This is a genomic window from Acidobacteriota bacterium (genome assembly GCA_040754075.1).
GTDB lineage: Bacteria > Acidobacteriota > Blastocatellia > UBA7656 > UBA7656 > JBFMDH01.
The window spans coordinates 173,014-230,684 of the sequence record JBFMDH010000009.1; the positions used below are offsets into that span (position 1 = coordinate 173,014).

The window sequence follows — 57,671 nt, forward strand, 5'->3', positions numbered from 1 at the left end:
CTCGTTCGGGTAAAAGACACTGATTCTGACCATAAGTTTTTCCTTTCAGCAGGCGCGGAGGATCATCCCCCGCTGCCTGCTTTTCTCATTCATCTGTTCTGTAAAAACTGCTCCGATAATCACCTTGGGTGTGGTGTCGCTGCGCCTTGACGATGAATGAACCAGACGCCGGCGAACCCTGAGGCTTACCGGATAATTGCATCAAAGAACCTCAGAAGGCGTAGCGTACCTGGATGCGCCCTGTGCGATTGCCGCCATCGTTGAGGCGCACGTTGTTGAAGAACGGGTTGGTTACATCGCCGTTGCTCAGGTCGCTTGAAATACCCGGATTGGCAAAGCTGAAATTCGCATGATTGAACAGGTTGAAGAAATCAACGCGAATCTCAAGCCGGTGTCCTTCAAATGGCAGATGGAAGGCTTTGTTGACGCTTGCATCGAAGCTGTTGACGCGATTCCCTCGTAAGGTGTTGCGTCCTGCGAGGTGCACGCGATTTGCCGGGTCAACCAGAAAGCGGGCGTTTGCCGGATCAATAGGCTTGCCGTCGAGGTCAACAAAACCATTGCCAAGAAACCCGAACAGCGAATTGGCGAACGCCACCGACGTAGCTGGCGCGTTGGGGTTACCGAGCGTCGGGCGGTCGTTGAAAGAATTCAAATCGCCGTTCAAATCGATGCCACCCACAAACGGACTCTCCACCGCCCCGGATTGAATGCGGTAGATTCCTGAAAGCGTCCAGCCGCCGGCGACCTCGCCAAGCAGCCCTCGCGCCGGACCCGGCACATCCCAGATGAATGACCACACCGCAGAATGCGGAACGTCGAACGAGGCGACGCTACGGTCTACGCTGCGGTCGAACGGGTTTGACCCCACGCTGCTGCCGCCCGTGGTGACGAAGACTTCACTGTTGACGTTGTCAATGGTTTTTGAATAGGTATAGGCAAAGCGGGCGAGCACGCCTTTGTGCAAGCCGCGTTCGACGCGCGTCTGTAGAGAATGATAGAGAGAGTCGCCGCCGTTGGTGCGCAAAGTCACCGGTCCGCGAGTCGAAAAAATGCGCACGCCATCAACGCCGGGATTCAACTGTTCATTGATTAACAGTCGCGTCCCGCGTGAACCAACATAAGCAACATCAACGATGACATTACCCGGTGCCTGACGCTGCACCCCCAGATTCCATAAATGGGTCAGCGGGTTCACCAGATTGGCATCGACGCTGGTGATACCGGCAAACGGGTTCGGAGCTCCGGTTGTCGGCAGAGAATTCTCCCCGGCGTTTGCAAAGCCACGACCACCGGCTGTTGACCCCAGCGTAGTAACGCCGAAAGCGTTCGGCGAAGAAGCCGCCGTGTTATCCAGAATGTTGTTGAAGAACACGTCATAGCTGATGCCGTAGCCGCCACGTATCACCGTCTTGTCTGCGCCAAACAGCCAGGTGGCAAAGCGTGGTGTGTAAGCAAAGCTGAAGCGCGGCGCAAAGTTGTTATTATCGCGCTGCTGCCGGACAACTGTGTCAAGTGGGGCATCGAAACCCGCGAATGCCGGGAATTGAATCACGTTAAACGGCGTGCCGTAGTTCTCATAGCGCAAGCCTAAATTCAAAGTTAAATTCGCGGTCACCCGCCAACTGTCGTTGACAAAATAGGACTGCTGGAAAGCGTCCGGGAAAATCACCGGATTCCCAAATACCCGCGAAGCGAAAACCCCCTGGGTGCCTGAAAAGCCATCCACGAAATTGCCAAAGGCAGGGAATCCACCACCGGTTGAAAAAGTCAAACTCCCTCTGCCGTTGAAGGGCACGTTTTCTTTTGCAATCTGGCGCAACAAATCCACCCCCGCGCGAATCGTGTGGTCGCCAATCGTGTAGGTGATGGTGTCCTGAAACTGGTAGTTGTTAAAGATGCGCGATTGCGGGAAGGTTGCGGAAAGCCCCACACTGGCGATGTTGGTCGCGCCGAAAACGAATTGCGGGCTGTTGAGGGTTGCCGGGTCTTGAGGATTGAATGCCGCATTGAATCGCCCGTAAGAAAACCGGAACTCATTCAACAGCTTCGGCGACAGGGTACGGGTGTGGCTGGCATAGAAATTCTGCACACGACTCGGCGCATCAATCCCGAACCCTTGAAATGCCGACGGAATCTGGTTTTTGAAGAGTTGGTCATCAAACACGTAACGGAATGCCAGGACATCCTTCGCGCCCAGCGCCCAATCAACCCGCGTCAGAAATTGATAATCGTCTACGCGCTGACTGATGCCCGTGAGGGTTGCCGTTGCGAAGGGGATGTTCTGGCGATTGCCCCCAAGCGGAATTTGAATGACGTTGGTGATGCCGCGCAAATCACCTACGATACCCAGATAGCGGTCGAGATTCGCGCTACTGCCCTGCGGAAACAGCGACCGCAATGTCGCAAACCCTTCGGCTGTTGGCACCACGGCTGAAGCGGTCGTCGTAGAGCGAAATGGCGATGCCTGAAAAGTGCCAAAGAAGAACAAGCGGTCTTTTTTAATGGGTCCGCCAATTGAGAAACCATAATTGTTCGCAATCGAAACCGGCACCGAGGTCAAACCCTCATTGACTTTCTGACCGTTGCTCAAAGAAGCCAGGGCGCTTGAAGTAATGACATCATAAACCGACCCATGAAATTGATTGGTTCCATTGCGAGTCACCAGGTTGACGACCGCGCCGCCTGCCCGTCCATATTCGGCAGAGTTGTTTGCCCCGAGAACCGAGACTTCGCGATAGCCATCACGCAGAATTGGCAGGTAGAACTGACCGGTAATCGCATTGTCATTATTGTCGGTTCCATCGAGTAATTGGTTGTTGGCGCGCGGGCGTAGCCCGTTGATGGAAAATTCTGTTCCTTGCACGAACCCGCCTGCCAGCACCCCAGGCGCAACCACGCCCGGCAGGGTGAAGACCAGATTCGCCGGATTGAGAGCGCCCACCGGCAAATCAACAATCTGGCGCGGGTCAAGGGTATTGGCGCGCGTGCCATCCTGTTTTTGCAAGATTACTCCGCTGTCGGTATTGACGTTGACCACTTCGCTGGAACCGCCGACTTCGAGAGTGAAGGAAGTGTCAGTGGTTTGCGCTGCGGCGATGGTCACATTTTCCTTTACAGCGGTTTTAAAACCATCGGCTTTGATTTCTATTTTGTAAGTGCCGGGGTCAACCGCATCAAGGCGGAATGTGCCCTCAGGGGTTAAAGCCGTCTCACGTGAGACATTGGTTGAGATATTAGTAATTTTGATAGTGCCGCCGGAGATGGCTGCACCGGTAGGATCCGTGACGGTTCCCACCACAATACCTTTGCTGGATTGGGCAATGACCACAGGGGTCGTAAATGGCAATACCAGCGTAATGATGAATAGTAAGCTTGCGGATATTGCCAGCCCTTTCATCCTAGAGAATCGGTTCATTATTTGCCTCCGTAGGTTTTGGTATCCACCTGACTGTGAGGTGGTTTATTGATGTTGCTTGCCATCTGCGGCAGCAACATCTTTCGGGTTACAGGAATCAAGAATTCGATGCCGGGAATTGACGAGATTCCCAAGCCATTTCTGTAATCCCTCCGGGTAGGTTGAATGGTCAAGCCAATCGAGATCGTTCAGCACCTTGCTGGTCTGTCTGATGGCAGGGTCGTACATATACATGCCCTTGATGGTAATCGTGAAAATCGGAATCCCATATTTGTCAGCAACACGCCGGTCTTGCTCTGAGGGTTTTGGCTCACAGTTATTCGGATGCGTATGAATGATTGCCAGCGTCGCCGGATTCCAGGTGAAAGTGACCTTTTGATACTCGTTGGTGCGACCCTGCGATTTGCCGATGTAACTGCCATCTTCCATCCGAAAGATCAACACCGCGCCCTCATAGCCATTCATCCCGTAACCCGACACAATCCACGCTCTTTTAAATTCGTTTAATAGCTCTTTGTCAGTATCAGCAGGCGCGCGAGTAACCGACAGGGAACGCGCGCCTGAAGGGATGAATGAGTTATTACACAGGGGTGCGAGCATCTGCCCGCTTTTCACATCACCTCGGTCATTATTTGTCGGGGCGATGGGTTGTCTCTGACCGTAAGTCGCGGTCGCGACCCATAAGGTCAATAATCCAATTGAGCAAAGTTTGATTGCCTGCAAAAATTTTTTTTCGGACTGGTTCATTGATTTTCTCCTTCACTTCTTTTGAAAACTTATTTCAATCCCAGACCGCTTGCGTTGTTGTTTTCAGTTATTGTTTTTTTAAGTATTCGGGTATTCGTTCGTGTTGTAATCGCCATAACCCGGCAACCGGACGTACCCGCGCAACTACCAACTTCGTCGAGTTCAATCTTCAGCGAGCAAATGTTTTTTGTCCGCACCGCAAAGCGTAAGTTATCGGTTTGGCAATCGCGGTAATGAATCTATTGCCGCGATTGTCCGTCCACTGTGAAACAATGGATGGGCATTCCCAATGGCAGCGCGTCGCTGACAGATGCTTCGCGGTTTTCTATGGCTTATGCCAGGCGAGCATTTTTCGGTTTATGCCAGGCGAGTATTCTTCATCGGTAAGCTTTGAGGAATTCATTATGGTTTCTCCTAAAAAATGTGGGTTAAGCTGGTTCACTCAACGGCAACCCCGAATTGATAATGAAATAATTCATCGGCTGGCTTTAAGGTTTGGGCTGCTTTCATTAATGGAAGCAGCCCATTCGCGGGCTGACGAGAAAGCGAGGCGAAACCCGCGCCCAGCCAATTATTGTTGTTTCGCTCGCTCGCTTTGAGGAGCCAGCTTGGTAAACATCACACCCTTCTCTGCGGATTGATTGAAGGCATCGGGGTGCAGCAGCAGTCCCCGTTCGTTATCCGGTTTCTGTTCTTCGACAGGAATGCGATGTTTGTTGGCATAAGCATCGTGACGAATACCGGTCACTTGCCAGGAGACCTTGACGTTGGGCGCGTTGGTTTTGACAACGAAACGATTGTCTTTGATTTCTTCGCCAACGATGGCTTGAGCGAAAGTGCCGATAACCGTGAGTTGATAGCGAAAATCCTGATTGAGCGCCTCGAACCAATTGGGCAGCGTGACCGTCGCCTCGCCGTTGGCATCGGTGGTGATCGTGCCGTTATAGATGTTCATCATGTCGGGCGATTCGACGAACGAGTGGTAGAGGTATTTGTTTTCAGGGTCGAGCGGGTGATCGATTTTGAATGAGCCACCGGCTTTCGACAAATTGCCGGTGACTTGAACATTGCCAGCGAATTTTCCAGCCAGTCCGTCTGTTGCACCTTCAAGTCCGAGTCCTCCAACAGCGAACACGCCAATCCCGCCTTCATTTCCTTCGCCTCTGCCAATTCCGCCCTCCGCATTCAAGCCATCTCCGCCGAATTGTTTGAGTCCGTCCCCGCCTTTCACGAAAATACCAACACCGCCATCGATGCCGGCACCGCCTTTGACAAGGAATCCCTTGCCTCCGGCAGACGCCATGCTACTTCCGCCCGAACTCTCTATTCCATTGCCGCCGACGCCGACGTTGTTGGCGCCGTGGACGCTAATTGCCGCATTGTTTCCAGTGATTGCTCTCACAGCAATCACCGCCCCATTATTACTTGGAGCGGTTAAGCTCAGAGGCAAGCGTATGCCCAACGGATTTGCTGCCGTGCCGTCGCCGGTGAGGGTTAAGTCGCGCGCCACCGTACCCAAGGCATTTGGCGCGTCAATCGTCAAGGTGTTGCCATTGGGGGTAATCTTAATGTTGGTGCCTGCGACTAGCGTCACATCGCCTTTCAAACCGTTCAAACTGCTGACAACTTGTCCCGCAGAGAGTGCGGTCTTCTGCACTGTGCCGTCGGGAAATTTGTAGCCGCCCAAAGTCGTTTCAATCATGCCCTGCACAGTCAGCGGCGAAGTCGGTGTGGTTGTGCCGATGCCGATTTTGCCGCTCTTGTCTTCGGTGATGATGGAATTGCCAAGCGTAAAACTGATGCCGTCAAACCCCACCCATTTGCTGAGTTGTCCGGCGATGCCGCCGCCGCTGATGCCTGATACGGCGGCACCGTTAGCTTTTTTGGCGGTCGGTTGATTAGCTGTTGTAGTGGTCTGAGCGCGCGTGATGACGGCAAATGCCGTTAGCAGCAGCGCCCATAACAGTGTGTTAAACGTGTGTCTCATTGGTGTTTTTAAGATGGTTTCCTTCCTGAATTAATATTTCTATCCAATACTGAGCCAGCAGCAGCCGTGGCGTTCGGTTCGCGCCGGGGTTCAACTTCACAAGCGCGAACCGCCTGAGTTACCGCATCCGTTGAGGGTTGCGCTCACTCGATGGCGCGCTACTGCTGGACGCTCGATGCTGAGACCGCCGATGCGCTGGTCACTCTCATCATCAAAGTGAAAGCATAGTTGTGGTGAGGCAGGGAAGTCATAAACTTGTTGTAAAGGTGTGGTTATGTTTCGGTAATGCCCGCGACAGCGGCTCAGGCGGTGTCGCGCCTGCGACACGCAGCCAGGGGTCTCCTGTCTCACAAACTCTATAGCGAATGTCAGCCATTCGCTGTGATTGCCTATCGGCATCTGAGACGTTCGCGTTATTTTCCTGATGATTGTTCTATAACTGAGTGATTACCGTATTCGGGGTAATTGACTTCTGTGAGCATCATGGCAATAAAATCAAGTAATTCGTCGAGCGAGTGAAAGTGCGTTGCATGGTAGGAAGCCATATGTTCAACCCGTCCTTCAAATTGTCCGGTTGCCATATTGGTTTCCGGGCGAAATTGAATGACGAAAGCTGCTCTGTATTGCCATCTCCTCATCAAGAGTGGATAATAGTCGAGCGTGTCTTGGAAGTCATAAACCTGCCGTAACGTTTCGGTAACGTTTGGTGATTACTGTGGACTACGAAAAACGAATAATCTTTGATTCCTTTTGCCTGGACTTAACCAATGAGTGTTTGTGGCGAGGTTCACAAACACTTAAACTCCGACCCAAAGCCTTCGCCGTACTCAACTATCTCCTGAAGCGAGCGGGACAACTTGTGACCAAAGAGAAACTGCTTGAGGCGGTGTGGCCGGAAACCTTTGTCGGCGAAGCCGTCCTCAAAGTGGCGATTCGGCAGATTCGCGAAGTTCTCGACGATGATCCGAAGACCCCGCGCTTCATTGAAACCGCCCATCGGCGCGGCTATCGCTTCATCGGGCAGATTGCCGAGCGCCTCCTGGTGCCCACAATTGATGCCGAGAACCGCAATCCGAACCCCGTTTCCTCAACACCCCTGCGCGCCGCAGATGCCCATCAGGAATTTGTCGGACGCGAGCCGGCGCTGGCGCAAATGCAAAGCTGGTTTGAGAAGATGCTTGCCGGAGAGCGTCAAATCGTCTTTGTCACCGGAGAAGCCGGCATCGGCAAGACCACTTTGGTTGATACCTTTGCGCACCACATCGCGGCTGATGAGAGCTTACGCATCGGTCGAGGGCAATGTCTGGAACAATACGGGACGAGTGAAGCTTTTCTGCCAATCCTCGACGCTATCGGGCAACTCAGTCGAAAACAGATAGGGGTGGTGGATGTGCTGCGCGCCCACGCGCCGATGTGGTTGTTGCAACTGCCGTCTTTGGTGAGCGCCACAGAGCGCGAGTCGTTGAGTCGACAACTGCTGGGCGCGACCCGCGAGCGTATGTTGCGGGAAATCGGTGAAGCTTTGGAGGCGCTCGCGGCAGAAGCCCCACTGGTGCTTATCCTGGAAGACCTGCATTGGAGCGATTACTCGACGCTTGACCTGATTTCCTATCTGGCAAGACAACGTCAGCAGGCGCGCTTGATGGTGATTGGCACCTACCGGATTGCCGAATTGATTGCCAGCCGGCATCCGCTCAAAGCTGTCAAGCGGGAGTTGCTTGCCCGGCAGCAATGCGAAGAGTTGCCAATTGAATACCTGAGCCGTGATGCTGTTGCCCAGTATTTATCCGGTCGATTTCCCGCCAATCGCTTTCCCGCAGCACTGGCGGGGTTAATCCACGAACGCACCGATGGTATCCCGCTGTTTATGGTCAACGCCGTTGACTATCTTGTGGCAGAGGGGTTGATTGTCGAGTGTGAAGGGCGCTGGACATTAGCGGTAGAGATAGAGCGGGTTGAGGTGGGAGTTCCCGACAGCATCAAGCAGATGATCGAAAGGCAGATTGACCATCTCAACCCGGAAGAGCAACGAACACTTGAGGCGGCAAGCGTCGCGGGAGCGGAGTTTTGTATGCTGGCTTTGGCGGCTGGATTGGAAGAGGAGCGCGCCGTTGTGGAAGCGCGATGCCGGGAGTTGGCGCGGCGGCATCAATTCATTCGCGATTGCGGCGTTCAAGAACTGCCAAACGGAGAAGCGGTGGCGCAGTACGGCTTCATCCATGCGTTGTATCAGAATGTGCTGTATGAACGGGTGCCCGCTTCCAGGCGTGTGCAACTCCACCGCCGAATCGGGGAGGAGAAGGAAGCCCGTTCTGGCGAGCGCGCCGGGGAAATTGCCGCAGAGTTGGCGATGTACTTTGAGCAAGGCTGGGACTATAAGCGGGCAGTAAAATATTTTCAGCAGGCAGCCAACAATGCCATTCGCCGGTTTGCCTATCGCGAAGCGGTCGGGATTGCGCGCCGGGGGCTGGAGGTGCTCAAAAGATTGCCGGATACCACAGAGCGCGCCGAGCAGGAACTCTGTCTGCAACTCACCCTGGGCGTCCCCTTGATTGCCACCGAGGGTTATGCGTTTCCTGATGTAGGTCGCACCTACATGAGAGCCAGACAGCTATGTCAGCAGCTAGACCGGACGCCGGATATTGCTGAAGTCCTCTGGGGGCTTTGGACCTTTCATATATTGCGGGCAGCGTTAGATGCCGCCCGCGAGATCGCCGAAGAATTACTGGTTCTTGCTGAGCGTCTTCCGTATCCGGGGCTGGCGATGCGCGGTCACCTGATGATGGGAGTAACCTTCGCGCATATGGGGGAGTTTGCTCTTGCCCTCGGACACTCTGAGAAAGCCATCTCGCTCTACGACCCGGTGCGGCATCTTGAAGATGTCTTTTTGTATGCCCAGAATCCGGGAGTTGTGATGCGCTGCCATGCCGCCTGGGTGTTGTGGTTTCTCGGTCGGAGTGATCAGGCTGTGGCGCAGATACACGAAGCCCTGGCTCTGGCGCGCGGATTATCCGAACCTCACGGTCTGGCGCACACCTGGTTCTTTGCGGCAATTCTTCATCAACTGCGTCGGGAAGCGCGGCTTGCCGAAGGGTGCGCCGAGGCGGCAATCACCGTTACCAGCGAACATGGGCTGGTGATGTATCACGCGCATGCCATGATTGCGCGCGGCTGGGCGCTGGTCGAGCAGGGACAACTGGAAGAGGGGATTGAACAGATACGCCAGGGGATTGCCGATCATCAGGCAACCGGCACCGAAGTGATGCGTCCGCACTATCTGGCTTTACTGGTTGAGGCGTTAATGAAATCAGGGCAAGTCGAGGAGGGGCTTCGCCTATTGGATGAAGGGTTGGCGATGATCCAGCGTAACGGAGAAGGCTACTACAAGGCGGAACTCTATCGTCTCAAAGGCGAACTCTACCTGATGCAGGCAACCCGTCAAAACCTTTCTCTCGCCGCTCCGGGTGGAAAAGCGATGATTGAAGCCGGTCTGCCTACCCTTGCCGATGCCGAAATCTGTTTCAATCAGTCCATCAAGATTGCTCAACAGCAGCAGGCGAAGTTATGGGAATTACGCGCGGTGATGAGTCTCGCCCGTCTCTATCAAAAACAGCATAAACCGAAAGCCGCAAGGGAACTGCTGGCGCAAATCTATGACAGCTTCAGCGAAGGCTTCGAGACGGCGGACTTGCAGGAAGCGAAAGCCTTGCTTGATGAGTTATCGGGCAGTGATTTTGCATAGTCACTCGCCCACTGTGAATGGCGTGTTAGCTTGAGCCGTGACGAAAATGCAATTATCAACCTCAAGTCGCTTTTTATCCTGCCGGTCAGGCAGGTTTATTCAACAAAGTAATCGTTGATTTTGATGTTGCGTTTTTCGAGTTCGCGAATGAAGCGTTCGGCAGGCACGCAAAGTTCTTGCGGAATCGCGCCTTTTTCTTCAATCACATTGCTTGCCATCATCTGCGCGATGATGGATGCGGGGAAAGCCGTGGCGCGCATCATGGCGCTCAAGCCGGTTGCCGCGTCGTGTTTATCAATAATGTCATAACGCAAAGTCTGTTGAATCAAATCCATCGCGCCGCAAAATTCGACGCGAACCAACACCAGGTCGGGTTCATCGGCGGGCAACTGTTTTTTCAAGACTTCACCGAGCACACGACGCGGTTTGACTTGCGCGCCATCGACATCAATGGCTTCGCTGCTCGTCAGTCCCAAATCAATTAACAGTTTGAATTTTTCCGCGTGCCCCGGATAACGAATGGTTTTGTAATCCAAATCCTGCACGCGACCCAGGAAGGTATCGGGCAAAGTCGAAGTGCCGCCCGAAGTTTGAAAGGCTTCGAGTTCTTCAAAAGCGGCAAACTCCAAAGTTTCGATTTCGCTCATCGAAGGCACTTCAATGATTTTCCCGCCGCGAATCACCCGCGCCGGTTCGATGTATTCGTTAATCAATCCTTCAACCGAAAAGATGAGTTGATAATCTAGCGGCGGCTTAGGCTGTTGCGGCAAACCGCCGACTCGTATGCGAATCGAATCAAGGCTATCGAACCGCGCCGCGCCGTGCGCCGCGAGAATCGACACGCAGCCGGGCGCAAGTCCGCAATCGGGAATGATATTGATGCCCGCCGATTGTGCCTCTTCGTGCAGCGCCAGTTCACGCGCCACCACCGTATTATTGCCGCCGAGGTCGCAGAAATTGACCCCTGCTTCGATAGCCGCGCGCGCCAGTTGTTCGTTGAAAAAATAGGTGACACAACTGATTGCCGCATCATGTCCGCGCATTAAATCGAGCGTCGCGTTGTAATCCGCAACATCGATTTCTCGCGGCGTGATTTTCGGGCTTGCAATTTTTTCGGCAACCGAATGCGCTAAGCGGAAATCAACATCGGCAATGGTGATCGCTTTGACTTGAGAACTGTGGGCTAAATCATAAACTGCGCCGTAACCCATACGCCCTGCGCCGAGTACCAGTATGTTCATAAATGTCCTTTCGCTTGAAACGATATTGTCTTTGTCAGGCTTGGTCAAGAAGCCGTGAGTAGCTTCTTACTCTGATTTTGCATAAAATCAGCGAGACCTCTTTAATTCATGCAGAAAAATAATTTGGAGAGGAAAGATGACAAAACAGCTTGAGCAAAACAAAGCGAAGGTAATCGCTTTTTATGACCTGATGTTTAATCAATGCCAGCCGGTTGAAGCGATTGAGCGTTACGCCGGCGAGATTTACATTCAGCACAACCCGGCGGTGGCTGATGGTAAAGAAGCGTTCATCGAATATTTTATCCGCATGGCAAATGAATACCCGGGCAAGCGCGTCGAATTCAAACGGGCAATTGCCGAAGGCAATTTTGTGGTGCTGCATTGCCATCAGTATTGGCCTGATGGTGACGATTGGGCGGGCATTGATATTTTCAGGCTGGATGATGACGGCAAAATTGTCGAGCACTGGGATGTGCTTCAGCGTGTGCCCGAAACTTCCGCAAACGCCAACACCATGTTCTAACAGTTTTAAATATGAAATTAGAACGCGACTAAACCACGCCCTAACTTGAATGGCGTATTTCAGGGGCGTATGATTGCCCTCCTGAAAGATAATTGCCGACGCAATCCAGTGGAATGAAAACCCGGTCGAACGTCCATCACATTGCAATCACTAACTGAGGCTGGCAACCAGTTATCGCAATTCAACAATATTTTTGGAGGAAACCGATGAATCCCTCGCTGATTATCAACAAGAAATTTTCTGTGATTTTCTTTACCCTTCTGTTACTCGCCGCGAGCGCCGTGGCGCAACAGAAACGCCCGATGACTTTTATGGATGTGCAGGAAATCCGCAACGCCAGCGCCCCTGCCGTAAGCCCCGATGGCAAATGGGGACTCTACACCCTGAGCGTTCCCGATTGGAAAACTGCCAAACGCTTCACGGATATTTATCTGGTATCACTTGAACGCGGCGTCGAATCGACGCGGCAGTTGACTTACACCAGAGACAAAAACGAAAACGCGCCGCGCTGGTCACGCGATGGTAAATTTTTTGTCTTCGCTTCAGACCGCGAAGCCCCGCCATCATCGTCTTCACAAAATCAACTCTATCTGATGCGACCCGATGGCGGTGAAGCGCGCAAAATCACCGACGCGAAAGATGGCGTCGGCAATTTCGGGTTCAGCAAAGATGGTAAATGGTTAGCCTTTTCCGCAGGCAAAGACGAGAATCAACAAATCTGGGTGTTGCCGGTGGCGGAAATTGAAACCGCAAAGCCCGTACAACTCACCAAACACGCAACCCCCATCACCTCGTGGCAATTTTCGCCCGATAGTCGGCGGATTTATTTCGTCTCGCCCGCTAGCCTTGACAAAGATAACAAAGAGCGCGTCGAACAAAAATTCACCGTGCGCATTCGCAATGAAGACTCGCCGCTTGCACACCTCTGGGCATTCGATATTGATAGCAAACAAGAGACGCGGCTCACTTCCAGTCAGGAATACAGCATCGGCAATGTGACGATTTCCAAAGACAGCAAATGGATTGCCTTCAGCGGCACTCCCAAAGACCGTTATAAACGCACTGTAACCGAAGCCGGAATTTACGCCGACGCTTATCTGTTGGAAGTGGCATCGGGGAAAATCGAACGCCTCACCGACAATAAAGAGATTGGCGAAAACGGACTCAGCTTTTCACCCGACAGCCAATGGATTGCTTTTGCCGCCGCCGATAATTTTGAATATTTCCGCAACAATCGCGTCTATATTCGTCCGGTGACCGGTGGGCAGTGGAAAAAGTTGGGCGATGGATTTGATGGTAATGTGACGGTCAGTTTCTGGTCGGAAGATAGTAAAACCATCTATTTCAATGAAGGCTGGCGCGCTACCACAGGTCTATTTTCAGTTGCAACCGATACCGGCAAAGTCACTCAACTCACCAAAGAAAATGCCACACTTTTCGTGGCGCAGGACGAAGACACCAAAACCCTGCTCGTAAATTATGCCGATTCAACCATGCCCAATGATACGTTTATCGCGCCGTCGCTTGCTGAAATCGGCAAACGTTCAAGCTGGAAACAACTGACGGCTGCCAACCCACAAATCAAAAAACTGGCGCTTGGTGAAACCGAAGCCATTCAATGGAAATCATCGGATGGCAAGATGGTCGAGGGCGTCCTCGTAAAACCCGTGGGCTTCGAGAAAGGCAAACGCTATCCGCTGATTGTGCAGATTCACGGCGGACCCGCAGGCGCAGATGTGTTGCGATTCAATCCCGGTTACGGTTCGCAAATTTATGCGGGCGCAGGTTACGCGGTTTTGTGTCCGAATTATCGCGGTTCGACCAACTATGGCGAACGCCACAAGATGGAAATCGGCGGCGATTATTTCCGCCAAGGTTACGATGACATCATGACCGGCGTCGATTTTCTCATCGCGCAGGGCATTGTTGATGGTGACAAAATGGGCGCGATGGGATGGAGCGCCGGCGGGCACTGGTCGAATTGGATTTTGACCCATACCGACCGCTTCAAAGCGATTTCATCGGGCGCGGGCGCGGTCAACTGGATTTCGATGTACGCGCAAAGCGACATTCAACGCAATCGCGAATTCTATTATGGCGGCAAACCGCCTTATGAAGACTTCTCGAAATACTGGGATGTATCGCCGCTCAAATACATCAAGAATGCCAAGACGCCGACCTTGATTCATGTGGTTGATGGCGACCCGCGTGTGCCGCGTCCACAAAGCGAAGAGTTGCACATGGCGTTAAAGAAACTTGGTGTGCCGACCGAGTTTATGGTCTATCCGGGCAATACGCATGGCATTCCCGACCCACGCAATCAATATGTCAAAGCGGTTGCCGAATTCAACTGGTTTGAAAAATGGATTCGCGGCAAACAGGGGTGGTTCGATTGGAAAGAAATCCTGCAAACCGTCAAAGACGAAAAAGCCGATGAGAAAAAGAAAGAACCCCTCGACCCCTCGAAAGATGATAATTGATTCATCATTTTGGGTAGAAAAATTGAAAAAAACATCCAATAAACACAGGCAAAAGAAATAGTGAGGCATATTCTCGAAAGCGGCACAACCGCAAAACGGCGATTACCAAATACTGCACGCCACTATAGCGGTGGAATGAATTTAGCCAGGTCTTTCAAGGCACGGCTAAATTCATTTGGTCGCTGACCCGACCACAGAATAAAAGCCAATTTTTGATGATTTACGGTATTTCTCATTTTGATAACTCACAGAAGGAGAACTTCATTCATGCGATCAGGCTTTGCCCTAGTTGTCTTCATCATTTTTTGTTTAACTTCATTCACCCTAATCACCTTTGCACAGGACAATCAATTGAAATCACGCGCTGAACTCACGAACTTTGAAGAGACCAGTCGTTACGATGATGTCATGCGCTTTATCACCGAGCTGCAAAACCGCAGCGACCTCGCGCGCCTTGAAACTTTTGGCACTTCACAGGAAGGGCGCGCTCTGCCCTTAATGATTCTCGCTGACCCGCCGGTTGCCACGCCGCGTGAAGCGCGCGCGTCAGGTAAACCCGTCGTCTTCATTTTCGCCAACATTCACGCCGGCGAAGTCGAAGGCAAAGAAGCCGTACAACACCTCGCGCGCCGCATGCTCACGGGCGATTTACGCAGCTTGCTCAGCAAAACGATTATCTTGCTTGCGCCGATTTATAATGCCGATGGCAATGAAAAAATCAGTATGGATAATCGCACCGAGCAGTATGGTCCGGTGGCTGGCGTCGGGCGTCGCGAAAATGCCAAAGGCTTAGACCTCAACCGCGATTACATGAAATTGGATTCCCTCGAAGCACAATCACTCGTGCGCCTGATGAATCGCTGGGACCCGCACCTCACAGTTGATTTGCACACCACCAATGGTTCCTATCACGGCTATCACCTGACCTATTCGATTCCGCTTAACCCGGCATCTGATGCGCGCCTCATCGCCTTTCATCGCGAGAAGATGATGCCGGTGATTGGTAGAGCCTTGCTCGCACAACATAAATTCCGCGCCTATTATTATGGCAATTTCGGAACGCGGGATGCGAAAACCGGCGAAGTTTCAAGTTTCGGCAGAAATCAGGAAGGCAAAGAGCGCATCTGGGCAGCCTTCACTCACGCGCCGCGTATCGGACAAAACTACGTCGGACTGCGCAATCGTCTGACGATTCTTTCGGAAGCCTACAGCTATCTTTCGTTCAAACGTCGCATCGAAGTCACCGAAGCCTTCGTTGAAGAAATCTGCAAATACGCTGCCGCGCACGCTGCGGAAATTTTGCAACTGGCGAAACAACTCGATGACGACACCATTCGTCGAGCGCAAAGCCAAACGCCTTTTCAACTCGGCGTCGAATATCAAATGCAACCGCTCGCCAAACCTGTCGATATTCTTGTTGGCGAAGTGCAGAAGGTGAAAAATCCGCGTTCAGGTAAAGAGATGACCGCCATGCTTGAAGACAAGTTCACGCCGATGAAGATGCTCGATTACGGGGTGTTTGCGGCAACCCGCAGCGTCGCAACACCGCGAGCCTATCTATTCAAACGTGAAGACGGCATGAAAGCCGCGCTTGAAAAACTCAAACAACACGGACTCGTCGTTGAAGAGTTGACCGCGCCACTGACTGCCGAAGTCGAAAGTTTTACCATTGATGAGGTCAAACGCGCGCAACGCGCCTTTCAAGGTCACAATGAAGTGAGACTGAAGGGACAATATAAAAAAGCGTCGATGACTTTCCCTGCGGGCAGCCTTCTTGTGCGCATGGCGCAACCTTTGGGGACGCTTGCGGCATACTTGCTTGAACCGGAAAGCGACGATGGACTGACAGCCTGGAATTTTCTCGATGCTTATCTGGAAGTCGGCAAACCCCATCCGGTTTTTAAACTCACGCAAGATGCGAAAATTGCCAGCCGGTTGTTGGAATGATGCAGCACGATTGCTGAAAAGAGAGAACGGAACAAACGGAAATAACCAAACAGACGGAAACCTGCACCGAAGTTATAGTGAGCCTCAGTAGCAAATTATTCTGCTAAACTTCCGTTGGTTCCGATTATTCCGTCTGTTCCGTATTTTATCTATCAACTGATTGTCGAGTTATCCAATCAAAGAGCTATTGCGATGAACAAAAAAATGAAAAAGCCCGCGATTTTATTGATGTTTTTTATGTTGGCAGGTTTATTGACCGCACCCGGAAATTCATTCGCACAGAAATTAAGCGTCCCTGACAAAATTCCGGCTAAAGCCATTCCTTTCGCGCTTACGGACGTGCGGTTGCTTGCGAGTCCCTTTCGTGACGCGATGATTCGTGACCAGAAATATCTGCTCAGTCTCGATAGTGACCGATTGCTTCATACCTTTCGATTGAATGCGGGGCTTGCGTCAACCGCCAAACCCTATGGCGGTTGGGAAGCGCCCGATGTTGAATTGCGTGGACATTCGCTCGGTCATTTTCTGTCGGCTTGCGCCTTGATGTACGCCGGCACCGGCGATGAGCGATTCAAAAAACAAGCCGACACAATCGTTGCGGAACTTGTGAAGATTCAAGAAGCTCTCAAAGCCAAAGGCGCGAACGCCGGTTATCTGTCGGCGTTTCCCGAAGAGTTCTTTGACCGTGTGGAAACCCGCAAACGGGTTTGGGCGCCTTACTACACGATTCACAAAATCATGGCGGGCTTGCTCGATATGTATCAGTTATGCAGCAACCAACAGGCGCTCGACACCGTCGTGAAGATGGCTGATTGGGTGACGTTTCGCGTTGACCGTTTAAGCGAAGAACAGTTTCAACGTTCGCTTGAAACCGAATTCGGCGGCATGAATGAGCTGTTTGCCAACCTCTATGCGGTGACCGGAAACCATGAGCATTTGCGGCTGGCGCATAAATTCGATCATCGCGCGGTGTTTGACCCGCTCGCGCAAAGCGTCGATAAACTCGACGGCTTGCACGCCAACACGCAAATTCCCAAAGCCATCGGCGCGGCGCGCATCTATGAACTCACAGGCGAAGCGCGCTATTACAACATCGCCAATTTTTTCTGGCAGCGCGTCGCCCATCATCGCTCGTATGTGATTGGCGGCAACAGCGACGATGAACATTTCTTTCCGGTCACTTCGTTTTCAAAACACCTTGGCGAATCGAGCGCCGAAACCTGCAACACTTACAATATGCTCAAACTGACGCGCCATTTGTTTGAGTGGAACCCATCGGCAGAGATGATGGATTTCTATGAACGCGGACTGTTCAATCACATTCTCGCTTCGCAAGACCCTGAGATGGGAATGATGACTTATTATTCGCCAATGAAGCCGGGCAGCTTTAAAACCTTCTCGACGCCCGAAGATAATTTCTGGTGTTGTGTCGGCACAGGCATGGAAAACCATGCGAAATACAATGACACCATCTATTTTCACGATGACGAATCGCTTTATGTGAACCTGTTCATTCCTTCGGTATTGAATTGGAAAACGAAAGGCTTGACGGTTGAACAGACCACCGATTTTCCGCAAAGCGAAACCAGCAGACTCGCATTCCAGACCGATAAACCTTTGCGCCTGGCTCTGAAGATTCGCGTGCCTTCGTGGGCTGAACGTGGAATGCGATTTACTGTCAACGGCAAAGCTGAAAACTTAAATGCTAAACCCGGTTCATACGCGACGATTGAACGCCAATGGAAAACCGGAGATGTGTTGGAATTGCGCTTGCCGATGAGTTTAAGAATCGAAGCCATGCCTGACGATGCGAAAACCCTTGCGATTTTATACGGTCCCGTTGTGCTGGCGGGTGATTTAGGCAAAGAAGGCATGGAAGGACTTAAACGGTTTGGTCCCTACACGGCTGAGCCTGCGCGTGTGAAATTATCCGAAGTGCCGGGTTTTGTAGTGAGCGATGTGAAAAAGATTCTCACGAAAATTAAACCGGTGAAAGGCGCGCCACTCACTTTCACAACCGTTGGGTTGGCTGAACCGCGCGAAGTGCGACTGATTCCGTTTTATCGAGCGCAAGGTATGCGCTACACGGTGTATTGGAAAGTCTATTCGCCTACAGAGTGGCAACAGCGCCAGGTGAGGTTAGCGGCTCTTGCCGCCAGAGAAAAAGCGATTAGTGAACGCACCGTTGATGGGGTGCGCATCGGTGAAGCCGGGGATGAAAAAGCCCACAACTTTAAAGGTGAAAAGACCGATTCCGGCTATCTCGAAGACCGCCGCTGGCGCGATTCGCGTGACGGCTGGTTCAGCTATGAATTGCAAGTGACGCAAGGCGAGCGGTTGACGCTGCTTTGCACTTATTGGGGTAGCGAAAGCCGCAAACGGGTTTTCGATATTTTCGTGGACGGTGAAAAGATTGCGACGCAAAATCTGTTTGATAATAAACCCGGCGAATTTTTTGATGTTGAATACCCCCTATCCGCAACTATTTTACGTGGCAAAGAGCGCGTGACCATTAAGTTTCAAGCGCACCCCGGTTCAATGGCAGGCGGTGTATTCGGCTTGCGCATCGTGCGTCAGACAAAATTGAAGATGCAATGATTGAAAAGTTCTGATGCATTCCTGAAACCAGGATGGAAGACCGGATGCGTTGCCATTGACGGTCGATACTTGCTCTCGGATTAAGCGGATGAAACGGATTTTTGCAGATTATTTTGCATTCAATCATCCGTCGTTATTTTGTTTGAGGGCATCGAAACCACCGGAAATCCGCACCGATCCGCGCAAGCCGCCGCATCTGCTGGGAAATGCAACCTGTTCAATGAGCGCGGTGGTTTTCCGTAGCAACTTTTTATATTGAAACTCCTTTGAGGCATACACCATTGAGCGTCAACCCCAATCGTTTAATACAACTCGCCGGTCGTCGAAAAATGGATGAAGCGGATTTTGCGGATTTAACCGAGGCGCTGGCAAATAGACGAACCGGCTTTCGCTTTGAAGATGAGTTATTGGGACTATATGCCGAAAGCCGGGATGAAAGTATTTTTATAACTGAGTCAACAGCAATACCGGATTGTCTTACCTGTGGGGCGTGTTGCGCTTATTTTCATCAGATTTTAATTTCAATTGAAGATGCGACGCCGCGTTCGCTTGCCTGGGAAGTCACTGATACCGATGAACAAACCACCCATTGGCTGAGGCGCGATTTAGGTGAGGCGCGATGCGTGGCGCTTGCAGGTGAGGTCGGCAAACGGGTGAGTTGTGCGATTTATGAACTCCGTCCAACGGCTTGCCGCGCTTTTGAAGCAGGCAGCGACCGTTGCCAGGCGCTGAGAAGAATGTTTGGCTTTGAACCGCGATTGACCGAAGTTGAGATGGCGCGACACCGTCAAATTTTGCGTGATAGTCACATCAATGAATTGACCGATGAAATTGATTGGGCAGGTGAGTTGGAAGGTGAAACCGCTCAGGTGAATTTTTTGCGTGAGTTGATTGATTATAATCTCACCAAACTGAAACAAATCGCCGCTGAGTTGCAGCGCGTGGAAAATTTATTGAACGACAAGGGCGCGGCTGAGGCGATAAAAAGATGTGTTCACGCGGTTGATTTGATAAATAGCGAAATTGATTTGATTGAAAAAAGTGTGCGGGCAAATTTACCGGAAGCGATTGGTGGTCTCGATTCAATCAATCGCGGGGATATTGCCGGGCGACTGTTAATCATCGGCAATGATTCGCAAGTTTTATTGGAAACGGCTGTAAATCAAATGGCAGCTATCGGTGAGTCGGTTTTTGTCGCATTAGGAATGCAAGCGAAATTCGGTAAAGAAAAATTTGAGTTAAGCGAGTAGACCATGATTTTAATTGTAATGGGGGTTGCGGGTTCAGGTAAGACGACGATTGGCAAAATGCTTGCCCGGCGATTGGCTTGCAAATTTTATGACGCAGATGATTTTCACTCGCCCGCCAATGTCGCCAAGATGCATTCCGGGGTGCCGCTCACTGATGAAGACCGCGCCGCGTGGCTTGATGCGCTTGCCCGTTTAATTGGCGAAAACCTCGCTAATCATCAATCAATGATTCTGGCGTGTTCGGCTCTCAAAGCCAGCTATCGCAAGCGCCTGCAATCACGCGCCCCTCGGCATTCAAATGAGGTGCAGTTCATCTATCTTCGCATCACGCCCGAGGTTGCCCGCGAGAGAACGGCGGCGCGAAAAAATCATTTTATGCCGCCGGAATTAATTGCCAGCCAGTTTGCCACCCTCGAAGAACCCACCGATGCCTTAATCGTTGACGCAAGCCTTACGCCCACAAAAATCGTCGGGGAAATTCAAAAAAAATTGCCCGCCTGAAAAAAAGTTGCAACGTTCTTTCTTCAATTGCCGGTCTCTCCTGAAGTTTTGGAAGAACGGTATGGAAGAGCGCCGCAGTCGGCAGAGGGCAACTCAATTTATTGGAAGTTTGCATACGATTACCGGGATGTTGGTTAGCAGAGTGAAAACCCTGCTGGCAAGATGCGATTTTTGAAGAATTCGAGTTTTTTTGCCACTACATCTTTGCATAAAATCTCGCAGCGGTGTAAAAGAATGAACGGTTCCGCAAGTTAATCGGGAGGCACGAGCATTGATCAATCGCAGAGCATTCATCACCAGAAGTGTGACAGGAGCATTGGGCAGTTTGGCTATTTCACAATTGGGGCTGGGCGGCGGCGCAAGCCAGGGAAAACGAATTCAAAAAATCGGTTTGCAACTTTATACCCTCAGAAAAGAGCTGGAAAAGGATTTTGAGGGCACACTCGCAAAAGTTGCCGCCATCGGTTTCAAAGAGGTTGAATTTGCCGGTTATTACAACCGCACACCGGAGCAGGTTAAAACAGTTTTAAAAGTCAACAAGCTGAGCGCGCCTTCGGCGCATACCCTGCTTGCGGCAATGAAGTCGAAAGACTGGCAGAAGACCGTTGATGACACGCGCGCCGTCGGGCATAAATATCTGGTGCTCGCCTATCTTTTTCCGCCTGAACGACAGAAACTCGATGATTACAAACGCATCATTGAACAAATCAACAAAGCCGCTGAAGATTGCAAAAAAGCGGGCATTCAATTCGCCTATCACAACCACGACTTTGAATTTGAAACGATGGAAGGGCAAGTGCCTTACGATTTGATTCTGAAAGAGACCGACCCGAAACTGGTGAAGATGGAACTGGATTTATACTGGATTAGCAAAGCCAAACAAGCGCCCGAAAAATATTTCAATAGGTATCCCGGCAGGTTCGAGCTATTTCATGTCAAAGATATGGATAACACCCCGAAAGCATTTTTCACAGAGGTCGGGCGCGGGGTGATTGATTTCAAACGCATCTTTCAGATGAAAAATTCGGGCGTCAAACATTATTTCGTCGAGCAGGACGAAACCCCGGGCGCGGCGCTCGACAGCATCAAAATCAGCTATGATTATTTGCAGAAGTTGAGATTTTAAATTAGCGTTAAGCCATCATCGAACCATTTTTCGCGGGGCGCGAACCGAAATTAACTTGAGTAAACCGGGAGGGCATTGATGCAAACCAAACTGCGTGCTAACGGTTTCGCGGTCGTCTGTCTGTTGAGTGTCTTTCTTTTCTTACCATCGGCATCGAATGGACAGATCGAACATCAAAAAGGCGAGCCGGAGAGATTAGTTATTGAAGATGAGCAGGGGCTTTATGCGCACTGGTATCTGGCAAATATGAATAATGATGTCGTCAGAGGCATAGGTTTTGCCCAAAAGTATGTTGACCGGTTTCCTTCGGGACAAATGGCAGATTTTTTAAAACAATACCTTGATAAACATCTGCCCGAACATCCTGATGCATTAACCAAATTTAAAGCCGAACGAATGGACACCCTCGTCGTTAAACCGCCTGCGGTAGAAGAACCCAAAACCGAGGAAACCAACAGAGCCATTGTAGAAATTCCCCAAGATGCAGAAATCATTCTCAGGCTCTTGTACGAGGTGATCAACGATGGCGCAAGTGTGAATGCAAGATCAAGAAGCGGATACACCGCTTTGATGCTGGCGGCGATGACCAACCATTCGGAGGTCATTAAGAAAATGTTTGAACGAGGCGCAGATGTAAATCTTAAAGAACCCGCGCAGGGATTTACGGCGCTGACCTATGCCATCTGGACAGGAAACCCTGAAATCGTGCGCCTGCTTTTGGAAAATGGCGCAGACCGTTTGCTGCGCGATACCGAAGGGCGAACGGCATTAGACCATGCAAACCTGCGAGGGGTTGCGGAAACCATCAAACTTTTAGAAGGAAATAAAAAATAATTCGTGGAAGCGACGTGTACATTTCTCCAAACGGGCTGACACGTTGCGGCGGATGTGCTACATTGTCAGCCGCAATCATAAAACAATAATAAAAAATAAACCCTCTGCCCCGATGTAAAAATTTTTCAGCAGTACCTTCCTCACCAAACCGATTCAGTCCCTGAATTGTCCAGCGTCGTTCAATCCTCGCTTGAACGATTGATACATTGGCTTTCGCTTTACAACAAAAGAACAAGGAGGGTAGAACCCTATGGCGCAATTGACTTATGACCAGGCGGCGCATCTCAGTCGTCGCATGGGCTTCGGCGCTCCGCCCGAAGAACTCGATACACTTACCCGCATGACTCGCCAGGCGGCGGTCGATTATTACCTCAATTACGAATCTGTCAACAATGACAACCTCGATAATTATTTACAGAAAAATTTCAACCCCAAACGCTTCACCCCGATGGACGACGTGCAACTCTGGTGGATTATCCGCATGGGCAAAACCGCGCGTCCCTTTGAAGAGAAGATGACACTTTTCTGGCATAACCATTTCGTCAGCGCGCTCGACAAAGTGCCTTATGAAACCATGTATGTGCAAAACCAGATGCTGCGCGCTCAGGCGCTCTTACGTTTTGACGACATTTTGTTGAATGTGGCGCGCGACCCGGCAATGCTCGTCTATCTTGATGGCATCACCAATGTCCTGGGCAACCCCAACGAAAATTTTGCCCGTGAACTGCAAGAATTGTTTACCATGGGCATTTACGATGCGGTCACCGGTGAAGCCAACTACACCGAAAAGGATGTCAAAGAAATCGCCCGCGCCTTCACCGGCTGGAAGTTCAAAGAAAAAGGCGGCAAGAAATATAAATATGTTTCTTACATTGAAACCGATAAACACGATGCCGGACCGAAAGAGATTTACGGGCGCATTGCCAATTACACCGGCGAAGATGTGATTGCGATTATCAGCGAACGCCGGGCAACGGCGCGCTTTCTGGTTAAAAAACTGTTTAACTTTTTCGTCTACCCGCTCGCCGACACCCCCGAAGACAAAGCGACGATTGAAAAATTCGCCAATGTCTATTTCACCGGCAATCACTCGATTCGCGAACTGGCGCGCGCGATTTTCAATTCCGATGAATTTTTCAGCCCACGCGCCGAATTCGCGTTAATCAAATCGCCCGCCGAACTCACGGTCGGCGCGATGCGTATGCTCGGAGCCGATTACGTTCCCGGCAATCTCCATCAAGCCGATTATGAAACCTATGTGGGCTTTAAGAGCATGGGCTTTGACCTGCTCAATCCCTTCGATGTATCGGGATTTCCAACCAATCTCGGCTGGCTCAACACCTCGACCATGCTTGAACGCTATAACTTTGCGGCGCGTATCATCAGCACACGCGAAGTCAACAAAATGTCGCCGGGCATCGGACTTGCGAATGAGAAACTGAAAACTCATATCGCTTCGACGCCTGAACAAACGGTGCGCAATTTTCTTGCGGTGATGGGGGCGCTCAAAGTCGATAACCAGGTGGTGGCGATTTTGACCGATTACCTGACCAAAGATGATGAGGGAGGGCGTATGCCTTTCGAGGTGGATGACCATTTCATTGATAAAAACATTCGCGGCTTGGTCTTTTTGATTATGTGCCTGCCCGAATTTCAATTGAACTAGAGGAGGGAAAGATGGGAACAACAAGAAGACAATTTATTAAACGAAGCGTCGGCGCGGTGAGCGTCGGCTTGGTGATGCCGCACCTGTTTATCAATACCGCGAGCGGGCAAAGCGCAACTGCCGCAAATCGCAAAGTGCTGGTGATTATCGAATTTTCCGGCGGCAATGACGGACTCAACACGGTGATTCCCTACACTGACCGCAACTATTATTCATGGCGTCCGACCATCGGACTGAGAGATGCAGAAATTGCCAATACCAAAATTTCCAACGAGCTTGCCTTGCATCCGTCGATGGGAAAACTCAAAACCCTTTACGATGCCGGCAAAGTTGCGGTTATCACCGGCGTCGGTTACCCGAATCCCAATCGCTCGCATTTCACCTCGGCGGACATCTGGCACACGGCGAACATCAACGAAGGGCGCGGCATCGGCTGGCTCGGTCGTTATGCAGATGTGGCGCTGATTAATCAACCGGGACTCGCGGCAGTATCAATCGTTGACCGTTTGCCGAAAACTTTTGCCGCAACCCAGAAAATCATTCCCAATATTCCGAGTTTTGATGGTTACGGCATCAAAACCGATTGCAACCACGAAGATAACCGGCAAAACATCATTGATGCGTTTTTAGCGATTCATCGTCGCAACCAACCGGCAAATAGTTTTATCGAACGCGCGCAGAAAATCGGTCTGGATGCGGTGGCGGGAGCTTTGGATTTTCAAGCGCAACTCGACACTTACCAATCCACCATTGAGTACCCGGATAACAATAATCTCGCGCAAGGCTTGCAACTCATCGCGCGCATCATTACCACGGTGCCGGAATCGAGTCTGCTTTATGCGCGCATCGGAGGATTTGATACACACGCTGACCAGATTGACGGGACGAATCGCCTGGCGGGGCAACACGCGGGATTGTTGCAGGATTTTTCCGATGCCATAAAAGCCTTCTATGATGATATGGCGGAACACGGGCTGGCAAACAATGTCTTGATGATGCAGTGGTCGGAATTTGGCAGACGGGTGAATGAGAATAAATCCGTCGGCACAGACCACGGCACCATGTCATGTATGTTCGTCATCGGCGGACAGGTGCAAGGCGGCATTTATGGTCGTCAACCGTCGCTTGCCGGCGCAGATTTGGATGACGCGGGCGACCCGAAATTCACCCTGGATTTTCGTTCGGTTTACGCAACCATTTTGGATAAATGGTTGACCAGCGATTCCAAAGGAATTTTGAACGGGCAATTCGAGAACCTCGGTTTTCTCGGATAGCGGTTTCAATTTCAGCGAGTGAAGTGAGAATCAACAATTCATTTCGCTCGCTGAAATCTTTTGAGTTATTAATAAAGCAGTTTTAATTACCCGTATGATAGGTGATGGTTCGATAAGTGATTTCGTGTGGCTCAAAAGATGAAGCGTTGACCTGAGTTATCCGAACCCAAGTTGTTCTTTTAATCCAATTCCCTTGTTCATCATATTCATAGGTGTACTTTAACGTATCTCGAATTGTTGCATCCGCTCTCAACCACGAATGCTCGGTAAGGTTATTTCTCTCATCATATTGATACGTTTCTCCCCGCTCCATTTTACCTTTACCATTCAACCGCACACTTTTCGTTTGATTTCCCTTTTCATCATAAGTAGAAACCCATCTCCCCCATAACCTCCATTTATTCGATTTTTTATTGAAGCTATAGAATGACCAGTCAAGAACGTTACCCCGTGCATCGTACGTCCAAACATCTTTTGCAAGCGGCTTATCTCGGTTATCGTAAGCGATTTCAGTTCGAGTATTTTTCTCTTTATCAACGACTATCTTTACTCTTTTGTCAGGAGGCGAACTGCCACAGGTTCCCGGAACCGGATATTCTTCGATTAACTCACCATTCAGATTATAGGCGGCTTTGTGCCAAAAACTTTTCGGGCTTTCACTATATTGCCCATTCACTTTGGTTATTTTTGCTTCTTCAATAACCTCTGTTGCGACCTTGCCCTTGTAACGACAGCCGTAAGAGTCAAACTTTCTCTGAGATAAAACTGAAGAGACAAGGGTTACTATTAGAAATAATGTGGCGATATTTTTTTTCATACGTCACTGCTACCTCCTGAGCTTTGTTGCTCAGCATTCGTTCGCACCATCGTATCGAGTAAATGTTCGAGCACATCCGCTAGATTTTTGCACCGTCCGGTATGCGTGGGCGAGGTTTGAATGATGGTGCTGCGCGGCGCGACCAGCCAGTAAAAGCGTTCTCTTGGCGTAAGCTTGCCAATGGGTCCTGCCGCTTCGCCGCCCGCGCAGATTGCCGGTATGCTTGCGAGATGCGCGCGAATCGCCTCTAAATCAACCGTCGCATCCAAAGCCCGCAAGCGTTTTTCATCAAGTTCAATGCGCGCTTCGAGAAATTTTTTCGCAGGACAAGAGACAATTACGCCGACGTTGATGAACTCTTCACGTTCGACTTTGGGCACCACGCGAATAATCGCGTAATCATAAGTGCAACGATTTTGCACGAATCGCCTCCTCCAGAAAATCTCTTGGGGCTGCCAGCCGGTTGATTAAATATTCTGTGTACGCTTCCCGTTGTTGCTGCTTACCAGCAAACAGCACATTATCCGCAAGCCAGGTTTCAGGAATCATTGTAACGATGCGGTCAATGATTTCCGGCGTGATAGCTCGACTCATTTTTTCATCGGCTTCTCTGAGCTTGTCGGCAAACGGCAACAGCACATGGTCTTTAATCAACTTGAAGGGGTCGCGGCTGCGTTCGCGAAAGTTTTGCCACGAGTGGTGAAAGTAGAGCGCCGCGCCGTGATCGATGAGCCAGAGCCGCTTGTGCCACATCAGCATATTGGTATTGCGCGCCGTGCGGTCAACGTTTGTAAGGTATGCATCAAACCAGACAATTGCGGATGCGAGTTCGGCATTGGGCTTTTCAGCTACCGGGTCAAACATCACCGCCGCCGGTAAATAATCAAGCGCGAGGTTGAGTCCGACGCTGGCTTTGATGAGTTCCTGAATTTCGGGGTCAGGTTCGGTGCGCGCAAGCTCCGCGTCGAGTTCGATGAAAACGATTTCCGGTACGGCAAGCCCCGCGACGCGCGCGATTTCTCCGGCGATGAGTTCAGCGATTAAGGCTTTCGCGCCTTGTCCCGCGCCGCGAAACTTGAGCACATACATCCCGTCATCATCGGCTTCGACGATTGCCGGAAGCGACCCGCCTTCCCTGAGCGGCGTGACATAGCGTGTGGCACTAACGGTTCTTAAATTCATCTGCTTCGACCTGATTTACAAAAGCCCATTCTGCCATATGAAAAGGCAGGCTGAAACCTGCGGATGATTGATTATCGCGCAGCCGATAGAGGGGATTTATTTTATCTTTGACATGAGCGCGTCGGGATTGACCATATTCGTCGGGTTGCCCGTAATGAAATTGTGTACGTTTTCAAAGGCTTTTTTAAAATATAACTCGTAGCCGCTTTGTTCGACATAACCGAGATGCGGCGTGCAAAGAACGTTGGGCATATTAAGCAACGGATGATTGAGGTCATAAATCGGTTCTTCGCTAAATACATCGAGCGCCGCATAGCCCGGACGCCCGATTTGCAAGGCATTTTCCAATGCGCCCGTTTCAACCAGTTCGGCGCGACTGGTGTTGACGAACAATGCTGAAGGTTTCATGCGTTTTAAATCTTCGGCTTTGATGATGCCGGTGGTCGCTTCGACGAGCCGCAGGTGAACCGTCAATACATCCGAGGTTGCAAAAAAGCTCTCTTTGGTTGCAACACTCAAATAGCCATCTTGTTCGGCGGCGAGCCTTGAGGTTTCGCGTCCGAAGATTTGCACCTGCATAGCGAAAGCGCGTCCGAACCCGGCAACCATTCTGCCGATTTTGCCGTAACCCCAGATGCCAAGCGTCTGCCCGTTTAACGCCTGCCCGATATTGGTTTGCCAGCGACCGTTTTGCATTTCCACAACTGCCGGAACCAGTTGTCGCCACGCACACATAATTAACGCCCAGGTGAGTTCAGCCGGAGCGATGGGCGAACCTGCGCCTTCTACAATCAACACCCCGGCAGCGGTGCAAGCCTCAACATCAATATGCCGGGAAATCTTTCCGGTTTGTGAAATGAGTTTTAAATGCGGCGTCCGTTTTAAAAAGGCTTGGTCAATTTTGGTGCGCTCGCGAATCAAAACCAAAGCTTGGGCTTCGGCAAGCGCCGCGCGCGCGTTCGCGTCGAGATGGATGTCGCCGAGAATGGTTACCTCGTGGGCTTTGAGAAGTTCAAGACAACGCAGGTTTTTCGTGGCGAATTGGTAATCATCGGGTATGACTATTTTCATGTGGCTATCTTAAATGCTTGAGTTTTTATTGGCGACCGCGAAAGAAAAATTATAGCGGTTTGCAATTTACTGAGGTTGAACAAGCGGTCTTTGACCGCGCTCTCAACAGAGGTTGAGTAACCTCATTAAACCGTTATAGTCGGCAAACCCTCAACCGGGGACGCCGTTTTAAATTACTTCAAACCTAATGCCTGCAAATAGCCTTGATTGATTCGACAGTTGGTAAATTTTATGGCTTCGAGATAATCGCTCAAGGCTTTCACAACTTTTTCTTTCGGCGGACGATTTTTTCTGACGTCTTCAAAAGTCGCGCGCGGGTGATTGGCGAATTTGATAATCGCTTCCCAATCGGCAGGCGGTTTAATGGACACAACGCCACTCGCCGCATCCAGTTTTTTATAGGGCCAGAAACACCAGCCGACACCATTTTTTTCAAGCGTGGTTCTGAATGTCTTTATCCATTCATCGGTATTTTCGCCCGACTCGCCCATCCACAGCGGAACCTGATATTGATTGCTGAAATCCAGATATTCCTGAATCACCGATTGCGTCGGCTCCGTCCAGTATTTATGAAAAGTGTAGGCGAGGTTGTCGTCGAAAGGTTGATTGAAAATTTTAAAATTGCTGTTCCATTGCGCGCCGCCTAAAAAGATGATGTGGTTTTTATCCACTTCGCGAATTGCCGCGACCATCCGGCGATAAAGCGGTTCCAGTTTGGGATTGAGCGTCTGAGTATCGAAAAAATGGGCAATCGGTTCATTAAGTAAATCATAACCGAGAACCGTGGTTGAATCTTTGTAACGCGCCGCCAGCGTCCGCCAGATTTTGATGGTGAGCGCCTGATTTTCGGGGCTTTCAAATAAAAACGGATAGCCGTAACTGTCATCGATATTGTCGCCGGTTTGTCCGCCCGGCGCTGCGTGCATATCCAAAATTACATAGAGGTTTTCTTCGCTGCACCAGCGAATGACGCTATCCAGCAGTTCATAACCTGCACCTTCGAGCTTATGGGTTTCATCGTCGCGTACCAGCAACCCATAATGGAACGGCACGCGCACGCTGTTGAACCCGGCTTGTTTGATGAAGCGAATATCTTCGCGGGTAATGTAACGGTTGCGAAATTCATTCCAGAATTTTGCGGCTTCCGCTTCGCCGATGAGTTGATTGATGACCGTGTGGATGAGTCGCGGCGAACTCGCCGACTCGAACTTAAACATATAGCCTTCGGGTAAAAGCCAGTTGCCGAGATTGATGCCTTTCAGGTGCAAAGGGCGACCGTCGGGCGCAATAAATTGGCTCTTGCGTGTGGTCACAAATTTCGATTGCGCAAAACTCTGAAACGAAGTGCAGAAAATGAAAAGCAGGGATATTGAAAAAATAAAGCGATTTGGCTTTTTGCTGTAAACCATAAAGTCAGTGGGTAACCATTAAGTTGCGCTGGTTGATGGCGCTTCGCTTTTATTAAGTAAGCGTTTGCGAAAATAGGGCGCGAAAATAACGATGATTGAGGGCATCCAGACCCAGACGAATTCATTCATCAAAGTCATCGCGCCTGCCAGGCTGAAAAACGACCAGCCGACCGGTGAAGAGACGATTGGACGAAACGGCAGAAAAAATCGGGTGTTGGCGAATGGCGCAAGAAAGGCGACGCCGAGCGTGCCGTCAACCATCGCATCCAATATTCCATGTGAGATGGTGGCGGTGAAAAACAATATAAAAATCATCTTGCGGGAGATGTTTGCAATCGGCTTGCTAAAAAAAATCAGAACGATTAAGGCGCTTAACACCAGGGCGAAAATGATTGAATGGGTAAAGCCGCGATGACCGAGCAGGTCTGTGTATTCGATGCCGAAGCGTTTACCCATGACATCCATATCGGGCGCAACCGCGCACAGCGCAGATAAAATCCAGAACCGCTTGGGTAAAGGTTTGGTGGTATAAGACCTGCCGAGCGCAACGGCTGCTACGGCATGAGAAAATGCAGATGGCATAAAGACTCACTTCTAAAAATTAATTGTCCGACTATTCCTGACGCTTAAAAACACAAAGTCCAATGGTAAACTTTTTCGCTTGGATTGCGCTACCACTTTTTGCAGCCAAATTGGGCGATGTTTGTTTATGACCAATAATGGTCGAGAGGCAAGCAAGGATTCGCCTTTTGAAGAGCCAGGTTTATCCTGAGATTGCGCCGAGCAGGCAGATTGCAACTGCTTGGCGCAATCCGTTTCTATCCGTCTACTCCTAAGATGATTTTTCAAATTTGCCTGGAATCATGTGGTTTTGATGGGGAGCTTTGATTACTTTCCTGGTTCTCGCGATGCCAGCGTTTTCTAATCACCAATGTATAAATCACTGTGCCGATGATGATGCCCGTGAGGTCTGATGCTAAATCCTGCGAGGTATCGCGTGGCGTCCAGATGCGTTGCCCGCCAAAAAGTCGCTCGTCAATCAGTTCGGTGATTTCATAGTAGGCTGCAAGGCTGAAAGTCGCAGTTGCCGAAAAGAAAGCGATAAAGCCGAGCGGCAATTTATACCCGTAGCGTTTAAAAATCGTCAGCAGCAACCACATCACCGGCAACACCGACACCGCGCTTGAAAGAAAATGCGTCAGCGTGTCGTAAGGAATAGCAATCACTCTGGTGCTGAACAAGCCGAATTGATTGCCGATAATATCGATGATCACGGCGAAGACCAGAAACAGAATCATCTGCATCGGAAAGCGGATTTTCAAACGAATGCGCAGGTAAAAATAGAATGCGGACAACACCAGCATGGTGAGAAAGGAGTTTCTCACCGGCGACCGGTAAGGCAATTTCAGTAGCAGCGCGGTGAACCCGAAAAGTGAACTCAACCCTGCCAGTAATATCTCGGTGGTGCTGATTTTCTGCGCTTCAGGTTCATTGGTGACGGGTAACATCTCAGTCGTTTCGGCTTGCATTTTTGTTGTTACAGGTTCGGATGTCATCTTGCCACTTGAATTTACAATTGCCTTTTTATCAGCAAACTCAGTCTATCAAAGGCAGGAAAACAGAGAAACAGAAAAGATTTGATAATTGGATGAAAAGTTCATTTACCATGAAGATGGTTTGTGGAAAACTCCGGAACTGTCAGTCAACTGATTTGGAAACTGACTCGTAGCTAAAACACCACTACGAATCTGCTTCATGAAGGTAACGTGTGGAAGCAATGCGCGACTCGGTCTTTTTTGTGGATTGAGAACCCCCACTGGCAAATGTAATTCCTGCCGCACAATTCAAGTAAGTCGGAGTCGTTGGTGATTAAAACTGCAACTTCATACTCATTTTGTACCCATCGTTAAGCAAATGTGTGGCGATGTTGACATCGGAACCTTTCTCTTCGGTTTTTACGACTTTGATATATTGCGGCGCATGAGGCGGACAACCGGCTACCAGCATCATGACTTCGCTTGAAAGAAAGTGTCCTAAGATAATTTCAAGATTAGGGATGGTTTTAAGAGCGCGTAAATAAGTTTGTTGTCTGACAGGCTGGTCAGGGTCGTGAGGACGAGCGTTCACTTGAGCAGTGAAATATTTTATTTTGTGAATTGAATGTTTAGGCAACATCAACCGACAAAGCGAATGAATGTCGAGCCATTTGTAGGGGGTGTTTTTCAAAGCTCCGTAGTAAAGATTGAAGCCGTCAACATAGATGTTGGTTTTCATATAAACCCATAAAAGCAGAGGCAGTAACTGCTTGCGCAATCACTGCCTCGCGCCCTGCCCCCGAAGCGGCAGGGGGGATATCTGGAAAGTTCATCTTAGTTAATTTGTCAGTAGCTGGTCAATTATTTTTTGTGAAAGGCTTGTTTCTATTTACTCGTCAGCGGTTTATACCTATCTCTCAATTTTCAGAAGAGGAGCACTCATATCGGTTAAAAAATTTATAGTGAGGGATAGTTCCTGGCGGCAGGTTCTGTAGTAAATCATATTTTTCAATAAGCGGTTTAAATTTGTCCCTTCCATACATACTCAGTACAGTGGAACCTAAATTTCTTGAGGTTGAGAGTTACGCATTGATGCGTGAATCGCTCTTCTCTCACGCCTGAAGGCGTTACTCTGAACTCTGAAAAATATCAACTTACTTAGGTTCCAATGTATGAGGAATGTGGCTCATAAATTTTCTTATATAGCTTTTCCTACGCTGCTCGCTTTACCGACTCTGAGTTCAACCAGACAGGCTTTGCCCATCACTTCGGTGATGGAATTTGTGAGTTCCGGCGTGACTTTGACGCGCACGAATTGATTCGGTTGAATACGCGCTAAAGAACCGTCTTCGAGTTCGACTTCAAAAACGATTTCGCAATCGCCGCGATGCGTATCTAACAGATGATAGAGTTTATCCAGTTTTTCATCCTGCGCTAAAGCGACCGGAAAACGCATAACCATCAATTTGGCGGCGCGTTCGCGGATGTTGATGAGCGATTGAATCTCTTCCGGGTAAATGGTCATCGCGCCGCCATCATCAATTTCCAATCTGCCGCGCACCAATACCGGCGTGTCGTTTTGCAAAATACCGGCGTGTTTTTTATAGCTTTCGGGCCACGCCACGATACGCACCGAACCATACTGGTCTTCGAGTTGGCACATCGCAAAACGGTCACCTTTTTTAGTGGTGCGGATGTTGAGTTCCATGATGATGCCGGCAATGGAAACAATCGCGCCGTTATGAAATGATGCAAGCGAATCGACATCGGCATTGGCGATGTCTTTGATAGCCGCTTCGTAACCCTGCAAAGGGTGTCCCGACAGATAAAATCCGAGGGTCTCTTTTTCGCCTTTGAGCTGTTCGGCGGGCGACCAGTTTTCGACATTCGGAAGCGGCGGTTCGACCGCCGGCAAGGCTTCGGAGAAGGCTCCGAAAAGGCTGACCTGCCCGCTGGCTTTCGATTTCTGCGCCCGCTGTCCGCTGTCAATTGCCGAATCAATGGCGGCAAACAGTTGGGCGCGATGCCCTGTGTTGATGGAATCGAAAGCGCCGGATTTCACCAAGCCTTCCATCACGCGCTTGTTGACGGCTTTGGAATCCACGCGCTCGGCAAAATCAAAGATGGATTTGAACGCGCCATCTTTGCGCGCTTCAATCATCGAGGCGACGGCGGTTTGCCCGATGCCTTTGATTGCCGCAAGTCCGAACCGTATGGTTTTGCCGCTTGCCGTAAACGTATCAATGCTTTCATTGATGTCGGGCGGCAAAATCTCTATGCCTTGCAGTCGCGCTTCCTGAATGTATTTGACGACTTTCGCGGTGTTATTCAATTCGTTTGACATCACCGCCGCCCAGAAATGCGTCGGATAGTGAGCTTTCAAATAAGCGGTTTGATAAGCCAGTTGCCCATAGGCAAACGAATGGCTGTTGGCTGTGAGTATCCCATTGGCAAAATAGTTATGATGCGGCGCGCGCATCGTCATATTATAAGTTTTCTCAACTTGAAGGGGCGTTACCCGCTTGATTTTGACTTTCTCGATTTTCATAAATACCTCGTGATCCGTTCTTCAATTTCCGGTGTGAGCCGTTTGTTCCAAGCTGTTCGGGGCATACCGTTCTACTTCCTCTGAAAAATATATCTCCAAATCTCTTTCAAGAATTTCCCTTAAAGGTAAATATCCTTCATCTGTATAAAACTTATGTTCCATCGTGCAGCGTAAGGTTCGACCGTCAGTTGTTTCGATTTCAACAACCTCTTTTTCGCCGGTCGCGAAGGCTTCAACGATTTCATTCACGATGACCTGCTCGCCATCGAAACTGAAGGTGTGCGAAGTGCTCACTTCACGGTTAGCAATTTGTTCGATAGTGACGGAGTGCCCGGAATCGGCATCAACGATTCTGGCATCAGCTGCTAGACAGCGATTAAAAGCATAGTCGGCGAAACCTTCCATGCTTGCCCAGAGCTTTTCGAGTTTATCGGTATCGTGACCGCGTTCGACCGCCTGGCGAGTGAATTTCTCTTTGTGTTTATCGAGTTCTTCGCGTTTCTTTTTACCCATGGCGCGGCGCACGAGGTCTGCTTCGCCGAGCGAATAACCGGCAAGGCGTTGAAACACCGCCATAATTTGCTCTTGATAGACACAAATTCCAAGCGTATTGCCGAGCACGTCTTTGAGTTCCGGGAAATCATAACGCACCTTCTTTTTGCCATGCCGACGGTCGATGAAATCATCAACCATGCCGCTGTCAATCGGACCCGGACGATAAAGGGCGTTTAATGCCGAGAGGTCTTCCAAGCCTTCGGGTTTTAATCGCCTGCATAAATCCTGCATCCCTGAGCCTTCAAACTGGAATATCGCTGAGGTGCGTCCGTCACAGAAAATCTGCAATGCCTCTTTGTCGTCAAGCGGAATGTTCGTGAGGTCAATGCGTTTGCCGGTTTCGCGTTCGATGGATTTCAAACAGTCTTCGATGATGGTGAGCGTCGTCAGCGCCAGAAAATCCATCTTCAACATGCCGGTCTTTTCGAGATCGGACATCGAATACTGGGTGGTGATTTCATCGCGTGAAGTCTTCGAGATGGGGACGAGTTCATAAAGCGGACGCGGCGAAATCACCACGCCTGCGGCGTGAACGGAGGTATGGCGCGAACAGCCTTCCAAACGCTTGGCGATTTCGATGACGTTTTTGACGCGCTCGTCGCTTTCGATGGCTTTTTTGAGTTCGGGCACTTCTTTGATTGCCTGTTCGATTGACACGTTGCGCCCGCGCACCGGCGGCGGAATCATCTTGGCGATTTTATCGACTTCGGCGTAAGGCATATCGAGGGCACGCCCGACATCTTTAATCGCCGCTTTCGACGCCATCGTCCCGAACGTCGCAATCATCGAAACGCGGTCGCGTCCATAATAATCCGTCACATAATCAATGACTTTCTGCCGCCCGTGGATGCAGAAATCAATATCAATATCAGGCATCGAAACGCGCTCAGGGTTGAGGAATCTTTCAAACAGCAGTTCATATTGCAACGGATCAATGTCGGTGATTTTCATGGCATACGCTACACAGCTTCCTGCAGCTGATCCACGTCCCGGGCCGACGGGGATGCTGTTTTGTTTGGCATAGCGAATGAAATCCCAGACGATTAAAAAGTAACCGGGAAAACCCATCTGAATGATCGTGGTAATTTCACGTTCGAGTCGCGCTTGATAATCGCTCAAATCATATTTTCTATCGGGACGGTTTTTAATCGCTTCCCAACGCTCGGCAAGTCCATCGCGCGCGATTTTCGCAAAATAAGTATCGGTGGTGAAGCCATCGGGGACGCGATATTCCGGCAGGTGATTTTGTCCGAATGGCAGTTCCAAGTTGCACATTTCGGCAATCCGGACGGTATTCAAAATGGCTTCCGGTAAATCAACAAACAACCGTTGCATCTCTTCGGCGGTGCGAAAGTAGAATTGTTGCTCTTTGTATTTGACGCGGCGGGTTTCCGTATGGACTTTGCCCGCGCCGATGCAGACATGGATGTCGTGGGCTTTCCAATCTTCGCGCCACAGATAATGGCAATCGTTGGTGGCGACCAAAGGAATGCCGGTCTTGCGCGACAGTTCAATCATTCCGGGAATGACCGTGCCGACCTCTTCTTCCAAATCATGATTTTGCACTTCGAGGTAGTAATTGCCTTTGCCGAAAATGTCTTCAAACTCTGTGGCGCGGCGCGCCGCTTCATCGAATTTATCGGTCAGCAGAAGCGCCGACGGCACGCCCGACAGACAGGCAGAAAGCCCAATCAAGCCTTCTGAGTGGTCAGCTAAGAATTCTTTATCAATGCAGGGTTTGTAATAGAAACCTTCGGTATAGGAAAACGACGTGAGTTTGATGAGGTTTTGATAGCCTTTGAAATCTTTGGCGAGCAGAATGAGGTGATTTCTGCCGCGTTCGCCGGTGGTCGATTCGCCGCGGTCGGTCATTCTGCCTTTGGTGATGTATGCCTCGATGCCGATGATTGGCTTGATGCCGCTGCCTTTCATGGTGTTGTAAAACGATATTGCGCCGAACATATTGCCGTGGTCGGTGATGGCAACGGCGCGCGCCCCGGTTTCCTGTGCGCGTTTGGCGAGCGGTTTGATGCGAATCGCGCCGTCTAACAAGCTGTAATCGGTATGCAGGTGCAGGTGAACAAAATCTTTTTCATTCATAAACTTTCTCGTTGGTAAAAGGGCAATACCTTTAAGTGGAAGAGGTGAAAAGGTGAGAAGGTGAAGAGGTGAGAAAATGCAGACGCACCTCTTCACCTCTTCACCTCTTCACCTCTTCATCAACTTCGTGCCGCTGTGATTTTCAATCAAAATTTTGCGTTGCGGATTATAGCCCAGAGAAAATCCGTGTGTACACCACAACTTGTGACTAACTTTTTTTCAGACTCAAGATATTGACCGCCTTATAAATTTTTTTGTGGCGTAGAAAAGAGGTTTGCGGATATTATTGCCGCGGCTTCCAATTGCACTCAAACGGAATTAATAACAATCCATTCAGGATAACTGACGCCTATGATTAAAAATGATGAGCCTGTTTACGAGGATGCGCTTGGATATTACCCGAAAGTCAAAAATGTCGGGCATCGAATTCTCAGTTGCTCGCCGCCTTATGTGATTGGAGTTTGTGGATCTTGGGGCGCAGGCAAAACCAGCTTTCTCAAAATGCTTTGGGCGTATATGGGCGGCGAAATCGAGCAAAACGATGGGAAGATAAAAAAAATATCTGAGGAATTGCATTGGGAGTGGTTTGCAGAGACGAGAACCGCTTTTGATGATTTAAGGAAAAAGAAAGATATTGAACTCATCTGGTTTAACCCGTGGCAACATCAGTTTGAATCAAGCCCGCTTGTTGCACTGCTTAACGAAATCCGTCAGCACTTCAGTATTACACGCAAACTATTTAACCAAGCCGGCAAAATCGCCGATGTTACGACCCATTCTTTGCTTAACTCAATGGGCGAGATTGCCAAGAACCTAAAACTCCCGCTACCTTCCGCTAAGACCGTGATGGAACGCGGGCGTGAATATGAAGACGAAAATTTCTTGACTGCACTCGGTTCACAACGCTTCCGAGATTTTTTTGAAAATGCCATTTCAAGTATTACCAAAGGCAGAGGATTGCTGGTCATTTTTATTGATGACCTTGATCGTTGCGAGGGCGAAATATCCTATCGCTTGCTTGAGTCGCTAAAACTTTATCTCAATGCGCGCAATTGCGTTTATGTTCTCGGCATTGACCAACAGCATCTTGAAAACTCCGTTGCCAAAGCCTTGTCCAGTGAAAAAGAGACTTGGCGTTATCGCCCGTTGGCTCGCGATTATTTGAGCAAGATGTTTCAAAGCGTATTCCATTTACCCGTTCCACGTGCGACTCATACCTACATCGAACAAATGCTTGATTTCAAGGACGAGGAATTAAAAAAACGGTTGGCTGAACTTTTTGGATTTCAAGATACTGAACGAAAGAAATTGATTGAAACATTGAATAACAATCTGCCGCGCAATCCGCGTAAGATTAAATCATTCATTGCTTCATGGAAACTTTTTCTTGATGCGCTTCCGGCTTTACCCAACCAGCAAAAACTTGATTGGCGATTAACTTTGGTTTTGCAATATCTGGCGCAATTCGAGGAACCTCTGTTTCGTAAAATCGAACAATCCCCAGCTTTTTATAGCGATGAATTGGTGAAATTCTGTCAGCAAGGTTATAGCCCGCATCCACTTTTCGATGGATTAGAGTTGCCTTACGGTACGCAACAATCGCCATCCGAAAGCGACAAATCCGGTAGTCTCAGCGGCGGCTCTTCGGCAGCAACTCCGACAACCGATTCGGCGAAAAAGGATGAGCCAAAACGTTTGCCGGAACCGCGCATTTTTTGGATTAGCGGTATCGTTAAGGAATTGGCTAAAGAAGTCGGTGCCAAGATGGATGAAAAGGTTATTTTGCTGCATCTGTTGCATAGCGGCGGTAAGTTGCAGTAATAACTAATCAGGTAAAACAATGTCGAATGTTTTAAAAAAAGATATTGCTGGGGATTATGCTCTGCGTCTATCGTGGCGTTATCAGGATATAGATTTTCTCGGCTTGCCTAATCTGAAAGACAACCCTACTGTTAGGCTCGATGATATTTATGTGCCTTTGCGTGTAACTTGGGATAACCGACGCGACCCCAAGCAAAAGCCGCTTTATATCCCCGAAGCGTTGGAACAACGCGCCGCAGAAAATATCCGCCATCTGGTGGTGCTTGGTGATCCGGGCAGCGGGAAATCCACCCTGGTTAAAGTTATTGTTTCGGCTTTCGGACGGTCGGCAAATTCATCGTTTAAAAGAATGTTTGGCGAATTGCTCCCCGTGCCGATTATCTTGCGCGATTACAAAGACAAAGTTCGCAAATGGAAAAAGCCCGAAGATATGTTGCACGATTTCATTGCTACGCTCGATGCGGAAATCCGCGGCGACATCTCAACTGAGTGGTTGTTTGAACAATTGCGCGACGGGCAAGGCTTTTTGTTGCTTGACGGGTTGGATGAAATTGGCAATGTCGAAGACCGTAAACATCTTCGTGATAAGGTTGTGAAACCTCTGCTCAAAGAAATAACCCGGAGCTATGCGATTTTGACCAGTCGCATTGTTGGGTACGATGAAGTTCCGTTTGAACACAGAGGGATTAAAAAAATTCCGCTGGTGGACGATGAAGGCGAGCCATTATGGGAACCTTTTGGAATCGTTCGTTGCTACGTTGCTCCCTTTGCAGATGAAGATATCGAACAGTTCATCGTTCGTTGGTACAAAGCTCGTGAACCGCTGCCCGAAAGACAACAGGCAGGCATTGAATCTTTCAAACGCGCGCTCAGTCAAAACGACCGCGTTCGCAGGCTGGCGGAAAACCCACTGCTGCTGACATTGATGGCGTTGGTGCATCGTGTGACGGCAAATCTGCCATCAGGTCGCGTCAAACTTTATGACAAAATCGTTGAAGCTTTTCTGGAAACCATTCAGATTTATCGCCAGTTTGGAACACCCGCAACGCTTGATGAAATGAAACGCTGGCTTGCGAAAGTCGGCTGGCAAATGCAGAACCGGCGTTATGAATCCCTGAACAAAGATGAAGATTTATGGGTTCATCGTGACGTGGTTTTGCGCTGGCTGACGGAAGCGATTGAGGAAGAACGCGGCACAAGCAGGGCGAAAGAGGATGCAGAAAAATTTTTGGATTATGTGGCACGCCGTAGCGGGTTACTGATTCCGCGCGGACCTGAGCATTTCGCATTTGTGCATTTGACCTTTCAGGAATATTTCGCGGCGTTCGAGTTGCGTGGCATGGTTCGCCGCTTTGATGAGCTTGCTGAAATTTGCGCCAAGTTAGCTTCGCAACGTATATGGCATGAAACCTTGAATCTGCTTTTTGAGATGCTCACAGAGTTTTCAGGAGCCTGCAACGATTTGTTCGATGAAATTAAGAATAAGACGGCAAGTAATGTCAAAACGAAAGAGACCGCCGTTGAACTCTTCTCTACCTTGTTGCTTGACGAAGATAACGGGCTGAGTCGCGCCAAGCAGCAAGAAGCTTGCGAAGTTGTTTTAGCATTCGTTTGCCAAAATTATAGCGAAGCCGTCATTAAAAACTTGCGAAATTTTTCCGAACCTGCAAGTCGTCAGGTGAATGACTGGTTTAAGCGACGGCTTGAAACCGTAACTCCCAGCCGTCTGCTGGGGCACAGTTTCTTCCTGATTGGCGGTGAATTATTTGAGAATTGGCATGAGACGTTGTGGACCTGGGTTAATACAAGAGAGGAGATCGAGCTTGATGATTTGCAGTTTGCACAAATAATGCTCATTGAGGCGCGAGACCTCGAAACCTACCGACAGGTTTGCCTTTGGGGAATCGAAAAGCTACCGCTGGATGTTTGGTTGCGCAACATTATAACTTATGACCTTAACTTAGCCGACATTTATCGATTCGAGATTTACTCGAACCATACCGATTCCCCCAGACATCGTTTATTGGTCGAAGCCAGTTGCCTAAACGCTATTTGTAAGCCTCAAATTTTCAAATTTATTGTCTATATGCTGGGGCTCGCACGAACGCACGCTCTGACGCGAAGTAGTGCGCGTGAGTGCCAGCGCGCACTAACCCGCACACTGGCACTTGCGCACAGACGCGCACTGGCGAGCGTCTTGGCGAGCGAGCGCACTCTCGCACTAACGAGCGAGCGAACGCGTGCACTGGCGCGCGTCCTGGCGAGCGAGAGAGCGCGCGTCCTGGCGAGTGTCCTGGTGCGCGCGCGCTCGCGCGATTTGTCGCGCAATCTGGTGAGCAGTGCGCGTTCGCGCGCACTTTTGAGAGCGCGCGCTCGCGCACGAGCGTTAGCGGGTGATTTGGCGAGCACACTAGTGAGGACGCAACGTCCAAACGTGCAAATCAAAGCGGCGCATAAAGTATTCGTCGTAGCCGAGTGGATATTTTTTGCCCCCGAAGTCTTCGACGAAGAAGGCGATGAGGTAATTAACCAGTTGCAAAAACTTACTCAAGCAAATGACGATTGGACGCGGCTACAAGCGCTGTCGGCATTGCTTTTGCTCGGCGAAGGCTCTCTCACAATGTGCAACGAACGAAACCTCTTGCTTGAAAAAGGTATCAAGCATAGCCAGAGCTTTACTTTTCCCATAGAGTTTCGTTCAGAAACTGAATCCAAAGAATTTATTAATCGTTTGCCCAGATTGCTTGAAATTGTTTGTTTGCATGACCCCGATGATATTTGGCTGCGCCCCGAACTCTTTGACGCCTCGCGCCCCGAATCAAAATATTTTCTCTCCAAGCCTCGTGAATTTTTTGTGCTCGCCGCCGAAGCGCTTGACCCTGAGCACGAAACCGAATTGTGGAAATGGCGCGAAGCACAGGAAGAAAAGATACGTTCAACCCAATAACCACGCTCAATTTTAACGCCAATTCAAATCTATTAAACGCCTGAACTTCATTTCTTGGACACCATCAATCGGCTACAGCCGGTTGCACAAGGGGTTGGTGACGGCGTTTGGCTTCTCTGAGCATTGCGTGCAGGCATTCGGCGGCGAGTCCATGCAGCATCAAACGAAAACCCGCGCCGATAGTTGTCAGCGGAACCATTGGGTGTTTGTTATTCACGAGGGTGGGATATTTCAGCACATTAGAATTTTTGCGACATACAAGGTAACGATTTCATCAAGCCGCAAAGAATTCGAGACACACAGAAATCGTCATCGGTTGTCGTGCGACAGGTTTTTAAATTTTCCAGCGTGGGACATAGAAGTAGCAAATTTTTCGGAATTACGAAATCTTTCACCAGGCGATGAGTTGCGGATAGAAGCCCAGGAGATTTTCTTCATTGAGTTCTGTCCATTTGCGGCGGGTTTTGCCTTCGTAAGGTTTGCCGCGCATGGCTTCGCGCATGGCATCAATCACCGTGGCGCTGACGCCTGCATCACTGAGCGTCGCGAGTCCTGCCGGCGATAAATCGAAATAACGCGATTTGAAATTCAACAGGCGTTTGGCAACCTCGCTTTCATCTGCGCCGCTTCTCAGCCAGGTGATGATGGTGTTGTTATTGACGAATTCATTGTTGCCAAAGCGTTTTTGAATGTCGCTGATTAATAAAGATTCAATCTTTTTGCGTCGTTCGCCGGTTTCATAAGCCCTGACATTGCTGTCGATTTTTTGATAAGCGGCAAGCAAATCCTCTACACGTCTAAGGCTGGTGTGCAACTCCGCTTCACCGGAATGTTTTTGTCTGGCATCGCGATAGACCTTCGCCGCGAGTTCAAGATAATCTCTGGTGGGCTGCAAAAACGGCGTTTCATAAGCCAAGCCTTCATAAGCGACGCCGAGCGCGTATAACCGATAGGCTTCATCAGATGAATTTTTGAATGGCGGCAACGCATTTAATTCTTTAAGCGCCGAGTTCCACAAACCGTTTTGCAAGAGGTCACTCACGCGCCTGAGTTTACCGCGCGGCAAAGCGACGGTCACCGCTTGAAAATCAATGACGAAACGCGAAGCGATGAGCATCGTCAGATTTTTTATCATCGCCTGATAGAGCGTATGGGTTGAAGGGGGTCGTTCTACGAAGCCGTCGCGAAAATCCACCGTGAGGGTATCCGCATCCAGAGTCTTTCCGGTCAACGCATCTTTGGTTTCGTAATTAGCCGTCAGATGGCCTTCTAAAATAGTGAGTGTGAACGGTTCATAAACGATGCCCGGGATCGCCACTTCGACGCTGTTGCCCGCCGCATCAACTTCTCTGCTCGTCCCGACAGTGCCTTGCACGGCGCGCGAGCGGGTTTCGTATTGTGAAAAAGCTGTGAGTTCCGTGATGGTGCAGGAGATGATGGTTTCCGGTCTGTAGGCAGCCAGTTTGAACCGCCGGTCATAATTGGCAAGCGATTTTTCGATGCCGTCTTTGATTTGCCGCAGATGGTCTGAGCGAATGAGCGCGGTAGTCGAAACTTTGACGGCGAAATTGGCGCCGACGGGAAAGACGCGCGGCGCTTGTTTGGGATAGAGCACCATGCGGTTTTTGCGCGACCCCAAGCCTTGCGCGAGAGTTTGACTTGGCAAGAGCACAGTCGAGGCGACCAGCACAGTCAAAACGAACACCAAATTAATAGAGAGCTTATTCATGTCGAAAACAGCCTTTGGTATTTGAGAGCCTCATTGCCTGTTTATAGCTCTCGCCGAACGCTTCTTGTCACATAATAAAGCACAACCGCCAGGCGATTCGCAACATTAAGGAAAACTTGGGACAACCCTAGCAGTAGCCCGACCGTGAGGGAGGGCTTAGCGTCCAATGCCTAAGCCCTCCCTCACGGTCGGGCTACTGCCTTCGCCAACCACGACTGTACCAACCTCTTGCACTTTGGTTTAGCGAAACCTGAAGGTGTACGGATAGAACGCCAGCGCGTAGCCGACTGCCGTACCCACCCAGTCACGTTTCGATTTTTGCGCGTTCTGTCGCGGGAGCATCGTCCTGCGCATCTCATCAATGACCTCTGCGCTGACTCCCGATTGTTGCAGTTCGGCGATGCCGCTATCAGACAGGTCAAAATATTTAACCCGCAAATTCCTGATCCGCTTCATGATTTCTTCGTCTTTCACCCCGGCTTTTGCCCACTTGATGACTAACTCATTGGTCAACACATTGCTGGTGCCAAAATGTTTATAAATTTTAGCGGTTTCAAAAACCTTTAATCCCTTACGCTGGCGTTTGGCTTCGTAGTCACGAATCGCGCCTTCTAATTTCTTATAACTTTGTAAGATTCGTGAAACGCGAATCGCCGCTTCTTGAAAATCCGGCGCATTGTAATTTAACTGGCTGGCTTTGTCGTGAAGGCTGGCGGCTTTTTCAAAGTTGATTTTTGTCGATGCCAGGTCAGGGCTTTCATTAGCCAAGCCTTCATAGGCGACGCCAAGCGCATATAACCGATAGGCTTCGTCTTCGGGATTTTTGAACGGTTTATGAGCGTTCAATTTGGCAATGGCGCTATTCCACATGCCATCCTGTAAGTAATAACTGATTTCTTTCAACTCGCCTTTCGGTAAATTGACGATTGTTGGATTAAAGATAGGCAGAAAGCGCGTCGTAATGTTTTGCACAAGGTTATCAATCATGGACATCGCTGCAACCTGAGTGCCGGGAGGGTCGGTTTCATAATCCTGTTTGAAATTAAAAATCATGGCATCTTCATCTAAAACGCTGCCGGTCGCAACATCCGTGAGCTGGTAATCAACGGTTGTGCGCCCTTCAATGGTGGTGACGTTATAATTTTCCTGAACGTAACCGAAATCCTGAACCGTCTGGCTGACGCCGGTTGAATCATAAACCGTATGCGAACCGATTGCCCGATAAACCTGACGGGTTTTCACGCCTGGGCGTGAAGTGGTAAAGAGTTGCTCGATGGCGCAGGTGAGTAAAGTTTCCGGCGAGTTGGCAACCATATCGAGTCGCCAATCATAGAGCGACAAAGTGGTCTCCAATTGCTCTTGCAAACGCTGCAAAAATCGCGGATTGACATGGTCTTTTGCCGCGATTTTGATTTGCAGGTTGGTTCCGCTGAGATAAATTTTAGGCGCATATTTCACCCCTAACCGGACGGTCATTTGACTTCTGCCAAACCCTTGCGCGAAAGCCGTCGAAGCAAAAATGAAAAGTGAAATGACGGTAAGTGAGGTAGTGAACAAAAAGTTGAAGCGAGCGCGTTTAAATTTTAATGAAGCGGTATGGTTGGTGAGGACGTTCATCGGTATAACCTCCAGTCCCCATCTGCCTTCTTCGTTGCCCAATTAGTAAACCATAGCCTGCCAGATATTCGCAATCGTCAGGCAAGATTTACTCGACCAGTCGTTTGGTCATCAGATAACGGTCGTGGTCTTGAAAGCCGAATTGTTTATAGAGCTTTTGTGCAGCAATATTTTCGCGTTCGACTTCCAGGTGCAAAGCCTGTACGCCGTACTCGCGGCACCTTTCTTCAAGAAAACGCATGGCGGTTTTACCGATGCCTTGCCCGCGAAAATGCGCGTCAATGAACAGTTCGTCAAGGAAAGCATCGCGCCCGCGAAATTCAAAACTGAAACTGAAGGTCAATACGAGATAACCAATCGGTTTCGCGTCGTTTTCAATCAACCAGAGTTTGCCAAGCGTTTCGTCGGCGATAAATTTTTCTAAATTCCTGCGCGTTATCGCTTCATCAAACGGATAGCCGTCAATCGCATAGAACTCGCGCATGGCTGCGAGTAGCCATTCAATATCTGTGAGCCTTGCAGAGCGGAAATCAATTGCCATCAGCGTGTCAGGGTTTTCAAAATCGCCAAAGCTTTCATTGCCCGGCGTCGGTTTTGTCTTCGGTTTTCTTTTTCAAATCGCCTTTCAAGTGGTCGTCGTACCATTTTGTAATGCGCGCGTGATAATCGCGCATCAATCAAGCAAATTTGCCTGAATATCGGCGAGTTTTAGGAACAAATGCAACTCATCCATCGGCGACGGCTCAAAACCGAAACGCGCATAAAACTTTTTTACCGATTCATCTTTTGCGTGAACCAGAACGGCTCTGAGTCCGGCGATCTCTGCCGCTTGCAGCGTTCTCAGTAACGCATCTTTTAAAAGTCCTTCTCCCAACCGCTTGCCGCGTTCGCTTAAATCAACTGCCAACCGCGCCAGCAAAATGATCGGAATCGGATATTTGCCCAAACCTGCTTTTACTTTTTCGGGCGCTTCTTCGTAAGCGACCGAGCCGTAAACCAGCGTGTAGTAACCAACAATCTGGTTGCCTCTGGTGGCAACATAGGTTCGCGCCGCGCGCTTCTTTTGATTTTGCAGCGCGTAGCGTTTCAGATATTCATTAAGTTCCGCAACTCCACAATCGAAAGCGGCGCGGTCGTGTTTTTTATCAAGCAGGACAGGAGGATTTAACTTTTCTTCATTGCTCATCGAAAGCACTCGGTGAGGTTAATAACTTTTTAAGCGCCGGAATTTTTCGCGGCGGCGCATCCAAGGCTTCACAAAATTTTTTCCATTGCTTTTTTGATAAAGTGAAATCGGCTTGCTCGGCTAAAACCTGACTGGCGGCTTTCGCGGCGTTTTCTAAAACGAAATCATTCACGGAAATTTTTTTGAGACGCGCCGCTTTCGCAATCCGTTCTTTCTGTCGCATTGAAGTTTTGATAATCAACCGCGTTTCTTTAAGGTTTTGCTTAGCTTCCATAAACTTCGCTCCGTTCGTCGGTGAATCAAATTTGCTGCGGTGATTATACACCCAACTCGGTAATTCACTCTATTGCTGCCCGGCGTCGGTTTTGTCTTCGGTTTTCTTTTTCAAATCGCCTTTCAAATGGTCGTCGTACCATTTTGTAATGCGCGCGTGATAATCTTTCACTTCGTCAATCGTCGTCGTCGGCATGCCGTGACCGCCGTTGGTGTAACTCACCCACTCGACGGCTTTGCCTAAACGCCTAAGCGCGTAATACATCTCCATCGCCTGTCGCGCCGGGACATTGTGGTCTTGTTCGCCGGTCATGAGCAGAAGCGGCGTTTTGATTCTATCGGCAAACATCACCGCCGAATGTTGAATGTATTTCTGGGGTTGTTGCCAGAGCGTCGCCCCGATGCGGTCTTGACTCTTTTCCGGCGCGTGGGTATTGCGGTCGCCAAGTCGCGGGCTATCCGTATAGAAGCTAATCATATTTACTTTGCCGGATATGTTAATCGCCGCTTTGAAACGATTGGTCTGGGTAATCAACAGGTTGGTCGCATAGCCGCCGTAACTTGTGCCCTGGACGCCCAAACGTTCAGGGTCGGCAATGCCCATTTCGATTAATTTATTGGCAGCCGCCGTGACCCCTTTCGCCCAGGCTTCGCCGGGAAAGCCCTGCTCTAAATTCACCGACGGTTGCACCACCGCATAACCATTGTTGGTCAAAATGTTGATGGTCGAATTGAATGTGTCATCGAAAAATTGTTCGTAGATATTGAACACCGTCGGATATTTTTTGCCCGGTTCATAATCTACAGGCAAATAGACGACGCCGTAACTCTTCGTGCCATCGGCATCAAGGTAAGAAAAGAGTTGGGTCTTGCTCAATCGCTTATTACTGAGTTGTGGATTGACATCGGTTAAGCGGCGAAGGTTTCTGCAATCGCCATCTGCGACAAAAATATCTGCCGGACGATTGCCTTCGGCGATATTAAACGCCGTTGCGCTGCCATTTTTCGCCAAACGAAATCCCGCATACATTCGCCCGTCTTTGATTAGCTCGCTCATCTGTTTGGCGCGGGTGTTGTAACGCATAAAACCGCGCTCCCAGCGGGTGCGTGAAGCGTAGCTCAAATAAATATTTTCGCCGTCCGCGCTCCAATCGCTCACCTGATAACGCGGCGCTTCTTTGTCTTCTTCATTCTGCTTCAAAAAATTTTCTTTCGCGCCGGTCGTCGTATCAATCAACCACAAGCCCTCTTTATTTGAAGCAACCAGCGCCTCGCCTCTGGCGCTTAACCGAACCGCATTGAAAGTCTCTTTCCCGGACTTGGCTTTGTCGTCAGTTTTGCTTTCATCTTTTTTATCGGCATCGTCTTTAGTGTCGCTCTTCTCATCTTTCTTGCCGGTGAGTTGTCGCGCCTCTTTGTCATCAATCTTCGCAATAAAGATGTTGCCGTCTTTCGTATAAGCATAACTTCGCGTGTCGCGCGACCAGATGATATTCAATCCTTTGGTCGATTTGATGAGCGTGCGCGCCGCGCCGCCCTGTGCGGAAATCAGTTGCACTTGATTATCGACTCCGCCGATGGTGTCGTAGTCGGTCTTTTTGGTGATGTCTTCAGAGTAAGTGATGAATGTTGAGTCTTCGGAAAAATCGAAAGCGTTGATTCTGGATTCGGCGACCACTTCACGCACTTGATTGCTTTTGACATCGCAGATGGCAAGTGAACGCAGGTTCGCCATACGCCGCAACTCTTCCCATGCCAGAAATGGGTCTTTGCTCGAAAGCGTCACGATGGGCGCAGCGGTCAATGATTTGAAGCGGTCGCTGGCGCGTTTTTTCCAATCGGCGCTACGCAACGAAAGCAGCAGTTGTGAGCTGTCGGCAGACCATTCGAGTTCGGTGTTCTCAGCTACGAGTTTATTGGGCGGCAATGTGATGCTGTTGAGTTTACCGGTGGCGCGTTCCCAGACGACCGGCTTGAATAGTTCACCTTCGAGCAGGAGCATCGCTAAACGTGAAGCATCAGGCGACCAACGCAAAGCGCGAACCTGACGACGAGTCGGAAAAAGTTTTTGAGTTTTTCCAGTTTGGGTTTCAATGAGCAGAATATCCGCAAGCGCCGGCGCAATGTAAGTCGGGTCACCGAAGCGATGATTATCAATACCGATGCGGTCGCGGAGCGTCGATGCCGTTGCCACAATCCATTTTCCATCTTCGCTGAAATCGGCGACATTGATGTTGGTCACATCAAGCAGGTCGTCAACCGTAAACCGGGAACTTTGCGCCTGAATAAACGGTTGGGTTGCGAAAACAGAGATTGACACAAGAAAGATGGTAAACATCAAACTGATACTCAAGATTTTTTGATACTTCATGGTTTGCCTCGCTTCCTGGAATTCTCCACTGAACGGTTAAAATTTTGTCGCTAGTCTAAAGGTCTAAACCAGTCGCGTCAAATTAATGAACGAATCAACAATTGCATTAAACAGCCGGTAAAAGTTGTATTTTGTGCGTACAGAAATGAATTGTCCCGATACGATTTAATTGTGTTTCAGGCGATGCTAATCAACCAACCTGCCTTAACTCTTGTTTTTTTATTGTCTAATCGCGGGCATACAGCTTGCACCTGACTATTAGACATCGAATGGTATGAGTAGGTTGAATCATATCATTTTATTGGAGGAATCATGCGTTTTGTGCAGGTTATAAAGCGCGTTTTATTAATCACATTATTTATCATCGGGTTGATTTTTGCTATCTGGCTGGCATTCATTGCCCGACCCTCATCTGAATTCATCGGTCGCGCCACGGCTGCGCCGGCAAATGGTCAGGCATCAAAGCCTGTAAAAGCAATGTTGGTCGGCGCTGCGGAAGAAAAGCCTGCCAATGTTGAAACCGTTTCTGCCGCGCCAACCCTTCCTTCGCCGCCAGCGGTCGTCAAGCCTGCGGTGATTGGTGGCGCGAATTCAACGAAGTTGACGATTCCGGTTCAAGGAATAACGCCGGACAAATTGACGGACACGTTCGATGCGGCGCGTTCAGAAGGTCGCACCCATCAGGCGCTTGATATTATGGCACCCAGAGGCACACCTGTGATTGCCGCTGCTGGAGGCGTAATTAAACGCATTTTTTACAGCGAACGCGGCGGTCATACGCTTTATCAACTGGGCATAGATGGCAAGACAGTTTTCTATTACGCGCATCTCGATAGTTATGCAAAAAGCATTGCCCAAGGCAGCGAAGTTAAACAGGGCGAGGTACTGGCTTATGTCGGGGATACAGGCAATGCGGGAGCCGGAAATTATCATCTGCATTTTGCAATGTGGATGGTGACCGACCCCAAACGCCTATGGAGTGGCGAAAACATCAACCCCTATCCTTTACTGCGTTAGTTTTTCGTAGGAGAGATTGCTCAATGAATAAACGGAATAAACAATGGTTTGTGGTGCCGCTAACGGCGATTGTCCTGACAGTAGGGTGTACACCGCTGAATACGCTGAATACCAACAGTTCGCCGCCACCCGCCAATCAAAACGCCAACGCGACGCCGTCTTTGCAGACGAACGCCGGTTCCGTGACCATGTTTACTTTGCCCATGCTGCGCGCATTTTTTGATAACCGGAATTTTACAGCAGAACTCAGCAATCGTTTGGGTTTGAGCGTTGACCAGATCAGTCAATTGCAAAAGCTGGCACGCGATTCGCGAAATTTAAATGCCGAAGAAGAAGCGGGCGACTCTACATATGCTGCGCGTCAAGAGGCGAGAGAAAAGATTGCCGCGATTATCGGAGAACAGAAGACCGCGCAGCTTGCGGTTATCGTTGATGAATACTGGCATGGCAAACCGACTGCGGCGAACGGCGCAACCAATGCTGATGGCACAACCGACAGTGCATCCTGGAACATCATCCCAACCGATACGCGCATTGTGGTCAATGCGCCTGCCTATCGTATGGATATTTTTGAAAACGGACAGTTGGTGAAATCCTTCAAAGTTGGCGTCGGCTACCCTGAATTTCCTTTGCCGACGGGGTTGCGGCAGGCACAGGCGATTATCTTTAATCCGAGTTGGGTGCCGCCTGATGAACCCTGGGTTGAATCATCGACCAGGGTGAGACCCGGCGAGAAGGTCGAAGCCGGAGATAAATTGAACCCTTTAGGCATTGCCAAAATTCCGATTGGCTTACCGTCATTGATTCATGGCGGCAAAGCCGCCGCTAAAATCGGCGGCTTTGCTTCGCATGGCTGTATAGGTTTAACTGATGCGCAGATGCGTGAATTTATTCAGGAAATCGCCAGAATCAGTAACACGAATATAACCGCGCAAGACATTGCCGAATACGGTAAGCGGCGCACCCAAACCCAGGAGGTGAAACTCACGGTGCCGGTTCCCGTTGAACTGCGTTATGAAACCATTTTGGTTGAAAACGGGAACTTGCATATTTACCGCGACATTTATGATATGGATACCAACACCGAAGCGAATTTGCGAATGGTGCTCGGCAAGTATGGGGTGACGGTTGAAGATTTAAGCGAAGCAGAGCAGACACAAATATTAAAGGCATTGAAAGACATGTCCCGCGATGCATCGGGAAAACTCGATAACGATAAACGCGGCGTGAATGCTTCGCAAAGCAATGCCAATCGAAAAACGGATAAACCAAAAGCCAAAAGCGCCAAAGTGACGCGCACCGTTAAAGGCGCAAAAGAGGTGGTCATCGATATTGCCGCGCTTGTCGGCAAAGGCTACCCCGAACCCATCGCTTCGGTTGGTCGCAAGATCAAATCAAGCAAATCTCTAACGTCGCGAAAGTAACAAATAGAAAAACCACAGAGACCAGAGAAGGCAGAAAGGGAGAAGGGAAGGATGGGTGTTTTCATCTCTTCATCTCTTCACTTCTTCACCTCTTCATTTTTACCTCTGTATCCCGGTGTTCCGGTGGAGGTCTTTGCTTATTGCCATTGCGACCTTGATTTTTTCTCGTCACTTTCTGCCTGCTCCTGTTATATTACCGACCGTTTCGATTATTGATTTCCGTTTCAATGAAAGGATGAACCGCCGATGACCCGACGAGTGCTTGCCGCCTGGTTTTTTATTTTTACTTTCACTGCAATTGCATTTGCCCAATTGCCGACGCCGGAAAAATTTCTCGGACACCGAGTGGGCGAAGATAAGAAACTCGCGCGCTGGGACAAAATCGTTGAGTACATGAATCTGGTGGCGAAAAATTCCGACCGTGTGCGGGTGCGTGAACTCGGCAAAACTACCGAAGGCAATCCCTTTTTATTATTGGAAATTGCTGCGCCGGAAACTTTGAAGCGCCTTGATTATTACAAAGGTCTGGAACGCAAACTCTATTTTCAAGGCAGCGCGCCAACCGACACCGAACGTGATGAAATTTTTCGGCAAGGCAAAGCTGTGGTGTTGATTACCTGCGCCATGCATTCCACGGAAGTTGGGGCGACGCAAATGGCAATCGAATTGGTGCATCGTCTGGCGACGGAAGATTCTCCCGCGGTGAAAAAGATTCTCGATAACACGATTTTTTTGTTGGTTCCCAGCCAGAACCCCGACGGGCAAATCATGGTCACCGATTGGTACAACAAAAATGTGAATAGCGAATATGAAGCAAGCCCGCTGCCGTACCTCTATCAAAAATATGTCGGGCACGACAACAACCGCGATATGTATATGTTCACCCAAAAAGAGTCGCAGTTGATTGCAGAGGTGTTGTGGCACGATTGGTTTCCGTCTGTGTGGTTGGATGAACATCAACAGGGAAGCAATGGCGCAAGAATTTTTGTGATGCCCGCGACCGACCCGATTAATCCGAACGTGCATCCGTTGATTTATCGTTGGAACGGCATCCTCGGACAGGGGCAGGCTGCGGCGCTTGAAGCGGCAGGCAAAGAGGGCATTATTTACAACTCGACTTACACGAATTTCTGGCAAGGAGCGATGGCTTGGAGCGGTTGGTGGCACAATCAAGTCGGCTTGCTGACAGAGGTTGCAAGCGCGCGGCTTGCCTCGCCCGTTGAACAACGTCGCGCCCAACCGAATGCCGCGCCGCAAGCCGGTGAAGATTTTCAAGCGCAGATGCGCCGGCAGATGGAAAATCCCAATGAACCGTTGCCGCCGCCAACCGATACGCGCGCCAGAACCGAGTATCCGCGCCCCTGGCTTGGCGGGCGTTGGACGCTCAGGGATATTGTCGATTACGAGTTGATTGCCACGATGGCTTTGCTTGAGACCGCCGCAGACCAGCGCGAGCAGTTGCTTCGGCAGATTTATGAAGTCAATCGCTCGACGGTTGCCGCAGGTAAACAGGGCGATGTCTACGCGATAGTCATTGATGCCGGTAAACAACATGACGGGCGCGAGGCAAATCATCTGGTTGAGCGTTTGCAGATTGCCGGGGTTGAGGTCTTTCGCGCCACCAGCGATTTTGAAGTTGATGGCAAAAAATATTTGAAAGACTCGTTGGTGATTCCGATGAATCAAGTCTTTGCGCGTTACGCCAAAGATATACTTGAGCGTCAGACCTACCCGGAAGTTCGCCGTTCGCCCAGTGCGCCGCCCGAACCGCCTTATGATGTGACCGCCTGGTCGCTCGGCATGCTGTTGGGCGTTGAGGTTGAGTTTGTGAAAAAGCCGCTGCCGGGTTCTTTAATCATGGGCAAACTTGAAGAAGCGGCGATACTCAAAGGCTTGGTTACAGGTACGGGCAAGGAGTTTCAGTTTGAATATCGAGGCGCGGATTCGGCAATTGCGGTGAATCGTTTGCAAAAAGCAGGCGCGAAACTCGAATGGCAATTCGTCAATGAAACTGGCAACAAGGTGACGCGCATTCAGGCTTCAAACATCGCTCGACAGCAAATGGAATTGATTGCGCGGGGGACCGGCATCGCGGTTCGCGCCTTTGACGTAAAGTCGGTTTCCGCGCGCGAAAACAAAAACGCGAAAGCGGCGAATGCGCCAACCGAAAAGAGCGAAACTTCAAAAGACCGGGCGATGCCGTTTCGCGCGCCGCGTATTGGCGTTTATCAATCGTGGACCGCGAATATGGATGAAGGCTGGACGCGCTGGGTGCTGGAGCAATATGAATTCGCTTATACGACACTGCACAATGCGGAGATTCGCGCCGGCAAGTTGCGCGAAAAATTCGATGTCATCTTGCTGCCCGACCAGCAACCGCAGAGTATTTTAAACGGCAACAGTTCGCGTTTTGTGCGCCCGGAATATCGCGGCGGTATCGGTGATGAAGGCTTGGAAGCGTTGCGCGAATTCGTCAGGCTTGGCGGGACGTTAGTTGTGATGGGCGCGGCTTCAGATTTAGCGATAGATAAATTCCCGATTCCGGTGAAGAATTTAAAGCGCGGACTGACGCGCGACCAGCATTTTGCGCCCGGCACGATTGTCAACCTTCAAGTCGATGCCACACACCCCATCGGATTCGGTATGCCCGATGCGACTTACGGGTTTTACAACAACAGTCCGTTTTTCGCTTTAACCGAAGGCTTCGCTTCGCAACGCGCTGCGATTGTGGCGCGTTACCCGAACGCCGAGGTCGTGGCGTCGGGTTGGCTCAAGGGCGAAGAGTTGATGACCGGACGCGGCGCGGTCGTGTCAATTGAAATGAATCCCGGTCGGATTATTTTATTCGGCTTGCGCCCGCAACACCGCGCCCAAACTCATGCGACCTTTCCGTTGCTGTTTAATGCCTTTTATTCAATATCGGGAGATACCCGTTTTGTTCAATGACCGCAATTGAGAAGCTTGATCAACTCAAGCCCTGAAGCAATGATTTGAGAAAAGCGCGACCTAGCCGATTTTGTTTTTCAAATCGTCTCCGGCAATGATGGTTGATATGAAGCGATAGCTATGTGAGGCATCCCGGTAGCGAAGTTCGGTTTTAACCAACGACATAAATGCCGTGTGGTCGCTGTTCAAACGGCTGACCAGACAACCCGCGCTGGAGCGTCCAATGTTAGTTACGGGCGCATTGAACCCTTTATGTTGGTTGATACCGAAAATGCCTTTATCCACAGCATCACCAGTCCTTCTCCCGTCTTGATTAAGATCGCGATGAACTGGCAGCGGAGCGACTTGTACCAACGCAGCATGGGCGCTTGGCGTACCGGCTTTGTGAATACCTACACTCCAGGCTTTAAACTGCCCAAAGGCGATACGTGCTGCGCCCAGAGGATTGGTCGGATGAACGGTGAAAAATCTGCCGGGTTCAGTAGTGGCAAGTGCATTATGAAGGATTTTGGGTTTACCGTCTTCAAATGCCAAAACGATTCTGCGGTCATTGAATTCGTTAAACGCATCGTTGTTGAGATTCCCATCTTCATTGGTGCCCTCGACGTAAACAATCGTGAGGAAGTTCGGTATTCTGGCAAACCAGTAATTTTTCAACTGCATATACTGGATAATGCGACTGGCAAAATCGTTGCCGAGAGTTAGCGGAAATAAATCGTCAGCCGTGTGATTGAGCAGGATATTGGCAAAATTCGCATCCACCACATCATCAAACGCGAGATTGACGATTTTAGCTAATTTCCGAATAGCCAAACGCGAAACCTGCCCAAAAATGCCATCGGCAGGCGGGTCTAAACAACCTAATGCCGTTAAGCGATTTTGCACCTCTTTGGCAAACGGCTCATCAAATGCATTGAGATGGATTTTGGCATTTTGGTTAATTATATCGGTTAAGGTCATCGGTTGATTCTCCTCTCGGCGGGATTTACTCAGGCAATATGACACCAAACGTTTGGCTTTTGCCTGAAATGGACGTTCAGGCTTTGAAAGAGTGGTTTAATTAAGTTAGGTTTGCGGCATCCCCGCACCGGATTTGGTCTCGACATTTTTGATATCTCCGCGTTTTCGTAACAGGGTTTTTACGCCAAACAGACTTTCCAGTAAATCGTGCCAAAACGGCGCGCCTAAACTTAATAATGCCGCCATAATTAACCAACCAAGCAGCATACGAAAACTATGACCAACCGTACCTCCCCACTTCGGCTCATATTTACTATTCCCGGAAGCCTCAGCCGGCATCTCCTTTAATCCAAGGGTAATGAGTTCATCCTCCCAGGTTCTGAAGCCGAATTTTGCATATTGTTCAGTTGTATCTTTAAGGTGTTTTTCGGTCTCGTTGACTAACCCCTGTAAGGTTTCCTTATTTGACGTTTGAGAAGGTTGCACAGTGTCTGTGCTGCTACCGGGTGCTTTTACGGTTTCGTCCTTTTTCTCACTGCTGGGAGGCTGCGCCGCTTTTGCGCTTGCTGTCGGCTTTGCTGTCGGGTTGGTCGCGTTGCTGGCAGGTGGGGTGGCTGGGGTGTTGGTTGTGGCGTCGGCTGTAGAGGTGGCCGTCGCGCCTGTATTTGATGGTTTATTGTCTGCTTTGCCGGTAACACTGGCTGCCGCCAATTGCGCCCGATAGAGTTGCAAGACGTCTTCCCTTGATGCAATGACAGCTTTACGAATATCCGCATCTTTAGCGACGTAGTCATAGACATTAAAAATATTGGCATTCATACAAACCGCGACTACCAGACTGATGATGAATGCATAGGTTTTCATTCCACGGGTGTAGCGTTCTTCAAAACTTTGCATCACCGTGTCATACCAGTTTTCAACTTCGTTCAGTTTCAAGTTCAGCGATGTCTTAATCTCGTCAATTTGTGAACTCAATCCGGTGAATGTAGCGGCAAATTTTTTTAATGTTTCATCGAGGGTTATTAAATCCGCATCATCGGGGTTGACGGCTCGGCGTTCTTGAACTTTCCTTTGCACCTCAACCAGAAAATCCAGCACGGTTGCCGTTTCGATGTCGCGTAAATTCAAAATATCGGCGAGCCGTAAATCTTTGTTGAAAGTTTTGTCGCCATTGATAAAGCGCTTCAAATCGTTAAGCAAAGGTGCCAGCAGGGTTTGGATTTTGGCAAATTGCGTTCCCGCGTCACCGCCCAACAATTCTGTCTTTACGGTGGCAATGGTTTTTTCCAGTTCGGCAAACTGTTTGCCGGAGCTTTCAAGCTTACTGAGGAAATCATTGCCGAAGGTTTTGGCGTCCACCTTTTGTAAAACTTTCATCAAATCTTCTTTCGATAGGGATTCCTGCATATTTTTCCCGGAAGCGGCGACACGTCCGATTTTGCGAAATTCTTTCAGGACGGCATCATAAATCGCTTTGACTGGAGTCGAGGCTAGGGTTGACGGGAGTTTGACGAAGGGAATGACCTGCAAGGTGGGCATTCTCAAGCGCAGACTGACGGCTTGGTTTCGTGTGGTCGCCACGGTTTGCCCGTTATTTTGCGCAGAATCAAAAACCGTTTCAAAAAGATCAAGCAGCGATTCTTCTAGCTGGCGCGATTTGAGCTTGAATAGCTTTTTCAGCGCCGACTGAATTGCTTGGACAACCAATGCCAGCGTCAGCAGTACAATCACCAACGCAATCAGCGTATCGAGGGTATCAAGGTTAAACATATTTTCTCCTTTGTTGCGTCCTATATTCAACGACTCGTTCGGCGGTTATTGTTAATTGCTCATCTCGGAAACTCACTTGAAGAGACTGGATTTGATTAATCTTGAAAGATCGAAGGTAAAGCCGAATTGCCCTCTTACGTCTTTTTCTTTAATGAGTTCGGTTCGGTTGGAATAGGTGAAGGATATGGGAAAATCAACCCCGTTGATGATGGGGATTTTGACTTTGCCTTGCACTTTATGAATCCAATCCTGCCCGGACATCCAGTTTCCTTCATATGCCAGTGAGGCGCGTATGGGATTTGCGCATTCGAGGCATCTATCGGGAGTAATTTTCAACTCCAATTGACCGGCGAGAGACATACCTCTAAGGTCAGCGCCTATCGCTTTATTGTTTTTATATTCAAATGCGCCGTTGAAGGTGAAATTCAACGCCTTGTAGACGCCCTTATCATAAATGACTTCAGCTTTGTATTCATCCGTCCCTTCTTTGCGGGTCTTGGTTTGAACGGCGATAGAGAATTGAGTTCCGTTTCTGATTTCGTCAATTGCATCGTTGGCAACTTCATCTAATTTGATAAATGAGGAGAGGCGTTTTTCAATTAACGCATCAATCCGTTTTATACCTTCGTCACCCAAAATCGCTTGCAGTTTGGTAAACGCACTTGCGCTGGCAAAGATTTCGTTCAACCCCGTCGAGAGAAATTGTTTTTGGATGTCTGGCCACTGACTTATCTTCTCGAAGTTGAAAATAGCACCGAAATCGCTTTCCAAGTCTCGATCCTTGAACGCCTGAGCTTCAGTCACAAATTTATTTTTTCTGAGGGTCAATTTTTCTATTCTGCTTTGTCGGTCTTCGATTTCCTTCTTTTTGGTGTCCATTTGTTCTTGGGTGATGTTAGGGGCGGCGATTTCCCTTTTCAGGTCAGCAATCTCCGCTTGCAGACGATTGATACTTGCTTCATCTTTGGCAATGATTGATGACATAAACGCCTTGAACCGGGTTGCCAGTGAGAATTCCCTGACCACTTCAGACTGGCTTAAAACGAAGGTCTGAATTTC

The 57,671-nt window shown here is 49.6% G+C and carries 42 protein-coding genes (2 of these 42 only partly in view); 16 read left to right on the plus strand and 26 right to left on the minus strand.

Annotated features, from left to right (window positions below; all coding sequences use genetic code 11):
* The 5 genes from AB1757_12395 to AB1757_12415 form a co-directional block, all read right to left on the minus strand.
* Nucleotides 1–33, minus strand: partial view of an EthD family reductase gene (locus AB1757_12395; protein MEW6127829.1) — the 5' portion only. It extends 291 nt beyond the left edge of the window; 33 of the gene's 324 nt are visible here — the first part of the coding sequence; it begins with the start codon at nucleotides 31–33; its stop codon lies beyond the left edge, outside the window.
* A gap of 178 nt (nucleotides 34–211) precedes the next feature.
* Nucleotides 212–3,418, minus strand: coding sequence for a carboxypeptidase regulatory-like domain-containing protein (locus AB1757_12400; protein MEW6127830.1), 3,207 nt, complete (start codon nucleotides 3,416–3,418; stop codon nucleotides 212–214).
* A 45-nt stretch (nucleotides 3,419–3,463) separates the two neighbouring features.
* A complete protein-coding gene (locus AB1757_12405; protein MEW6127831.1) occupies nucleotides 3,464–4,165 on the minus strand; it encodes a hypothetical protein in 702 nt (233 codons plus the stop codon).
* A gap of 571 nt (nucleotides 4,166–4,736) precedes the next feature.
* Nucleotides 4,737–6,152, minus strand: coding sequence for a hypothetical protein (locus tag AB1757_12410; GenBank protein ID MEW6127832.1), 1,416 nt, complete (start codon nucleotides 6,150–6,152; stop codon nucleotides 4,737–4,739).
* Nucleotides 6,153–6,565: 413 nt separating this feature from the next.
* On the minus strand, nucleotides 6,566–6,733 hold the full coding sequence (locus tag AB1757_12415) for a hypothetical protein (protein ID MEW6127833.1): 168 nt from the start codon (nucleotides 6,731–6,733) through the stop codon (nucleotides 6,566–6,568).
* Between the two features lie 134 nt (nucleotides 6,734–6,867).
* Between AB1757_12415 and AB1757_12420 the strand changes: the two genes are divergently transcribed.
* Nucleotides 6,868–9,894 carry an AAA family ATPase gene (locus AB1757_12420; protein ID MEW6127834.1) on the plus strand — a complete coding sequence of 1,009 codons (3,027 nt, stop codon included), beginning with the start codon at nucleotides 6,868–6,870 and terminating at the stop codon, nucleotides 9,892–9,894.
* 95 nt (nucleotides 9,895–9,989) lie between these two features.
* Here the strand turns inward: AB1757_12420 and AB1757_12425 are convergent, their stop codons facing one another.
* Complete coding sequence (locus AB1757_12425; GenBank protein ID MEW6127835.1) at nucleotides 9,990–11,135, minus strand: saccharopine dehydrogenase C-terminal domain-containing protein; 1,146 nt, start codon at nucleotides 11,133–11,135, stop codon at nucleotides 9,990–9,992.
* A 136-nt stretch (nucleotides 11,136–11,271) separates the two neighbouring features.
* Here AB1757_12425 and AB1757_12430 point away from each other — a divergent pair, with 136 nt between their 5' ends.
* The 10 genes from AB1757_12430 (at nucleotide 11,272) to AB1757_12475 (ending at nucleotide 25,334) form a co-directional block, all read left to right on the plus strand.
* On the plus strand, nucleotides 11,272–11,658 hold the full coding sequence (locus tag AB1757_12430) for a nuclear transport factor 2 family protein (GenBank protein MEW6127836.1): 387 nt from the start codon (nucleotides 11,272–11,274) through the stop codon (nucleotides 11,656–11,658).
* 206 nt (nucleotides 11,659–11,864) lie between these two features.
* Nucleotides 11,865–14,138 carry a S9 family peptidase gene (locus tag AB1757_12435; GenBank protein ID MEW6127837.1) on the plus strand — a complete coding sequence of 758 codons (2,274 nt, stop codon included), beginning with the start codon at nucleotides 11,865–11,867 and terminating at the stop codon, nucleotides 14,136–14,138.
* Between the two features lie 267 nt (nucleotides 14,139–14,405).
* Nucleotides 14,406–16,085, plus strand: a complete 1,680-nt coding sequence (locus AB1757_12440; GenBank protein ID MEW6127838.1) for a M14 family metallopeptidase — start codon at nucleotides 14,406–14,408, stop codon at nucleotides 16,083–16,085.
* A gap of 192 nt (nucleotides 16,086–16,277) precedes the next feature.
* Nucleotides 16,278–18,683: a beta-L-arabinofuranosidase domain-containing protein gene (locus tag AB1757_12445; protein MEW6127839.1), complete on the plus strand. Its 2,406-nt coding sequence runs from the start codon at nucleotides 16,278–16,280 to the stop codon at nucleotides 18,681–18,683.
* 281 nt (nucleotides 18,684–18,964) lie between these two features.
* On the plus strand, nucleotides 18,965–19,933 hold the full coding sequence (locus tag AB1757_12450; GenBank protein ID MEW6127840.1) for a YkgJ family cysteine cluster protein: 969 nt from the start codon (nucleotides 18,965–18,967) through the stop codon (nucleotides 19,931–19,933).
* 3 nt (nucleotides 19,934–19,936) lie between these two features.
* Nucleotides 19,937–20,434 carry a gluconokinase gene (locus AB1757_12455; GenBank protein ID MEW6127841.1) on the plus strand — a complete coding sequence of 166 codons (498 nt, stop codon included), beginning with the start codon at nucleotides 19,937–19,939 and terminating at the stop codon, nucleotides 20,432–20,434.
* 325 nt (nucleotides 20,435–20,759) lie between these two features.
* Complete coding sequence (locus AB1757_12460; GenBank protein ID MEW6127842.1) at nucleotides 20,760–21,560, plus strand: sugar phosphate isomerase/epimerase; 801 nt, start codon at nucleotides 20,760–20,762, stop codon at nucleotides 21,558–21,560.
* A gap of 78 nt (nucleotides 21,561–21,638) precedes the next feature.
* Nucleotides 21,639–22,394, plus strand: coding sequence for an ankyrin repeat domain-containing protein (locus AB1757_12465; GenBank protein MEW6127843.1), 756 nt, complete (start codon nucleotides 21,639–21,641; stop codon nucleotides 22,392–22,394).
* 250 nt (nucleotides 22,395–22,644) lie between these two features.
* Nucleotides 22,645–24,060 carry a DUF1800 domain-containing protein gene (locus AB1757_12470; protein MEW6127844.1) on the plus strand — a complete coding sequence of 472 codons (1,416 nt, stop codon included), beginning with the start codon at nucleotides 22,645–22,647 and terminating at the stop codon, nucleotides 24,058–24,060.
* Between the two features lie 11 nt (nucleotides 24,061–24,071).
* On the plus strand, nucleotides 24,072–25,334 hold the full coding sequence (locus AB1757_12475) for a DUF1501 domain-containing protein (GenBank protein MEW6127845.1): 1,263 nt from the start codon (nucleotides 24,072–24,074) through the stop codon (nucleotides 25,332–25,334).
* An 82-nt stretch (nucleotides 25,335–25,416) separates the two neighbouring features.
* Here the strand turns inward: AB1757_12475 and AB1757_12480 are convergent, their stop codons facing one another.
* The 10 genes from AB1757_12480 to dnaE all read right to left on the minus strand — a co-directional run bounded on the left by AB1757_12480 (nucleotide 25,417) and on the right by dnaE (nucleotide 36,551).
* Nucleotides 25,417–26,151, minus strand: coding sequence for a hypothetical protein (locus AB1757_12480; protein ID MEW6127846.1), 735 nt, complete (start codon nucleotides 26,149–26,151; stop codon nucleotides 25,417–25,419).
* The gene (locus AB1757_12485; protein MEW6127847.1) at nucleotides 26,148–26,573 is read right to left on the minus strand and encodes a DUF3037 domain-containing protein; all 426 of its coding nucleotides are present in this window, start codon (nucleotides 26,571–26,573) and stop codon (nucleotides 26,148–26,150) included. The genes AB1757_12480 and AB1757_12485 overlap by 4 nt, the downstream gene beginning before the upstream one ends.
* Nucleotides 26,551–27,333 (minus strand): HipA family kinase, encoded by a 783-nt coding sequence (locus tag AB1757_12490; protein MEW6127848.1) that lies wholly within the window; start codon nucleotides 27,331–27,333, stop codon nucleotides 26,551–26,553. Before AB1757_12490 ends, AB1757_12485 begins: the two co-directional genes overlap by 23 nt.
* 96 nt (nucleotides 27,334–27,429) lie before the next feature.
* Entirely contained in the window at nucleotides 27,430–28,404 is a 975-nt protein-coding gene (locus tag AB1757_12495; GenBank protein ID MEW6127849.1) for a D-2-hydroxyacid dehydrogenase family protein, read from the minus strand.
* 173 nt (nucleotides 28,405–28,577) lie between these two features.
* Complete coding sequence (locus AB1757_12500) at nucleotides 28,578–29,717, minus strand: glycoside hydrolase family 5 protein (protein MEW6127850.1); 1,140 nt, start codon at nucleotides 29,715–29,717, stop codon at nucleotides 28,578–28,580.
* A 114-nt stretch (nucleotides 29,718–29,831) separates the two neighbouring features.
* Entirely contained in the window at nucleotides 29,832–30,395 is a 564-nt protein-coding gene (locus AB1757_12505) for a metal-dependent hydrolase (GenBank protein ID MEW6127851.1), read from the minus strand.
* Between the two features lie 263 nt (nucleotides 30,396–30,658).
* Entirely contained in the window at nucleotides 30,659–31,369 is a 711-nt protein-coding gene (locus AB1757_12510) for a hypothetical protein (GenBank protein ID MEW6127852.1), read from the minus strand.
* A 313-nt stretch (nucleotides 31,370–31,682) separates the two neighbouring features.
* Nucleotides 31,683–32,126, minus strand: a complete 444-nt coding sequence (locus tag AB1757_12515; GenBank protein MEW6127853.1) for an NYN domain-containing protein — start codon at nucleotides 32,124–32,126, stop codon at nucleotides 31,683–31,685.
* Nucleotides 32,127–32,546: 420 nt separating this feature from the next.
* Nucleotides 32,547–33,896, minus strand: coding sequence for an OB-fold nucleic acid binding domain-containing protein (locus AB1757_12520; GenBank protein MEW6127854.1), 1,350 nt, complete (start codon nucleotides 33,894–33,896; stop codon nucleotides 32,547–32,549).
* Nucleotides 33,897–33,917: 21 nt separating this feature from the next.
* Nucleotides 33,918–36,551, minus strand: a complete 2,634-nt coding sequence (gene dnaE, locus AB1757_12525; GenBank protein ID MEW6127855.1) for a DNA polymerase III subunit alpha — start codon at nucleotides 36,549–36,551, stop codon at nucleotides 33,918–33,920.
* A gap of 351 nt (nucleotides 36,552–36,902) precedes the next feature.
* Here dnaE and AB1757_12530 point away from each other — a divergent pair, with 351 nt between their 5' ends.
* Nucleotides 36,903–38,372, plus strand: coding sequence for a P-loop NTPase fold protein (locus AB1757_12530; protein ID MEW6127856.1), 1,470 nt, complete (start codon nucleotides 36,903–36,905; stop codon nucleotides 38,370–38,372).
* A 19-nt stretch (nucleotides 38,373–38,391) separates the two neighbouring features.
* Nucleotides 38,392–41,319 (plus strand): NACHT domain-containing protein, encoded by a 2,928-nt coding sequence (locus AB1757_12535; GenBank protein MEW6127857.1) that lies wholly within the window; start codon nucleotides 38,392–38,394, stop codon nucleotides 41,317–41,319.
* A gap of 64 nt (nucleotides 41,320–41,383) precedes the next feature.
* Here the strand turns inward: AB1757_12535 and AB1757_12540 are convergent, their stop codons facing one another.
* The 7 genes from AB1757_12540 to AB1757_12570 all read right to left on the minus strand — a co-directional run bounded on the left by AB1757_12540 (nucleotide 41,384) and on the right by AB1757_12570 (nucleotide 48,495).
* Complete coding sequence (locus AB1757_12540) at nucleotides 41,384–41,536, minus strand: hypothetical protein (GenBank protein MEW6127858.1); 153 nt, start codon at nucleotides 41,534–41,536, stop codon at nucleotides 41,384–41,386.
* A gap of 174 nt (nucleotides 41,537–41,710) precedes the next feature.
* Nucleotides 41,711–43,048: a hypothetical protein gene (locus AB1757_12545; GenBank protein ID MEW6127859.1), complete on the minus strand. Its 1,338-nt coding sequence runs from the start codon at nucleotides 43,046–43,048 to the stop codon at nucleotides 41,711–41,713.
* 240 nt (nucleotides 43,049–43,288) lie between these two features.
* Complete coding sequence (locus tag AB1757_12550) at nucleotides 43,289–44,665, minus strand: hypothetical protein (GenBank protein MEW6127860.1); 1,377 nt, start codon at nucleotides 44,663–44,665, stop codon at nucleotides 43,289–43,291.
* A gap of 88 nt (nucleotides 44,666–44,753) precedes the next feature.
* Nucleotides 44,754–45,206, minus strand: coding sequence for a GNAT family N-acetyltransferase (locus AB1757_12555; GenBank protein MEW6127861.1), 453 nt, complete (start codon nucleotides 45,204–45,206; stop codon nucleotides 44,754–44,756).
* A gap of 132 nt (nucleotides 45,207–45,338) precedes the next feature.
* On the minus strand, nucleotides 45,339–45,851 hold the full coding sequence (locus tag AB1757_12560) for a GNAT family N-acetyltransferase (GenBank protein ID MEW6127862.1): 513 nt from the start codon (nucleotides 45,849–45,851) through the stop codon (nucleotides 45,339–45,341).
* Complete coding sequence (locus tag AB1757_12565; GenBank protein MEW6127863.1) at nucleotides 45,841–46,125, minus strand: DUF1778 domain-containing protein; 285 nt, start codon at nucleotides 46,123–46,125, stop codon at nucleotides 45,841–45,843. Before AB1757_12565 ends, AB1757_12560 begins: the two co-directional genes overlap by 11 nt.
* 69 nt (nucleotides 46,126–46,194) lie before the next feature.
* Nucleotides 46,195–48,495 carry a prolyl oligopeptidase family serine peptidase gene (locus tag AB1757_12570; protein ID MEW6127864.1) on the minus strand — a complete coding sequence of 767 codons (2,301 nt, stop codon included), beginning with the start codon at nucleotides 48,493–48,495 and terminating at the stop codon, nucleotides 46,195–46,197.
* Nucleotides 48,496–48,807: 312 nt separating this feature from the next.
* On the opposite strand from AB1757_12570, the gene AB1757_12575 reads away from it, so the two are divergent.
* The 3 genes from AB1757_12575 (at nucleotide 48,808) to AB1757_12585 (ending at nucleotide 53,882) form a co-directional block, all read left to right on the plus strand.
* Entirely contained in the window at nucleotides 48,808–49,512 is a 705-nt protein-coding gene (locus AB1757_12575; protein ID MEW6127865.1) for a M23 family metallopeptidase, read from the plus strand.
* A 23-nt stretch (nucleotides 49,513–49,535) separates the two neighbouring features.
* Nucleotides 49,536–50,936, plus strand: coding sequence for a L,D-transpeptidase family protein (locus tag AB1757_12580; GenBank protein ID MEW6127866.1), 1,401 nt, complete (start codon nucleotides 49,536–49,538; stop codon nucleotides 50,934–50,936).
* A gap of 246 nt (nucleotides 50,937–51,182) precedes the next feature.
* Complete coding sequence (locus AB1757_12585) at nucleotides 51,183–53,882, plus strand: M14 metallopeptidase family protein (GenBank protein ID MEW6127867.1); 2,700 nt, start codon at nucleotides 51,183–51,185, stop codon at nucleotides 53,880–53,882.
* Between the two features lie 60 nt (nucleotides 53,883–53,942).
* Here the strand turns inward: AB1757_12585 and AB1757_12590 are convergent, their stop codons facing one another.
* The 3 genes from AB1757_12590 to AB1757_12600 form a co-directional block, all read right to left on the minus strand.
* Nucleotides 53,943–54,842 carry a peptidoglycan-binding domain-containing protein gene (locus AB1757_12590; protein ID MEW6127868.1) on the minus strand — a complete coding sequence of 300 codons (900 nt, stop codon included), beginning with the start codon at nucleotides 54,840–54,842 and terminating at the stop codon, nucleotides 53,943–53,945.
* Between the two features lie 105 nt (nucleotides 54,843–54,947).
* Nucleotides 54,948–56,612, minus strand: a complete 1,665-nt coding sequence (locus tag AB1757_12595) for a hypothetical protein (protein ID MEW6127869.1) — start codon at nucleotides 56,610–56,612, stop codon at nucleotides 54,948–54,950.
* Between the two features lie 72 nt (nucleotides 56,613–56,684).
* Nucleotides 56,685–57,671, minus strand: partial view of a hypothetical protein gene (locus AB1757_12600; GenBank protein ID MEW6127870.1) — the 3' portion only. It continues 642 nt past the right edge of the window; only the last 987 of its 1,629 coding nucleotides appear in the window; its start codon lies off the right edge, out of view; its stop codon occupies nucleotides 56,685–56,687.

Coding starts and splice junctions, on each gene's coding strand:
- AB1757_12400 (MEW6127830.1), bottom strand. CDS start 3,418: ATGAACCGATTCTCTAGGATGAAAGGGCTGGCAATATCCGCAAGCTTA.
- AB1757_12405 (MEW6127831.1), bottom strand. CDS start 4,165: ATGAACCAGTCCGAAAAAAAATTTTTGCAGGCAATCAAACTTTGCTCA.
- AB1757_12410 (MEW6127832.1), bottom strand. CDS start 6,152: ATGAGACACACGTTTAACACACTGTTATGGGCGCTGCTGCTAACGGCA.
- AB1757_12415 (MEW6127833.1), bottom strand. CDS start 6,733: ATGGCAACCGGACAATTTGAAGGACGGGTTGAACATATGGCTTCCTAC.
- AB1757_12425 (MEW6127835.1), bottom strand. CDS start 11,135: ATGAACATACTGGTACTCGGCGCAGGGCGTATGGGTTACGGCGCAGTT.
- AB1757_12430 (MEW6127836.1), top strand. CDS start 11,272: ATGACAAAACAGCTTGAGCAAAACAAAGCGAAGGTAATCGCTTTTTAT.
- AB1757_12435 (MEW6127837.1), top strand. CDS start 11,865: ATGAATCCCTCGCTGATTATCAACAAGAAATTTTCTGTGATTTTCTTT.
- AB1757_12440 (MEW6127838.1), top strand. CDS start 14,406: ATGCGATCAGGCTTTGCCCTAGTTGTCTTCATCATTTTTTGTTTAACT.
- AB1757_12445 (MEW6127839.1), top strand. CDS start 16,278: ATGAACAAAAAAATGAAAAAGCCCGCGATTTTATTGATGTTTTTTATG.
- AB1757_12455 (MEW6127841.1), top strand. CDS start 19,937: ATGATTTTAATTGTAATGGGGGTTGCGGGTTCAGGTAAGACGACGATT.
- AB1757_12465 (MEW6127843.1), top strand. CDS start 21,639: ATGCAAACCAAACTGCGTGCTAACGGTTTCGCGGTCGTCTGTCTGTTG.
- AB1757_12470 (MEW6127844.1), top strand. CDS start 22,645: ATGGCGCAATTGACTTATGACCAGGCGGCGCATCTCAGTCGTCGCATG.
- AB1757_12475 (MEW6127845.1), top strand. CDS start 24,072: ATGGGAACAACAAGAAGACAATTTATTAAACGAAGCGTCGGCGCGGTG.
- AB1757_12480 (MEW6127846.1), bottom strand. CDS start 26,151: ATGAAAAAAAATATCGCCACATTATTTCTAATAGTAACCCTTGTCTCT.
- AB1757_12490 (MEW6127848.1), bottom strand. CDS start 27,333: ATGAATTTAAGAACCGTTAGTGCCACACGCTATGTCACGCCGCTCAGG.
- AB1757_12495 (MEW6127849.1), bottom strand. CDS start 28,404: ATGAAAATAGTCATACCCGATGATTACCAATTCGCCACGAAAAACCTG.
- AB1757_12505 (MEW6127851.1), bottom strand. CDS start 30,395: ATGCCATCTGCATTTTCTCATGCCGTAGCAGCCGTTGCGCTCGGCAGG.
- AB1757_12510 (MEW6127852.1), bottom strand. CDS start 31,369: ATGACATCCGAACCTGTAACAACAAAAATGCAAGCCGAAACGACTGAG.
- AB1757_12520 (MEW6127854.1), bottom strand. CDS start 33,896: ATGAAAATCGAGAAAGTCAAAATCAAGCGGGTAACGCCCCTTCAAGTT.
- dnaE (MEW6127855.1), bottom strand. CDS start 36,551: ATGAATGAAAAAGATTTTGTTCACCTGCACCTGCATACCGATTACAGC.
- AB1757_12530 (MEW6127856.1), top strand. CDS start 36,903: ATGATTAAAAATGATGAGCCTGTTTACGAGGATGCGCTTGGATATTAC.
- AB1757_12535 (MEW6127857.1), top strand. CDS start 38,392: ATGTCGAATGTTTTAAAAAAAGATATTGCTGGGGATTATGCTCTGCGT.
- AB1757_12545 (MEW6127859.1), bottom strand. CDS start 43,048: ATGAATAAGCTCTCTATTAATTTGGTGTTCGTTTTGACTGTGCTGGTC.
- AB1757_12550 (MEW6127860.1), bottom strand. CDS start 44,665: ATGAACGTCCTCACCAACCATACCGCTTCATTAAAATTTAAACGCGCT.
- AB1757_12555 (MEW6127861.1), bottom strand. CDS start 45,206: ATGGCAATTGATTTCCGCTCTGCAAGGCTCACAGATATTGAATGGCTA.
- AB1757_12560 (MEW6127862.1), bottom strand. CDS start 45,851: ATGAGCAATGAAGAAAAGTTAAATCCTCCTGTCCTGCTTGATAAAAAA.
- AB1757_12565 (MEW6127863.1), bottom strand. CDS start 46,125: ATGGAAGCTAAGCAAAACCTTAAAGAAACGCGGTTGATTATCAAAACT.
- AB1757_12570 (MEW6127864.1), bottom strand. CDS start 48,495: ATGAAGTATCAAAAAATCTTGAGTATCAGTTTGATGTTTACCATCTTT.
- AB1757_12575 (MEW6127865.1), top strand. CDS start 48,808: ATGCGTTTTGTGCAGGTTATAAAGCGCGTTTTATTAATCACATTATTT.
- AB1757_12580 (MEW6127866.1), top strand. CDS start 49,536: ATGAATAAACGGAATAAACAATGGTTTGTGGTGCCGCTAACGGCGATT.
- AB1757_12585 (MEW6127867.1), top strand. CDS start 51,183: ATGACCCGACGAGTGCTTGCCGCCTGGTTTTTTATTTTTACTTTCACT.
- AB1757_12590 (MEW6127868.1), bottom strand. CDS start 54,842: ATGACCTTAACCGATATAATTAACCAAAATGCCAAAATCCATCTCAAT.
- AB1757_12595 (MEW6127869.1), bottom strand. CDS start 56,612: ATGTTTAACCTTGATACCCTCGATACGCTGATTGCGTTGGTGATTGTA.